General features: G+C 56.0%; 41 protein-coding genes, 1 tRNA gene and 1 other RNA gene (1 of these 43 only partly in view). 31 read left to right on the top strand and 12 right to left on the bottom strand.

Features of this window, described 5'->3' with window-relative positions:
- Positions 1-387, bottom strand: partial view of a methionine adenosyltransferase gene (gene metK, locus ACDO57_RS17715; RefSeq protein ID WP_010435443.1) — the beginning only. Its footprint begins 768 nt before the window's first position; 387 of the gene's 1,155 nt are visible here — the first part of the coding sequence; it begins with the start codon at positions 385-387; the stop codon falls past the left edge of the window.
- Between the two features lie 663 nt (positions 388-1,050).
- On the opposite strand from metK, the gene yqgB reads away from it, so the two are divergent.
- The 3 genes from yqgB (at position 1,051) to speB (ending at position 4,298) form a co-directional block, all read left to right on the top strand.
- Positions 1,051-1,182, top strand: coding sequence for an acid stress response protein YqgB (yqgB, locus tag ACDO57_RS17720; RefSeq protein ID WP_127312443.1), 132 nt, complete (start codon positions 1,051-1,053; stop codon positions 1,180-1,182).
- Positions 1,183-1,190: 8 nt separating this feature from the next.
- Positions 1,191-3,167, top strand: coding sequence for a biosynthetic arginine decarboxylase (gene speA / locus ACDO57_RS17725; RefSeq protein WP_024906561.1), 1,977 nt, complete (start codon positions 1,191-1,193; stop codon positions 3,165-3,167).
- A 210-nt stretch (positions 3,168-3,377) separates the two neighbouring features.
- The gene (gene speB, locus ACDO57_RS17730; protein WP_008499737.1) at positions 3,378-4,298 is read left to right on the top strand and encodes an agmatinase; all 921 of its coding nucleotides are present in this window, start codon (positions 3,378-3,380) and stop codon (positions 4,296-4,298) included.
- 51 nt (positions 4,299-4,349) lie between these two features.
- On the opposite strand, the gene ACDO57_RS17735 is transcribed toward speB, so the two are convergent.
- A complete protein-coding gene (locus tag ACDO57_RS17735) occupies positions 4,350-5,618 on the bottom strand; it encodes an OprD family outer membrane porin (RefSeq protein ID WP_370884340.1) in 1,269 nt (422 codons plus the stop codon).
- Between the two features lie 209 nt (positions 5,619-5,827).
- Positions 5,828-6,586: a M48 family metallopeptidase gene (locus ACDO57_RS17740; protein WP_021242066.1), complete on the bottom strand. Its 759-nt coding sequence runs from the start codon at positions 6,584-6,586 to the stop codon at positions 5,828-5,830.
- A 272-nt stretch (positions 6,587-6,858) separates the two neighbouring features.
- Here ACDO57_RS17740 and tkt point away from each other — a divergent pair, with 272 nt between their 5' ends.
- The 7 genes from tkt to ACDO57_RS17775 all read left to right on the top strand — a co-directional run bounded on the left by tkt (position 6,859) and on the right by ACDO57_RS17775 (position 15,242).
- On the top strand, positions 6,859-8,850 hold the full coding sequence (gene tkt, locus ACDO57_RS17745) for a transketolase (protein WP_032650139.1): 1,992 nt from the start codon (positions 6,859-6,861) through the stop codon (positions 8,848-8,850).
- 341 nt (positions 8,851-9,191) lie between these two features.
- The gene (gene epd, locus ACDO57_RS17750) at positions 9,192-10,211 is read left to right on the top strand and encodes an erythrose-4-phosphate dehydrogenase (protein ID WP_023333324.1); all 1,020 of its coding nucleotides are present in this window, start codon (positions 9,192-9,194) and stop codon (positions 10,209-10,211) included.
- Between the two features lie 49 nt (positions 10,212-10,260).
- Entirely contained in the window at positions 10,261-11,424 is a 1,164-nt protein-coding gene (pgk, locus tag ACDO57_RS17755; RefSeq protein ID WP_024906565.1) for a phosphoglycerate kinase, read from the top strand.
- Between the two features lie 92 nt (positions 11,425-11,516).
- A complete protein-coding gene (fbaA, locus tag ACDO57_RS17760; RefSeq protein WP_008499731.1) occupies positions 11,517-12,596 on the top strand; it encodes a class II fructose-bisphosphate aldolase in 1,080 nt (359 codons plus the stop codon).
- 186 nt (positions 12,597-12,782) lie between these two features.
- Positions 12,783-13,625 carry a small-conductance mechanosensitive channel MscS gene (gene mscS, locus ACDO57_RS17765; protein ID WP_370884341.1) on the top strand — a complete coding sequence of 281 codons (843 nt, stop codon included), beginning with the start codon at positions 12,783-12,785 and terminating at the stop codon, positions 13,623-13,625.
- Between the two features lie 158 nt (positions 13,626-13,783).
- Positions 13,784-14,419 carry an arginine exporter ArgO gene (gene argO, locus ACDO57_RS17770; RefSeq protein ID WP_148769685.1) on the top strand — a complete coding sequence of 212 codons (636 nt, stop codon included), beginning with the start codon at positions 13,784-13,786 and terminating at the stop codon, positions 14,417-14,419.
- A gap of 91 nt (positions 14,420-14,510) precedes the next feature.
- On the top strand, positions 14,511-15,242 hold the full coding sequence (locus ACDO57_RS17775; protein ID WP_024906567.1) for an oxidative stress defense protein: 732 nt from the start codon (positions 14,511-14,513) through the stop codon (positions 15,240-15,242).
- Positions 15,243-15,285: 43 nt separating this feature from the next.
- Here the strand turns inward: ACDO57_RS17775 and argP are convergent, their stop codons facing one another.
- Positions 15,286-16,179, bottom strand: a complete 894-nt coding sequence (gene argP / locus ACDO57_RS17780; protein WP_008499727.1) for a DNA-binding transcriptional regulator ArgP — start codon at positions 16,177-16,179, stop codon at positions 15,286-15,288.
- Positions 16,180-16,306: 127 nt separating this feature from the next.
- On the opposite strand from argP, the gene rpiA reads away from it, so the two are divergent.
- Positions 16,307-16,966: a ribose-5-phosphate isomerase RpiA gene (gene rpiA / locus ACDO57_RS17785; protein WP_014885151.1), complete on the top strand. Its 660-nt coding sequence runs from the start codon at positions 16,307-16,309 to the stop codon at positions 16,964-16,966.
- A gap of 266 nt (positions 16,967-17,232) precedes the next feature.
- Positions 17,233-18,465 (top strand): phosphoglycerate dehydrogenase, encoded by a 1,233-nt coding sequence (gene serA, locus ACDO57_RS17790; protein WP_048991660.1) that lies wholly within the window; start codon positions 17,233-17,235, stop codon positions 18,463-18,465.
- Positions 18,466-18,568: 103 nt separating this feature from the next.
- Here the strand turns inward: serA and ACDO57_RS17795 are convergent, their stop codons facing one another.
- The 3 genes from ACDO57_RS17795 to zapA form a co-directional block, all read right to left on the bottom strand.
- Entirely contained in the window at positions 18,569-19,165 is a 597-nt protein-coding gene (locus ACDO57_RS17795) for a 5-formyltetrahydrofolate cyclo-ligase (protein ID WP_024906570.1), read from the bottom strand.
- Positions 19,166-19,189: 24 nt separating this feature from the next.
- Positions 19,190-19,373, bottom strand: a non-coding RNA gene (gene ssrS / locus ACDO57_RS17800) — 6S RNA.
- A 41-nt stretch (positions 19,374-19,414) separates the two neighbouring features.
- A complete protein-coding gene (zapA, locus tag ACDO57_RS17805) occupies positions 19,415-19,744 on the bottom strand; it encodes a cell division protein ZapA (RefSeq protein WP_006811891.1) in 330 nt (109 codons plus the stop codon).
- A 168-nt stretch (positions 19,745-19,912) separates the two neighbouring features.
- On the opposite strand from zapA, the gene ACDO57_RS17810 reads away from it, so the two are divergent.
- The 8 genes from ACDO57_RS17810 to ACDO57_RS17845 all read left to right on the top strand — a co-directional run bounded on the left by ACDO57_RS17810 (position 19,913) and on the right by ACDO57_RS17845 (position 29,946).
- Positions 19,913-20,491 (top strand): YecA family protein, encoded by a 579-nt coding sequence (locus ACDO57_RS17810; RefSeq protein WP_024906571.1) that lies wholly within the window; start codon positions 19,913-19,915, stop codon positions 20,489-20,491.
- Positions 20,492-20,522: 31 nt separating this feature from the next.
- Positions 20,523-21,836 carry a Xaa-Pro aminopeptidase gene (gene pepP, locus ACDO57_RS17815; RefSeq protein ID WP_152680654.1) on the top strand — a complete coding sequence of 438 codons (1,314 nt, stop codon included), beginning with the start codon at positions 20,523-20,525 and terminating at the stop codon, positions 21,834-21,836.
- Entirely contained in the window at positions 21,833-23,011 is a 1,179-nt protein-coding gene (gene ubiH / locus ACDO57_RS17820) for a 2-octaprenyl-6-methoxyphenyl hydroxylase (RefSeq protein WP_370884342.1), read from the top strand. Before pepP ends, ubiH begins: the two co-directional genes overlap by 4 nt.
- Positions 23,012-23,023: 12 nt before the next feature.
- Positions 23,024-24,226, top strand: coding sequence for an FAD-dependent 2-octaprenylphenol hydroxylase (gene ubiI / locus ACDO57_RS17825; RefSeq protein ID WP_024906574.1), 1,203 nt, complete (start codon positions 23,024-23,026; stop codon positions 24,224-24,226).
- A 397-nt stretch (positions 24,227-24,623) separates the two neighbouring features.
- Positions 24,624-25,718, top strand: a complete 1,095-nt coding sequence (gene gcvT / locus ACDO57_RS17830; protein WP_370884343.1) for a glycine cleavage system aminomethyltransferase GcvT — start codon at positions 24,624-24,626, stop codon at positions 25,716-25,718.
- Positions 25,719-25,741: 23 nt separating this feature from the next.
- Positions 25,742-26,131: a glycine cleavage system protein GcvH gene (gcvH, locus tag ACDO57_RS17835; RefSeq protein WP_008499718.1), complete on the top strand. Its 390-nt coding sequence runs from the start codon at positions 25,742-25,744 to the stop codon at positions 26,129-26,131.
- Positions 26,132-26,258: 127 nt separating this feature from the next.
- Positions 26,259-29,132, top strand: a complete 2,874-nt coding sequence (gcvP, locus tag ACDO57_RS17840) for an aminomethyl-transferring glycine dehydrogenase (protein WP_370884344.1) — start codon at positions 26,259-26,261, stop codon at positions 29,130-29,132.
- Positions 29,133-29,202: 70 nt separating this feature from the next.
- Complete coding sequence (locus ACDO57_RS17845) at positions 29,203-29,946, top strand: SDR family oxidoreductase (protein ID WP_370884345.1); 744 nt, start codon at positions 29,203-29,205, stop codon at positions 29,944-29,946.
- Between the two features lie 77 nt (positions 29,947-30,023).
- On the opposite strand, the gene bglA is transcribed toward ACDO57_RS17845, so the two are convergent.
- A complete protein-coding gene (bglA, locus tag ACDO57_RS17850) occupies positions 30,024-31,457 on the bottom strand; it encodes a 6-phospho-beta-glucosidase BglA (RefSeq protein ID WP_148769691.1) in 1,434 nt (477 codons plus the stop codon).
- A gap of 116 nt (positions 31,458-31,573) precedes the next feature.
- Positions 31,574-32,305 carry a MurR/RpiR family transcriptional regulator gene (locus tag ACDO57_RS17855; protein WP_370884354.1) on the bottom strand — a complete coding sequence of 244 codons (732 nt, stop codon included), beginning with the start codon at positions 32,303-32,305 and terminating at the stop codon, positions 31,574-31,576.
- A 265-nt stretch (positions 32,306-32,570) separates the two neighbouring features.
- Here ACDO57_RS17855 and ACDO57_RS17860 point away from each other — a divergent pair, with 265 nt between their 5' ends.
- Positions 32,571-33,230, top strand: coding sequence for a hemolysin III family protein (locus tag ACDO57_RS17860; RefSeq protein ID WP_148243533.1), 660 nt, complete (start codon positions 32,571-32,573; stop codon positions 33,228-33,230).
- Between the two features lie 99 nt (positions 33,231-33,329).
- Here ACDO57_RS17860 and ygfZ read toward each other — a convergent pair whose 3' ends face one another.
- Entirely contained in the window at positions 33,330-34,310 is a 981-nt protein-coding gene (gene ygfZ, locus ACDO57_RS17865; protein WP_157189698.1) for a tRNA-modifying protein YgfZ, read from the bottom strand.
- 294 nt (positions 34,311-34,604) lie between these two features.
- Between ygfZ and sdhE the strand changes: the two genes are divergently transcribed.
- Positions 34,605-34,871 carry an FAD assembly factor SdhE gene (gene sdhE, locus ACDO57_RS17870; RefSeq protein WP_006178375.1) on the top strand — a complete coding sequence of 89 codons (267 nt, stop codon included), beginning with the start codon at positions 34,605-34,607 and terminating at the stop codon, positions 34,869-34,871.
- Positions 34,852-35,262, top strand: coding sequence for a protein YgfX (locus tag ACDO57_RS17875; protein ID WP_370884346.1), 411 nt, complete (start codon positions 34,852-34,854; stop codon positions 35,260-35,262). The genes sdhE and ACDO57_RS17875 overlap by 20 nt, the downstream gene beginning before the upstream one ends.
- A gap of 6 nt (positions 35,263-35,268) precedes the next feature.
- Here the strand turns inward: ACDO57_RS17875 and fldB are convergent, their stop codons facing one another.
- The gene (gene fldB, locus ACDO57_RS17880; protein ID WP_370884347.1) at positions 35,269-35,790 is read right to left on the bottom strand and encodes a flavodoxin FldB; all 522 of its coding nucleotides are present in this window, start codon (positions 35,788-35,790) and stop codon (positions 35,269-35,271) included.
- Positions 35,791-35,891: 101 nt separating this feature from the next.
- Between fldB and xerD the strand changes: the two genes are divergently transcribed.
- From xerD to lysS, 5 genes are all read left to right on the top strand, one after another.
- On the top strand, positions 35,892-36,788 hold the full coding sequence (gene xerD, locus ACDO57_RS17885) for a site-specific tyrosine recombinase XerD (protein ID WP_148769692.1): 897 nt from the start codon (positions 35,892-35,894) through the stop codon (positions 36,786-36,788).
- 28 nt (positions 36,789-36,816) lie between these two features.
- On the top strand, positions 36,817-37,530 hold the full coding sequence (gene dsbC / locus ACDO57_RS17890) for a bifunctional protein-disulfide isomerase/oxidoreductase DsbC (protein ID WP_024906584.1): 714 nt from the start codon (positions 36,817-36,819) through the stop codon (positions 37,528-37,530).
- A gap of 5 nt (positions 37,531-37,535) precedes the next feature.
- The gene (gene recJ / locus ACDO57_RS17895) at positions 37,536-39,269 is read left to right on the top strand and encodes a single-stranded-DNA-specific exonuclease RecJ (protein ID WP_370884348.1); all 1,734 of its coding nucleotides are present in this window, start codon (positions 37,536-37,538) and stop codon (positions 39,267-39,269) included.
- A gap of 90 nt (positions 39,270-39,359) precedes the next feature.
- A protein-coding gene (gene prfB / locus ACDO57_RS17900) for a peptide chain release factor 2 (protein WP_096059326.1) occupies positions 39,360-40,458 on the top strand; the annotation gives its coding sequence in 2 pieces (ribosomal slippage) (positions 39,360-39,434 and positions 39,436-40,458; 1,098 coding nt in all).
- A gap of 9 nt (positions 40,459-40,467) precedes the next feature.
- Positions 40,468-41,985, top strand: a complete 1,518-nt coding sequence (lysS, locus tag ACDO57_RS17905; protein WP_370884349.1) for a lysine--tRNA ligase — start codon at positions 40,468-40,470, stop codon at positions 41,983-41,985.
- Positions 41,986-42,023: 38 nt separating this feature from the next.
- Here the strand turns inward: lysS and idi are convergent, their stop codons facing one another.
- Positions 42,024-42,566 (bottom strand): isopentenyl-diphosphate Delta-isomerase, encoded by a 543-nt coding sequence (idi, locus tag ACDO57_RS17910; RefSeq protein WP_148769693.1) that lies wholly within the window; start codon positions 42,564-42,566, stop codon positions 42,024-42,026.
- Between the two features lie 163 nt (positions 42,567-42,729).
- On the opposite strand from idi, the gene actS reads away from it, so the two are divergent.
- From actS to ACDO57_RS17925, 3 genes are all read left to right on the top strand, one after another.
- Positions 42,730-43,473, top strand: coding sequence for an amidase activator ActS (actS, locus tag ACDO57_RS17915; RefSeq protein ID WP_148769694.1), 744 nt, complete (start codon positions 42,730-42,732; stop codon positions 43,471-43,473).
- 80 nt (positions 43,474-43,553) lie between these two features.
- Positions 43,554-43,627, top strand: a tRNA-Gly gene (locus ACDO57_RS17920).
- Positions 43,628-44,136: 509 nt separating this feature from the next.
- Positions 44,137-44,463, top strand: a 327-nt coding sequence (locus ACDO57_RS17925; protein ID WP_370884350.1) for a POTRA domain-containing protein, incomplete at its 3' end; no start/stop codon positions are given.

The following is a 44,463-nucleotide window of genomic DNA, read 5'->3' on the forward strand; positions in this document are numbered from 1 at the left end:
GTTGGTTGCATAGCCGAACATCAGACCCTGGTCGCCCGCGCCCTGTTCCAGCGGATCGGCACGGTCAACGCCCTGGTTGATGTCTGGAGACTGTTTGCCAATCGCGCTCAGTACCGCGCAGGAGTTGGCATCAAAGCCCATATCAGAATGCACATAGCCGATCTCACGCACCGTGTTACGGGTGATCTCTTCGATATCAACCCATGCGCTGGTGGTAATCTCACCGCCAACCAGAACCATGCCGGTTTTGACATAGGTTTCACACGCTACGCGCGCTTTTGGATCCTGCGCCAGGATCGCATCCAGCACCGCATCGGAGATTTGGTCAGCAATTTTATCAGGATGTCCTTCTGATACGGACTCGGACGTAAACAGGTGTTTTGCCATGTTTTATTTCACCTAAGAGGAATTTGGTTAGCTCAAGCTGCTGTGTGGAATAGCCAAAGGAGATAATTCTACCAAGGCCTGCAGGTTTTTGACACTGGCAGTATGAGTGTTAATCAGTATAGATGGATTAACATCTGGATGGCTATTTTAGGTCACTTCTTCGCCCGATTTCCAGTTTTTTTTGACTAACCTCTCACTCAGTTGAAATTGCTGCTGGCAATAATTCCTGACGGCCCCGGCAACACGCGCATTTTTGTTTTGCTTTTTAGCCCCCTTCTCGGTATAAAACGCGGCGCGCGGCTCATATAAAATAAGCGCTCGATGAACTCATCGTGTCGCCACTTCCAGCCGGGTTAAGCAGTGAACTTTTAGCTTTGGCTTGGGGTCCGTTTCAGCAGAGGCGGCCGTGGAGGTGATACGAGATAATGAACCATCGTTTTCCGCTAATTCAGCGCAGCCGTTCTGGCGCGTATTTGATTCCCGCAACCCGCATTTCTAGTCTGCAAACCTGCCGATGTTATACCCATCTCGGCGCTTCTCAGGATTCCAGGGCCGGTCACGCTTTGTGAAAACTGAACAAGGGCGCTCTTGTTAATACAAGAGTTTTCTCGTGGTTTCGCCGAACCTTGTCATACAGAGTTCGGATACGTGTTTTACAATGATATGAATAAGAAACCGGTCGCACGGTCTGGATTTCAGCATACTCTGCTGGGAAACGGAGCCGTTTATGGGTTGTTATCGCCGTATAACGCTGCGATAGTAGTCAACTGTTTTACACTTAATACAAAGAGTTGAGGTTCGCTATGTCTGACGACATGTCTTCTTTTTCGCCTTCGTCAGCGGGCGAACAGGGTGTACTACGTTCTATGCAGGAGGTTGCGATGAGCTCCGAGGAAGCCAGCAAGATGCTGCGCACTTACAATATTGCCTGGTGGGGCAATAACTACTACGACGTCAACGAACTGGGCCACATCAGCGTCTGCCCGGATCCCGACGTCCCTGAAGCGCGCGTGGACCTTGCTAAACTGGTGAAAGCCCGTGAAGCTCAGGGCCAGCGTTTGCCTGCACTGTTCTGCTTCCCGCAGATCCTGCAACATCGCCTGCGTTCTATTAACGCCGCCTTCAAGCGCGCGCGTGAGTCCTACGGCTATAAAGGCGACTACTTCCTGGTTTACCCAATCAAGGTAAACCAGCACCGCCGCGTGATTGAATCCCTGATCCACTCCGGCGAGCCGCTGGGTCTGGAGGCTGGCTCCAAAGCGGAGCTGATGGCGGTTCTGGCGCATGCGGGCATGACCCGTTCGGTGATCGTCTGTAACGGCTATAAAGACCGTGAATACATTCGTCTGGCACTGATTGGCGAGAAGATGGGCCACAAGGTCTATCTGGTTATCGAAAAGATGACCGAAATCGCCATTGTGCTGGAAGAGGCCGAGCGTCTGAACGTGGTGCCGCGCCTTGGCGTGCGTGCGCGTCTGGCGTCACAGGGTTCCGGTAAATGGCAGTCCTCCGGCGGCGAAAAATCCAAGTTCGGCCTGGCGGCGAACCAGGTGCTGCAGCTGGTGGAAATCCTGCGCGAGCGCGGTCGTCTCGACAGCATTCAGCTGCTGCACTTCCACCTCGGCTCGCAGATGGCCAACATTCGCGACATCGCCACCGGCGTGCGTGAATCCGCGCGGTTCTACGTTGAGCTGCACAAGCTTGGCGTGAACATTCAGTGCTTCGACGTGGGCGGCGGCCTGGGCGTGGACTACGAAGGGACCCGCTCGCAGTCGGACTGCTCCGTGAACTACGGCCTGAACGAATACGCGAACAATATCATCTGGGCGATCGGCGATGCCTGTGAAGAGAACGGCCTGCCGCACCCGACGGTAATCACCGAATCCGGCCGCGCGGTCACCGCGCACCATACGGTGCTGGTCTCTAACATCATCGGCGTTGAGCGTAGCGAAATCACCGAAGCGACGCCTCCGGCAGACGATGCCCCGCGCTCCCTGCAAAGCATGTGGGAAACCTGGCAGGAAATGCACGAGCCGGGCACGCGTCGTTCCCTGCGCGAATGGCTGCACGACAGCCAGATGGACCTGCATGACATCCACGTGGGGTATTCCTCAGGCACCTTCAGCCTGCAGGAGCGCGCGTGGGCGGAGCAGCTCTATCTGAACATGTGCCATGAAGTGCAGAAACAGCTCGACCCGAGCAACCGTGCGCACCGTCCGATTATCGACGAGCTGCAGGAGCGTATGGCGGATAAGATTTACGTCAACTTCTCGCTGTTCCAGTCAATGCCGGATGCCTGGGGTATCGACCAGCTGTTCCCGGTTCTGCCGCTGGAAGGGCTGAACCACGCTCCGGAACGTCGCGCGGTGCTGCTGGACATCACCTGTGACTCCGACGGTGCTATCGACCACTACGTTGACGGCGACGGTATCGCAACGACGATGCCAATGCCGGAGTACGACCCGGAGAACCCGCCGATGCTGGGCTTCTTTATGGTCGGCGCGTATCAGGAGATCCTCGGCAACATGCACAACCTGTTCGGTGATACCGAGGCGGTTGACGTGTTTGTCTTCCCTGACGGCAGCGTGGAAGTTGAGCTGTCTGACGAAGGGGATACCGTGGCGGACATGCTGGAATACGTTCAGCTGGATCCGAAAACCCTGCTGACGCAGTTCCGCGACCAGGTGAAAAACACCGGGCTGGACGATGCGCTGCAGCAGCAGTTCCTGGAAGAGTTTGAAGCGGGTCTGTACGGGTACACCTACCTGGAAGACGAGTAGGAAAACCTCCCTCTCCCGGTGGGAGAGGGTCGGGATGAGGGCATCAGCCCGCACAATGCCCTATACTCACTTGAACCCGTATGCATTACCGGCGATAATTCGCCCCAATAAGCGATTTACGAATCAATCCCTTCCTCGTCGGGTTTAACGACGCGGAGGGGATTTTTTTTCATCTGTTTTTAATGTATCGACTTTAAAAGAGGTCAGGACATGAGCACTTTAGGTCATCAGTACGATAACTCTCTGGTATCTAACGCGTTTGGTTTTTTACGCCTTCCGATGAACTTCCAGCCGTACGACAGCGACGCGGACTGGGTGATCACCGGCGTGCCGTTCGATATGGCAACATCTGGCCGTGCGGGTGGTCGTCACGGACCGGCGGCGATTCGTCAGGTTTCCACTAACCTGGCCTGGGAGCATAACCGCTTCCCGTGGAACTTCGACATGCGCGAGCGCCTGAACGTGGTGGACTGCGGTGACCTGGTGTATGCCTTTGGTGACGCGCGTGAGATGAGCGAAAAGCTGCAGGCCCACGCCGAGAAGCTGCTGGCTGCCGGTAAGCGCATGCTCTCCTTCGGCGGCGACCACTTCGTGACCCTGCCGCTGCTGCGCGCCCACGCGAAGCACTTCGGTAAAATGGCGCTGGTACACTTTGATGCGCATACCGACACCTACGCGAACGGCTGTGAGTTTGACCACGGCACCATGTTCTTCACCGCGCCGAACGAAGGTCTGATCGACCCGAACCACTCCGTGCAGATCGGTATTCGCACCGAGTTCGACAAGGACAACGGTTTCACCGTGCTGGATGCGGGTCAGGTTAACGATCGTGGCGTGGATGACATTCTCGCGCAGGTGAAGCAGATCGTGGGTGATATGCCTGTGTATCTGACCTTCGACATCGACTGCCTGGATCCGGCATTTGCACCGGGTACCGGTACGCCGGTGATCGGCGGCCTGACCTCAGACCGTGCTATCAAGCTGGTGCGCGGCCTGAAGGACCTGAACATTGTCGGGATGGACGTGGTGGAAGTGGCGCCTGCGTATGACCAGTCCGAAATCACTGCGCTGGCCGCAGCGACCCTGGCACTGGAAATGCTCTACATCCAGGCTGCCAAAAAAGGCGAATAAGCCTCTCCTGGCGTGAAAAAAACCTCTCCCTGGAGAGGTTTTTTATTGCCTTTAGAACACGTTAAACGGGTATTCCACGTAAGCGCGGATTTCGTCCCCGCCCACGTTATAGTCGCTGGCGTCGCTTGAGACGCGCAGCACGGAGTAGCGCAGTTTCAGTTTCAGATCCTTCGCCGGGCCATCCTGCACCTGGTACTGGATCTGGTTAAACCACTCGTGCTCTTTACCGTTGCTGGTTTCAGCGGTTTTGATGTTATCGCCGCGCACGTAGGCGGTGGTCCAGCTCAGGCCCGGTAAACCAAGGCCGCCAAAGTCCAGACCGTAGGATGCCTGCCAGGAACGTTCATCTTCGCCGTTAAAATCAGACCAGTAGGAGTTCGCCAGCCAGATGGTGTTACCGCCGTCACCCACGCCGCCCTGGTCGCGATAGCCGCCATAGTTGTAGCCGGTGCTGCCGCTGCTCTGCTGGTAGGCCACTTTGAACGTGTGAATATCCCAGATGTAGCTCGCCGCCAGGCTCCAGATGGTGTTGCTGCGGCCCGTGTCGAGGCTGTCAGCGTAACCCTGGTCCAGACGGGAATTATAGCCGTTGAAGTCGAGCACCAGCTGCTGCCCGGTGCTGAACGGCTGTTTGAAGTTCAGGCCCAGATACTGCTTGTTCATCACCTCTTCATTATGAGAAGCGTAAAGCGCGCCGCTGAACTGGTCGTTGAACTGGTAGCTTGCGCCGCCGAAGGAGAGGCTCTTCAGCCCGCTGTCGTGGCGGTCATCGCTTTTACGCTGCTCGTCGGTGAAGTAACCGGCGTTGATTTCCAGACCGTCGATCTCTTTTGAGGTCAACATAGCGCCGGTGTAGCTTTCAAACAGCAGACGGGAGCTGTCGGCATTGATGATAGGCAGCTCAGGACGCTGATTCCCGTAGCTCAGCACGGTGTTCGATATGCGCATTTTGGCGGTAGCGCCAAACTTTGCCAGATCGGATTTTGCCCGGCCATCATCTTCCTGTTTAAAGAAGTCGATGCCGCCTGCGCCGCTTTTGCCCCGGCCGCCGTCCAGGCGCACGCCGTATTGAGCAATACCGTCCACACCAAAGCCCACCAGCCCTTCGGTATAGCCGGATGCAAACGTGGCGATGATCCCCTGACCCCATTCGGCTTTGTCCTGCTGGCCCTGATGGTAGTCGCGGCTGATATAGGCATTGCGTAAAAACAGATCCAGATGGCTGTCGTCAATAAAACCCTGGCTGTCGGATTGCTGGCTTGCAGCGGCAGGTAATGCGGCAAATAAAATTAAAGCAATTAATGATAATTCTTTTTTCACGGAGGGAACGTCTCTGTCTGGATATATTAATTTGAATAACTGCGGGGTGATAATTACCGGAAAAAGTGACCTTTGCAATAATTATGTGACCAGACATTTCAATATGATAACGTTGATTTGGCGGGGCTTTCAGGGGTGTTATCGATACGTGCTGTTAAGTTAACAATTCATGCGAAATAAAAGGGAGGCAAATATGCCTCCCGGTAAAATTATTTAATTCCGTCTGCGGCCATGCGGTCGCGAATATGCTGTGCGCGCTCTTCTGAGGCAGGGTGATCGTCAAACATGGAGCTTTGACGTCCCGCTTCCAGTTTGGCCAGTTTTTCAAAGCTGGTGGCTAAACCTGATGGATTAATGCCGCGTTTGCGCAACAGATCGTAGGAGTAATCATCCGCTTCGGACTCCTGACGCTGGGAGAACTGGGAGTTAACCAGCTTTTCACCCACGTCGCCAAGCTGCGACTGCGACAGGCTGCCAACGATACCGCCCGCTGAGGCCGCCGCAGCGCGGATGGCGTTAGTGCCTAAAGCAACCTGCATCCCTTTCTTCACGTGGCCCAGGGCAACGTGGCCCATTTCATGGCCGATGACCGCTTCCACTTCGTTGTCGGTCATCATGTCCATCAGCCCGCTATAGACGCGGATGCAGCCGTTCGCCATCGCGAAGGCGTTCACGTCTTTCGCCATGTACACCTTGTAGTTCACCGGCTGGCCGTTGATGTTGTCGCCCAGCGCAGAAGCAATCTTATTCAGACGCTGCGTGTAGGTACTGTTAGCCGGCGCAAGCGTGGCTTTTCCGTCCATATCTTTACAGGCCTGGTCGCTCAGCGCTTTCACCTGCGCATCGCTCAGGGAATAGGCCTGAAAGGCCTCTGCGCCTGACGTCATCAGACCGTTAGAATCCATATTCTGACAGCCGCTCAGCAGGAGCGTTGTACCCAGGGCCAGCACTATTGCACGCATTTTCATGAGGTTGCTTCCGTACTCGTTAATCTGAATAAAATCCGAAAAGTGCACCGTCAGCGAAGCCGGTGTCGGGCTAAGTATAAGGAATATCGACAGAGCCGGGCGAGTAGATTGCGCAACATGCGAGCATGATCCAGAGATTTCTTAACAAGCAAAAGAATGCTCCATGTACATGACTTGCGGCTTGGGTTACATTGTTGGCACTTTTTTCCGGCGTAGCCCAAAACGCGCTGTCGTCAAGGGCATGGCCTTTAACAGTCCGATCTGGAGTTAAAATGTCCTCACGTAAAGAGCTTGCTAATGCTATTCGTGCGCTGAGCATGGACGCAGTACAGAAAGCCAAATCCGGCCACCCAGGGGCCCCTATGGGTATGGCTGATATCGCCGAAGTCCTGTGGCGCGATTTCCTGAACCACAACCCACAGAACCCGTCATGGGCTGACCGCGACCGTTTCGTACTGTCTAACGGCCACGGCTCTATGCTGATCTATAGCCTGCTGCACCTCACCGGCTACGATCTGCCAATTGAAGAGCTGAAAAACTTCCGTCAGCTGCACTCTAAAACTCCAGGTCACCCGGAAGTGGGCTACACCGCTGGCGTAGAAACCACCACCGGTCCGCTGGGTCAGGGTATTGCTAACGCTGTGGGTATGGCGATTGCTGAGAAGACGCTGGCGGCGCAGTTCAACCGTCCTGGTCACGACATCGTTGACCACTTCACCTATGCGTTCATGGGCGACGGCTGCATGATGGAAGGCATTTCTCACGAAGTGTGCTCCCTGGCAGGTACCCTGAAGCTGGGCAAACTGGTTGCGTTCTATGACGACAACGGTATCTCCATCGACGGTCACGTTGAAGGCTGGTTCACCGACGACACCGCTAAACGTTTCGAAGCCTACGGCTGGCACGTTGTGCGTGGCGTTGATGGCCACGATGCTGACTCGATTAAACGTGCAGTAGAAGAAGCGCGCGCGGTGACGGACAAGCCGTCCCTGCTGATGTGCAAAACCATCATCGGCTTCGGTTCGCCGAACAAAGCGGGTACGCACGACTCCCACGGCGCGCCGCTGGGCGACGCGGAAATCGCACTGACCCGCGAAGCGCTGGGCTGGAAACACCCTGCATTCGAAATCCCATCTGAGATCTACGCTCAGTGGGATGCAAAAGAAGTGGGCCAGGCGAAAGAAGCGGCCTGGAACGAGAAGTTCGCTGCTTACGCGAAAGCGTTCCCGCAGGAAGCGGCTGAATTCACCCGTCGTATGAAAGGCGACATGCCGTCTGACTTCGACGCGAAAGCGAACGAGTTCATCGCTAAGCTGCAGGCGAACCCGTCTAAAATCGCGAGCCGTAAAGCGTCTCAGAATGCGATTGAAGCGTTCGGTCCTCTGCTGCCTGAATTCCTCGGCGGCTCCGCTGACCTGGCGCCATCTAACCTGACCCTGTGGTCCGGTTCTAAGCCAATCAACGAAGATACTGCCGGTAACTACATCCATTACGGTGTACGTGAATTCGGTATGACTGCGATTGCCAACGGTATCTCCCTGCACGGTGGTTTCTTGCCGTACACCTCTACCTTCCTGATGTTCGTTGAATATGCACGTAACGCCGTGCGTATGGCCGCGCTGATGAAACAGCGTCAGGTGATGGTCTACACCCACGACTCCATCGGTCTGGGCGAAGACGGTCCAACTCACCAGCCGGTAGAGCAGGTGGCTTCCCTGCGCGTGACCCCGAACATGAGCACATGGCGTCCGTGTGACCAGGTTGAATCCGCGGTAGCGTGGAAATACGGCGTTGAGCGTCAGGACGGTCCAACCGCGCTGATCCTCTCCCGTCAGAACCTGGCGCAGCAGGAGCGTACCCCTGAGCAGCTGGCGAACATCGCTCGCGGTGGTTACGTGCTGAAAGATAGCGCGGGCCAGCCAGAGCTGATCTTCATCGCCACCGGTTCTGAAGTTGAACTGGCTGTGGCAGCGTGGGAAAAACTGACTGCCGAAGGCGTGAAGGCGCGCGTGGTCTCCATGCCGTCTACCGACGCGTTTGACAAGCAGGATGCCGCTTACCGTGAATCCGTGCTGCCTAAAGCGGTTTCCGCTCGCGTGGCAGTGGAAGCGGGTATCGCTGACTACTGGTTCAAATACGTGGGCCTGAACGGCGCTATCGTCGGTATGACCACCTTCGGTGAGTCTGCTCCGGCAGAGCAGCTGTTCGAAGAATTCGGCTTCACCGTTGAGAACGTTGTCGCGAAAGCGAAAGAACTGCTGTAATCGTTTGTACGGTGCGGGCTGATGCCATCACCTCAGCCCTCTCCCACCGGGAGAGGGTGCAAACACTAAAAACGGTAACCTCTCGGTTACCGTTTTGCTTTTACCTCGCCGTAAATTATTCCACCTAAAATGTGACGCAAGTCATATAGCTCGCTTATTCATCTGGACAGACATTCCTTTTATTCCCCGATTCGCTTATTCTTGCTGAAGCGTTTCAGTCGATTAAATGTTCGACAATTGACCAATCAATCGCAGTTTGTGACAGCAAGGATTCCCCTTCGGGCGTAGCTGGATTACTCTTTCAGCCACCTCAAACTCAGGGATTGCTTTGCAGGAGATCTATGACCGTACGCGTAGCGATTAATGGCTTCGGTCGCATCGGACGTAATGTGGTTCGTGCTTTGTATGAATCCGGACGTCGGGCGGAAATAACCGTGGTGGCAATCAATGAACTGGCGGATGCTACGGGCATGGCGCATTTGTTGAAATACGACACCAGCCACGGACGATTTGCCTGGGATGTGCGCCAGGAAAGAGATCAGCTCTTTGTGGGTGACGACGCTATTCGTGTGCTGCATGAGAACAGCATCTCCGGGCTACCCTGGCGTGAACTGGGTGTGGATGTGGTGCTTGACTGTACCGGTGTCTACGGCAACCGCGAACATGGCGAAGCGCATCTGGCTGCCGGCGCGAAAAAAGTCCTGTTTTCTCATCCCGGCAGTAACGACCTCGACGCGACTGTCGTGTTTGGCGTCAACCAGCATGAGCTGCAGGCCGAACACCGCATTGTTTCCAACGCCTCCTGTACCACCAACTGCATTATTCCGGTCATCAAACTGTTAGACGATGCGTATGGCATTGAATCCGGCACCGTGACCACGATTCACTCCGCCATGCACGATCAGCAGGTTATCGACGCCTACCATCCGGATTTACGACGCACTCGCGCGGCGAGCCAGTCAATCATTCCGGTGGATACGAAACTGGCGGCAGGGATCACCCGAATTTTTCCGCAGTTTAATGACCGGTTTGAAGCGATTGCCGTGCGTGTTCCAACGATTAACGTCACTGCAATCGACCTTAGCGTGACGGTGAAAAAACCGGTAAAAGCCTGTGAAGTCAACCTGTTGCTGCAAAAAGCGGCACAGGGGGCATTTCATGGTATAGTTGACTATACGGAATTACCGTTGGTCTCAGTAGATTTTAACCACGACCCGCACAGCGCCATCGTTGATGGCACGCAAACGAGGGTTAGTGGTGCACACCTTATCAAGACGCTGGTCTGGTGTGATAACGAATGGGGCTTTGCTAACCGAATGCTCGACACCACGTTAGCAATGGCCGCTCAAGGTTTCAGGTAAGACGCATCGTGCGTCTGCAAAACTTTAAGAATCAACGAGAGGATTCACCATGTCTGTAATTAAGATGACCGATCTGGATCTGGCTGGTAAACGCGTTTTCATCCGTGCCGATCTGAACGTACCGGTTAAAGATGGCAAAGTGACCAGCGACGCGCGTATCCGTGCATCTCTGCCAACCATCGAACTGGCTCTGAAGCAGGGCGCGAAAGTGATGGTCACCTCCCACCTGGGTCGTCCAACTGAAGGCGAGTACAACGAAGAGTTCTCTCTGCTGCCAGTGGTTAATTACCTGAAAGACAAACTGTCCAACCCGGTTCGCCTGGTGAAAGATTACCTGGACGGCGTTGACGTTGCAGCCGGTGAACTGGTTGTTCTGGAAAACGTTCGCTTCAACAAAGGCGAAAAGAAAGACGACGAAACCCTGTCCAAAAAATATGCTGCACTGTGCGACGTATTCGTGATGGATGCCTTCGGTACGGCTCACCGCGCGCAGGCGTCAACCCACGGTATCGGTAAATTCGCAGACGTAGCGTGTGCCGGTCCTCTGCTGGCTGACGAACTGGAAGCGCTGGGTAAAGCACTGAAAGAACCTGCTCGTCCAATGGTGGCTATCGTTGGTGGTTCTAAAGTTTCTACCAAACTGACCGTTCTGGATTCCCTGTCTAAAATCGCTGACCAGCTGATCGTTGGCGGTGGTATCGCGAACACCTTCGTTGCCGCTCAGGGCCACAACGTGGGTAAATCCCTGTACGAAGCAGACCTGGTTGACGAAGCCAAACGCCTGCTGAGCACCTGCGATATCCCGGTTCCAACTGACGTTCGCGTCGCGACCGAGTTCTCCGAAACCGCAACCGCGACTCTGAAGTCTGTAAACGACATCAAAGATGAAGAGCAGATTCTGGACCTGGGCGACGTTTCTGCACAGAAACTGGCTGAAATCCTCAAAAACGCAAAAACTATCCTGTGGAACGGTCCGGTAGGCGTGTTCGAATTCCCGAACTTCCGCAAAGGGACTGAAATCGTTGCTAACGCTATCGCAGACAGCGAAGCGTTCTCTATCGCAGGCGGTGGTGACACCCTGGCAGCAATCGACCTGTTCGGTATCGCTGACAAGATCTCCTACATCTCCACTGGTGGCGGCGCATTCCTCGAATTCGTGGAAGGCAAAGTACTGCCAGCAGTAGCAATGCTCGAAGAGCGCGCTAAGAAGTAAGCCATTCAAGGGCAGGGAAACCTGCCCAATTTTCAGCGCGCTTTTAAGAGCTCGCACCTTTTCTAACGGCCGAAGATACAGGACTAAGCAACATGTCTAAAATTTTTGATTTCGTAAAACCTGGCGTTATCACTGGTGATGACGTACAGAAAGTGTTCCAGGTAGCTAAAGAAAACAACTTCGCTCTGCCAGCAGTTAACTGCGTGGGTACCGACTCCATCAACGCCGTACTGGAAACTGCTGCTAAAGTTAAAGCTCCAGTTATCGTTCAGTTCTCTAACGGCGGCGCTGCGTTCATCGCAGGTAAAGGCGTGAAAACTGACATTCCTCAGGGTGCTGCAATCCTGGGTGCTATCTCTGGTGCGCACCACGTACACCAGATGGCCGAACACTACGGTGTTCCAGTTATCCTGCACACTGACCACTGCGCGAAGAAACTGCTGCCGTGGATCGACGGTCTGCTGGACGCGGGTGAAAAACACTTCGCGGCAACCGGTAAGCCACTGTTCTCTTCTCACATGATCGACCTGTCTGAAGAGTCACTGCACGAAAACATCGAAATCTGCTCCAAATACCTGGCGCGCATGGCCAAAATGGACATGACCCTGGAAATCGAACTGGGTTGCACCGGCGGTGAAGAAGACGGCGTGGACAACAGCCACATGGACGCTTCTGCACTGTACACCCAGCCAGAAGACGTTGATTACGCTTACACCGAGCTGAGCAAAATCAGCCCACGCTTCACCATTGCAGCGTCCTTCGGTAACGTACACGGCGTTTACAAACCAGGCAACGTGGTTCTGACCCCGACCATCCTGCGTGATTCTCAGGAATATGTTTCCAAGAAACACAACCTGCCGCACAACAGCCTGAACTTCGTCTTCCACGGCGGTTCCGGTTCTTCTGCTCAGGAAATCAAAGACTCCGTAAGCTACGGCGTAGTGAAAATGAACATCGATACCGACACCCAGTGGGCAACATGGGACGGTATTCTGCAGTACTACAAAGCGAACGAAGCTTACCTGCAGGGCCAGCTGGGCAACCCGAAAGGCGAAGACCAGCCGAACAAGAAATACTACGATCCACGCGTATGGCTGCGCGCTGCCCAGACGTCCATGGTGACCCGTCTGGAGCAGGCTTTCAAAGAACTGAACGCGATCGACGTTCTGTAATTTGAGCTGCTAACAGCATCAGAAGGCCCGCAAATGCGGGCCTTTTTTTATGCTTTTTCAATACCCTGCCGGACCGGTTTTTGTGATCTGTTTGGCAATACTTGCGCTTTTTGTTTACCCTTTACGGACCTGCCTGTCTCCATGGGAGATGGATTTTGTGTTTTGGTTTAACAAAAGGAAGAATAAATGGAACAACTCGATGTTGTAGACAGCATCAATAACGCCGGTAACTGGCTGGTGCGTAACCAGGCGCTGCTGCTGAGCTATGCCGTGAACATCGTCGCGGCGATTGCCATCATCATCGTCGGGATGATCGTGGCGCGTATCGTATCTAACGCGGTTAACCGCGTAATGCTGGCCCGTCACATTGACGCCACGGTAGCTGACTTCCTCTCCGCACTGGTGCGCTACGGCATTATCGCCTTTACGCTGATTGCGGCGCTGGGCCGCGTGGGCGTGCAGACCGCCTCCGTTATTGCCGTTCTCGGTGCCGCCGGTCTGGCCATTGGTCTGGCGCTGCAGGGCTCGCTTTCAAACCTGGCGGCAGGCGTTCTGCTGGTCACCTTCCGTCCGTTCCGTTCCGGCGAATACGTTGATCTTGGCGGCATTGCCGGGACCGTGCTGCAGGTGCAGATTTTCTCAACGACCATGCGTACCGTCGATGGTCGCATCGTGGTCGTACCTAACGGGAAAATCATCGCGGGCAACATCATTAACTTCTCCCGTGAGCCGGTGCGTCGTAATGAGCTGATTATCAGCGTGGCGTACGACTCCGATATCGATCAGGTGAAGTCGCTGATTAGCAACATCATTGCTTCAGACGATCGCATTCTGAAAGACAAAGAGCAGACGGTTCGCCTGAACGAACTGGGCGCGTCCTCGATTAACTTCGTGGTGCGCATCTGGAGCAAGAGCAGCGATCTGCAAAATGTGTACTGGGACGTGCTGGAACGCATTAAGCGCGACTTCGACGCCAACGGCATCAGCTTCCCGTACCCGCAGATGGACGTAAACGTCAAAAAAAGTTAAAGAAGCAGAATAACGTCACCCGTAGGCCCGGTAAGCGCTAGCGCCACCGGGCTTTATTTTTATAAGCCCCGCTAATACCCAATTAAAATTATCCATTTCCTCTAATGTGATTCGCGCAGTATAGTCGGCTTCCAGAACAACACTGCGAGAAAATCGTCATGCTATCTTATTATTTTCAAGGGCTTGCATTAGGCGCGGCCATGATCCTTCCGCTCGGCCCGCAAAATGCGTTCGTGATGAACCAGGGCATCCGCCGCCAGTATCATCTGATGATTGCCCTGCTGTGCGCGGTAAGCGATTTACTGCTGATCTGTGCCGGGATTTTTGGCGGCAGTGCATTGCTGATGCAGTCTCCCTGGCTGCTGGCGCTGGTCACCTGGGGCGGCGTGGCGTTTCTGCTCTGGTATGGTTTTGGTGCCCTGAAAACGGCGATGAGCAGCAACCTCGAACTGGCGAGCGCGGAGGTCATGAAGCAGGGCCGCTGGAAGATTATCGTCACCATGCTGGCGGTCACCTGGCTTAATCCGCATGTTTATCTGGACACCTTTGTGGTGCTGGGCAGCCTGGGCGGTCAACTGGACGTAGAGCCGAAACGCTGGTTTGCGCTCGGTACAGTCAGCGCCTCGTTCCTCTGGTTCTTCGGTCTCGCCATTCTGGCGGCATGGCTGGCACCCCGTCTGCGTACGGCCAAAGCCCAGCGCATCATTAATATCCTGGTGGGGCTGGTGATGTGGTTTATTGCTTTTCAGCTGGCAAAAGAGGGAATTCACCACGTTCAGGAATTGTTCAACTAATCCTTGTCTTATGGACAACTGAACAAGACCCGCTAAGCTTGCTGGCATGCGCCCTGTTAATGGGCACTCTTCGCAACATGGAGGAATAACAGTGAAGTTTAAGGTGATGGCCCTGGCGGCATTAGTAAGTTTTGGTGCGGTGTCGGCGCAGGCAAGTGAACTGCCGGATGGCCCGCACATCGTCACTTCTGGCACCGCAAGCGTGGACGCGGTACCCGATGTTGCAACCCTGGCAATTGAAGTCAATGTGGCTGCGAAAGATGCGGCATCTGCCAAGAAGCAGGCTGACGATCGTGTTGCGCAATACCTTTCTTTCCTCGAGCAGAACGGTGTCGGCAAAAAAGATATCAACTCCGCGAACCTGCGTACTCAACCCGATTACGACTACCAGAATGGTAAAAGCATCCTGAAGGGCTACCGCGCCGTGCGTACCGTTGAAGTGACCGTGCGTCAGCTGGATAAGCTTAACTCGCTGCTGGATGGTGCGCTGAAGGCGGGTCTGAACGAAATTCGTTCCGTGTCGCTGGGCGTTGCGCAACCGGAGAAATACAAGGACGAAGCGCGTAAAGCGGCGATCGATGATGCCATTCACCAGGCGGAACAGCTGGCTTCTGGCTTTAAGAGCAAGCTCGGCCCGGTTTACAGCGTGCGTTACCACGTCTCTAACTACCAGCCAAGCCCGATGGTACGGATGATGAAGGCTGACGCAGCCCCGGTGTCCGCTCAGGAAACTTACGAGCAGCCAACCATTCAGTTCGACGATCAGGTGGATGTGGTCTTCCAGCTGGAACCCGTTGCAGCACAGCCGAAACCGGCTCAGTAATCTGTAGGCCGGGTAAGGCGTAGCCGCCACCCGGCTTTTCTTTTTAATCCTGTCTCAACACCTTGTGCCCGTACGCCAGCAGCGCGTCGGTGACGTTGCGCATCATCCGGCTTTCCGGCGCAAAACGGTGCCAGTAGAGCATCCGACGCTGATACAGCCCCGGCGTTAAGTCAATCAGCTCACCGCTTTTCAACTCTTTCTCAATCTGCAGATGCGGGATCATGCAGCAGGTGGTGCCCTGACGCGCAAGCTGCACAAAGGCTTCAGACGAGTTGACGATATGGCACGGCACGCTGCCCGGCGGCAGATCGAAGTTTTGCTGCAGGAACGCCTGATGCATATCGTCCAGATGGTCGAACGCCACGGCAGGGGCTTTCAGCAGCGCCGCGCGGGTGACGCCGTTCGGGAAGTAGCGCTCGGCAAAGGCTTTTGAACCCACAAACAGGTAATCCAGGGCGCCCAACTGATCGACAAGGCAGCTCGGCAACGCCTGAGGCTGGATACTGACCGCCCCAACTACCTCACCGCGACGCAGGCGCTCCTGGGTACGGGTTTCATCTTCAACCTGCAAATTCAGGCGGATAGGGGAGTCAGCTAATACCGGCGCCAGGGCCGGCAGCAGCCAGGTCGCCAGACTGTCGGCGTTGACCGCCAGAGAGAGCAGCAGCGGCGTAGAGCCCGTTTGTTCGTCACCCAGCCACTCGTCTTCCAGCAGTTCAACCTGGCGCAGCAGGGCGAGGAGCTTTTGTCCCTGCTCGGTTGGCCGTGGCGGCACGGTACGCACCAGCAGCGGCTGACCGAACATATTTTCAAGCTGTTTGATACGCTGTGATACGGCGGACTGCGTGATGCAAAGCTTTTGCGCCGCGCGCTCAAAACCTCGTTCACGAATAACTGCATCAAGTGCCTGTAGTGTTCTGTAGTCCGGACGTTTCATTGCTCTGGCTGGCTCCTTAATTTTGCTTATTCTGCACTATGACACAATTTTCCCTTTGTGGCAGACGAATTCCATTCTACGTGTTCTATAATGCGCCCTGAGTTTTCACACCACAGGCAAAACGATCATGACGCAGGATGAACTGAAAAAAGCAGTAGGATGGGCCGCTCTCCAGTACGTACAGCCGGGTACCATTGTCGGTGTCGGTACGGGATCAACCGCGGCACACTTTATCGATGCGCTGGGCACGATGAAGGGGCAGATCGAGGGCGCGGTTTCCAGCTCTGATGCTTCCACGGAAAAGCTGAAAAGCCTCGGCATTACCGTTTTCGATCTCAACGAAGTGGATCGTCTGGGGATTTACGTTGATGGCGCGGATGAAATCAACGGCCACATGCAGATGATCAAAGGCGGCGGCGCGGCGCTGACGCGCGAAAAAATCATCGCCTCCGTTGCGGACAAGTTTATCTGCATCGCAGACGCCTCCAAGCAGGTCGACATTCTGGGCAATTTCCCGCTGCCGGTCGAAGTGATCCCGATGGCGCGCAGCGCGGTTGCCCGTCAGCTGGTGAAGCTGGGCGGTCGTCCGGAATATCGTCAGGGCGTAGTCACCGACAACGGTAACGTGATCCTCGACGTTCACGGTCTGGAAATTCTCGACGCGATTGCGCTGGAAAATGCCATCAACGCTATCCCAGGCGTAGTGACCGTAGGGCTATTCGCCAACCGTGGCGCGGATGTGGCGCTGATCGGCACCGCTGACGGCGTGAAAACCATCGTAAAATGATCTGACGGGGGGAGTCCTCCCCCCGCTAAAAAATTTTTGAAAAGCTAAATTCGGTGACTTGTGTCACGTTTTTGAGCCTCTTTTGCCGATCCTGCCGCGTTTGTAAATTTCCATAGCATTTTCCTCTGACATTTTGCTCTGTATGACTTTTCTTCAGAGTGCCGACGCAAACGTTCATATTGCTGCAATAGTTTTTTTTGATATGTTGGCTACAGCGGATTCATATCCAGCACAACATCAGTTCAGACAAAAACAGGGTCGGGTAAATGGCAAAGGTATCACTGGAGAAAGACAAGATTAAATTCCTGCTGGTCGAGGGCGTGCATCAAAAAGCAATCGATAGCCTTCGTGCGGCAGGTTACACCAACATCGAATTTCACAAAGGGGCGCTCGATACCGAAGAGCTGAAAGCGTCCATCCGTGATGCCCACTTCATTGGCCTGCGATCCCGTACTCACCTGACTGAAGACGTTATTGCTGCGGCGGAAAAGCTGGTGGCTATCGGCTGCTTCTGCATCGGTACCAACCAGGTTGACCTGAATGCTGCTGCCAAACGCGGTATTCCCGTCTTCAACGCCCCGTTCTCCAACACCCGTTCCGTGGCGGAGCTGGTGATTGGCGAACTGCTGCTGCTGCTGCGCGGCATTCCTGAAGCGAACGCCAAGGCGCACCGCGGCGTGTGGAACAAGCTGGCGTCTGGCTCCTATGAAGCGCGTGGTAAAAAGCTGGGGATCATCGGCTACGGCCACATCGGTACGCAGCTCGGTATTCTGGCGGAATCCCTGGGTATGCACGTGTTTTTCTACGATATCGAAAGCAAGCTGCCGCTGGGTAACGCCACCCAGGTTCAACACCTCTCTGACCTGCTGAACATGAGCGACGTGGTGAGCCTGCACGTGCCGGAAAATGCGTCCACCAAAAACATGATGGGTGCGGAAGAGCTGGCGCTGATGAAGCCAGGCTCACTGCTGATCAACGCCGCGCGCGGCACGGTTGTCGATATCCCGGCACTGGCGGATGCGCTGAAGCGTAAGCATCTGGCGGGCGCGGCCATCGACGTGTTCCCGACCGAGCCAGCCACCAACAGCGATCCGTTTACCTCTCCGCTGTGCGAGTTCGACAACGTGATCCTGACGCCACACATCGGCGGTTCGACCCAGGAAGCGCAGGAGAATATCGGTCTGGAAGTGGCGGGTAAGCTGAGCAAATACTCCGACAATGGTTCTACGCTCTCTGCCGTGAACTTCCCGGAAGTGTCTCTGCCGCTGCACGGTGGTCGTCGTCTGCTGCACATCCACGAAAACCGTCCGGGCGTGCTGACCGCCATCAACCAGATCTTTGCCGAGCAGGGCGTCAACATCGCCGCGCAGTATCTGCAAACGAACTCGCAGATGGGTTACGTGGTCATTGATATCGAAGCGGATGACGATGTTGCCGAGAAAGCGTTGCTGAGCATGAAGTCTATTGCGGGGACGATTCGCGCGCGTCTGCTGTACTGATGGTGCGAGGTAAATGCAAAACGGTAACGATAGTTACCGTTTTTTATGTTTTCACCCTCTCCCTGTGGGAGAGGGCTGGGGTGAGGGCATCAGGCTGCCTGTTTCACCACTCCCACAACTTCGATGGCGTCACTACCGCCGGCAACGGCACATCCCACTTCTCTACCGGCAACGCCTCCACGCCCTGACAATCATGCGCGTAGCCCACCGGCTGCAGCCCATACTGCTGCCAGTTTTGCAGCGTCCGGTCGTAAAAACCACCACCCATTCCCAGGCGCTGTCCCTGCTCATCAAACGCGACCAGCGGCGTAATCAGTACATCCAGCTGTGACAGCGGCAGCACGTCGCGCACGTCGAGTTTCGGCTCGGTGATTTTCAGGCGATTCACCACCAGCTCGCTGTGCGGGTGGTAGTGCAGAAACAGCAGATTACCGTCGCTAAACGGGTGCAGCACCGGCAGGTAGACTTTCTTCCCGGCGCGCCAGAGCTGCTCTATCAGCGGTTGGGTATCCAGCTCTCCATCAAATGACAGAAACAGCGCAACGGTGTGGGCCATTACGACAGGGGGATACGCCATCATACGGGCGGCGGCCTGCTGGGCAAAATGCGCTTGCTGATCGGGGGTTAACGCACGGCGGCGCTGACGAATGAGCTGACGGATATCCTGGCGTGAAGCAGAAACTTCAGGGAATTGAGTCATGGTAGTCGGTAGAAGAAAAGAGAGGGAATCTCCGAGATGCCGCCGCAGGCTGTAACCCTTGAACCCTTGGTTCAAGGTGAATGTGTCGTCATAGTTTTAAGGCTTCTCGGACGGACCGAGCATGCTCACCAACCATGGAGCGCCACATTCTTGTGGTATGAAATATCGGCTCAGGGGACTGGCCCGCTTGCGAACATCTCAGAGAAATTTTGTCTTCACAGTTACTCTACCATAGTCAACTGAGAAGTGTTATTCAAACTTGGGTCCCGGTCTTTCGGGATTGCGACCTTGATCAAGCAATGCCTGTTCTATGGTCTGCTGGAGCATTTTAATGCGCTGCTCCATGCTTGCCGCGTAGTCGCGGGTCTTCGCTTTTTCCTGAGTCAGTTCATAGCTGATGTTCAACGCGGCGATGAAAACCAGCTGCTCAGTATTTGTGACTCTAGTGCGTTCTTTTAGATCTTGCAACCGCTGATTCAAATCGTCCGCTGCCTGATTCAAAGCATCCCTTTGTTCAGGCGGACAATTCACTCGCAGTGAACGGCCAAAAATCTGGAGATCGACGGGTTGTGCAGACATGCCACCTTCCTGCTGATTGACTGCGCTGCCTTCGCTTACTGCCTCGGGGGCTGCGAAGGGGCGACACTATAGCTACCCTGATGTGAAGATACAAGCCCTTTTCTGGTATCACCAGGGTCCAAAGTGGTAGCATATCATGAAACTTCCCCCCTTTGACGACGAATGCTCATGTCTATACAGAACGAAATGCCTGGTTACAAGGATTTAAACCAGTTACTGAACCAGCAGGGAGTCGGTTTAACCCCTGCCGAAATGCACGGTCTGATCAGTGGCATGCTGTGCGGCGGAAACAGCGACAGCTCATGGCAGCCGCTGATCCACGACCTCACGAATGAAGGGCTGGCGTTTGGTCACGAGCTGGCGGAAGCGCTGCGTAAAATGCATGCCGCCATCAGTGATTCGCTGGAAGACGATGGCTTCCTTTTTCAGCTTTATCTGCCTGAAGGCGACGACGTCAGCGTGTTCGATCGCGCCGATGCGCTGGCCGGCTGGGTAAACCACTATCTGCTGGGGCTGGGCGTGACGCAGCCTAAACTGGATAAAGTCACCGGCGAAGCGGGTGAAGCGATCGACGACCTGCGTAACATCGCCCAGCTTGGCTACGATGAAGACGAAGACCAGGAAGAGCTGGAAATGTCGCTTGAAGAGATCATCGAGTACGTGCGCGTGGCGGCACTGCTGTGCCACGACAACTTCACGCGCTCACAGCCGACCGCGCCGGAAGTCCGCAAGCCAACCTTACATTAAGAAAAATAACGCACAGGAGGGTGTCATGGTTATCTCAAGTCAAGAGTATTCGCGCCGCCGTCAGGCGCTGCTGGCAACAATGCAGCCGGGCAGCGCCGCGCTGATTTTTGCTGCGCCCGAAGTGACGCGCAGCGCCGACAGCGAATATCCCTATCGCCAGAGCAGCGACTTCTGGTACTTCACCGGCTTTAACGAGCCGGAAGCGGTACTGGTGCTGATTAAGAGCAATGACACCCACAACCACAGCGTGATTTTCAACCGCGTGCGCGATCTGACGGCCGAAATCTGGTTTGGCCGCCGCTTAGGGCAAGAGGCCGCACCGGAAAAGCTTGGTGTTGACCGCGCGCTGGCGTTTAGCGAAATCAACCAGCAGCTCTATCAGCTGCTTAACGGCCTCGACGTGCTCTATCACGCGCAGGGCGAATATGCGTACGCTGATGAGATTGTCTTCACCGCGCTGGATAAGCTGCGCAAAGGCTCGCGCCAGAACCTGTCCGCACCGGCCACGCTGACGGACTGGCGTCCGGTGGTGCATGAGATGCGCCTGTTCAAGTCTGAAGAAGAGCTGAATTTGATGCGCCGTGCGGGCGAAATCAGCGCGCTGGCGCACACCCGCGCGATGGAGAAATGCCGTCCCGGGATGTTCGAATACCAGTTGGAAGGCGAAATTCACCACGAATTTAACCGCCACGGCGCGCGCTATCCCTCCTACAACACCATCGTTGGCGGCGGGGAAAACGGCTGCATTCTGCACTACACCGAAAACGAAAGCGCATTGCGCGACGGCGATCTGGTGCTGATTGACGCCGGCTGCGAATTTCAGGGCTACGCGGGGGATATCACACGTACCTTCCCGGTGAACGGTAAATTCTCACCGGCACAGCGCGCGATTTACGACATCGTTCTCGAATCCCTTGAGACGGCGCTCAGGCTGTATCGCCCTGGAACTTCCATGCAGGAAGTGACCGGTGAAGTGGTGCGCATCATGATTACCGGTCTGGTCAGGCTCGGGATCCTGAAAGGGGATGTCGACACCCTGATTGCTGAAAATGCGCATCGACCGTATTTCATGCACGGCCTGAGCCACTGGCTGGGGCTGGACGTGCATGACGTTGGCGCTTACGGCACCGACCGTTCGCGCGTGCTGGAGCCGGGCATGGTGTTAACCGTGGAGCCAGGTCTGTATATCGCGCCGGATGCCGACGTGCCTGAAGAGTACCGCGGGATTGGCATTCGTATTGAAGACGACATCGTGATTACCGAAACCGGTAACGAAAACCTGACCGCGAGCGTCGTGAAAAACGCTGACGATATTGAGGCGCTGATGGCAGCGGCACGCGCATGAGCGTGATTATCGTTGGCGGCGGCATGACCGGGGCTACGCTGGCACTGGCCATTTCACATTTGACGAAAGGCCAGCTTCCGGTGCACCTGGTGGAAGCCGTTGCGCCAGAGGCGTCCAACCACCCCGGTTTTGATGCCCGCGCCATTGCGCTCGCGCAGGGAACCTGCCAGCAGCTTTCCCGCATTGGCATCTGGCAGGCCATTGCCGACTGCGCCACGGCAATTAAAACCGTTCACGTCAGCGATCGCGGCCATGCTGGCTTTGTCACCCTGGACGCGCAGGATTATCGTATTGATGCTCTTGGGCAGGTTGTTGAGCTGCATGACGTCGGATTGCGTCTGTTCCGCCTGCTTCAGGACGCGCCGGGCGTTACGCTGCATTGTCCGGCGCGCGTGGCCAGCGTGAGCCGTAGTGAGGCGTCGGTTAGCGTGACGCTGGAAAACGGCACCGTCCTTGAAGGCCAGCTTCTGGTCGCCGCGGACGGTTCGCGCTCATCGCTCGGCACCCAGTGTGGCGTGGAGTGGCGCCAGCAGCCTTACGGCCAGGTGGCGGTCATTGCGAACGTCGCTACCGCAGCTGACCACGACGGCAGGGCGTTTGAGCGCTTTACGCAGCATGGCCCGCTGGCGATGCTGCCGATGTCGGACGGGCGCTGTTCCCTGGTGTGGTGTCATTCGCAGGATAAGGCTGAAGAGGTGAAGGCCTGGTCAGACGAACGTTTTTGTACCGAGCTGCAAAAAGCCTTTGGCTGGCGGCTGGGGCGTATCACCCATGCCGGCCAGCGGGCGGTCTACCCGCTTTCGTTGACTACGGCGTCTCAGTCCATCTCCCATCGTCTGGCGCTTGTCGGTAATGCCGCGCAGACGCTGCACCCCATCGCGGGGCAAGGGTTCAACCTTGGTTTACGCGACGTCATGAGCCTGGCGGAAACCCTTTCGCAGGCGTGGGGTGAGCAAAAAGACTGCGGGGCGTATTCGGTGCTTAGCCATTACCAGAAGCGCCGCCAGGCGGATAAAGAGGCCACCATCGGTGTGACCGATGGTCTGGTCCATCTTTTTGCCAATCGCTGGGCACCGCTGGTTGCGGGCCGCAACCTCGGGCTGATGGCGATGGAACTATTCATTCCGGCACGTGACGTGCTGGCGCAGCGGACCCTGGGTTGGGTCGCGCGTTAAGGAGTTATCACCGTGCAAAATGTTGATGTCGCCATCGTTGGCGGCGGAATGGTCGGACTGGCATTGGCCTGTGGTTTACAGGGCAGCGGCCTACGCGTGGCGGTGCTGGAGCAAAAGCAGCCTCAGCCCGTTGCCCCGGATGCGCCGCCGGAACTCCGCGTCTCGGCGATCAATGCCGCCAGCGAGAAATTGCTGACGCACCTTGGCGTCTGGTCAGATATTGTGGCACAGCGCGCCAGCTGCTATCACGGCATGGAAGTGTGGGATAAAGACAGCTTTGGTCATATTGCTTTTGATGATGAAAGCATGGGCTATAGCCATCTGGGTCACATTGTTGAAAACGCGGTGATCCACCACGCGCTGTGGCAGAAAGCACAGCAGTGCAGCGACGTGACCCTGATTGCGCCTGCGCAGATCCAGCAGGTGGCGTGGGGCGAAAACGAGGCGTTTATTACCCTGCAGAGCGGCGATATGCTGACCGCGCGTCTGGTGGTCGGTGCTGACGGTGCCAACTCCTGGCTGCGTAATAAAGCCGATATCCCGCTGACCTTCTGGGACTATCGTCATCACGCGCTGGTGGCGACGATCCGCACCGAAGAGCCGCACGGCGGCGTGGCGCGCCAGATTTTCCACAACGACGGCATACTGGCGTTCCTGCCGCTTGCCGATCCGCACCTGTGCTCGATTGTCTGGTCCCTGGTGCCGGAGAAAGCCCAGCAGATGCAGGAGGCAACGCCGGACGCCTTTAACCAGGCGCTGTGCGTGGCCTTTGATAACCGCCTTGGCCTGTGCACGCTTGAAAGCGAGCGTCAGGTGTTCCCGTTAACCGGCCGCTACGCGCGTCAGTTTGCCGCGCACCGTCTGGCGCTGGTGGGGGATGCGGCGCATACCATTCATCCGCTGGCCGGGCAGGGCGTTAACCTTGGCTTTATGGACGCGGCGGAGCTGGTCGAGGAGCTGCGTCGCCTGCATCGCGAAGGGAAGGACATCGGGCAGCATCTCTATCTGCGCCGCTACGAGCGCAGCCGCAAGCACAGTGCGGCGATGATGCTGGCGGGCATGCAGGGCTTCCGCGAGCTGTTTGCCGGGGCGAATCCGGCGAAAAAACTGCTGCGCGATATCGGCCTCAAGCTGGCCGATACCCTTCCTGGCGTCAAACCTCAACTCCTCCGTCAGGCGATGGGTCTTAACGACCTGCCGGACTGGCTACGTTAATTTAGACCCCTGTCACACTTTATTTTCCCGGCCTCCGCGCCGGGGAAATTCCCTCGTTTGAAATATTCTAATTTCACGTCATTTTTCGCATTAGATAATCTAATGTCGCGTTTTTCTTGTTACGGAAATTCGGCCCGATTTTCCGCACGAAATATCACCATGTGCTAAATCCTGTTAGATCATTGTTAATTTTGTGCGGGGTTAATCGCATTTTTCCAGTGAATAACTCTGTAGGCTTTTTAGCGTTTTTTGGTCATAAGCTAATGTGATGACCCATTTTGCCTTATGGTTAACCGCCGGTTTCGGTGGTAAGTTCAGGTAAAAGAGAACGTTTGCGTCGGTGCCCGAACGCGGTGCCGATACCGGGTTTCACGGTGAATTTTTCAACGAGGACAAGATGGCTCAACAGACTCCTTTGTACGAACAACACGTGTTATGCGGCGCCCGCATGGTGGACTTCCATGGCTGGATGATGCCGCTGCACTACGGCTCGCAGATTGATGAGCACCACGCGGTGCGCACCGATGCCGGTATGTTCGACGTGTCCCACATGACGATTGTCGATCTGCACGGTAGCCGCACCCGGGAGTTTTTGCGTTATCTGCTGGCAAACGACGTCGCCAAACTGAAGACGCCGGGTAAAGCGCTCTATACCGGCATGCTGAATGCCTCGGGCGGCGTGATTGATGACCTTATCGTCTATTACTTCACTGAAGATTTCTTCCGCCTCGTTGTAAACTCCGCCACCCGCGAAAAAGACCTCTCCTGGATCACCCAACACGCCGAACCTTATGCCATCGACATCACCGTCCGTGACGATCTGTCGCTGATCGCCGTGCAGGGACCGAACGCGCAGGCGAAAGCCGCCTCTCTGTTTAACGACGAGCAGCGTAAAGCCACCGCTGGCATGAAGCCGTTCTTCGGCGTGCAGGCGGGCGATCTGTTTATCGCCACCACCGGCTACACCGGTGAAGCGGGCTACGAAATTGCCATGCCAAACGAGAAGGCCGCTGATTTCTGGCGTGCGCTGGTGGAAGCGGGCGTGAAGCCTGCGGGCCTGGGCGCGCGCGATACGCTGCGTCTGGAAGCGGGGATGAACCTTTACGGTCAGGAGATGGATGAAGGCGTCTCTCCGCTGGCCGCCAACATGGGCTGGACCATCGCGTGGGAACCGGCTGACCGTGACTTCATTGGTCGTGAAGCGCTGGAGATGCAGCGCGAGAAGGGCACCGAACAGCTGGTGGGCCTGGTGATGACCGAGAAGGGCGTGCTGCGCGGCGAACTGCCGGTGCGCTTTACCGATGCTGACGGCAATCCTCGCGAAGGCGTGATCACCAGCGGAACCTTCTCACCGACGCTGGGCTACAGTATTGCACTGGCACGCGTGCCGGCGGGGATTGGCGAAACGGCGGTGGTGCAAATCCGCAACCGTGAAATGCCGGTCAACGTAACCAAACCGATTTTTGTTCGCGCCGGTAAGCCGGTCGCCTAATCATTTTTATCAGGAGAACTTCAATGAGCAATGTGCCAGCAGAACTGAAATACAGCAAAGAACACGAGTGGCTGCGCAAAGAGGCGGACGGCACTTACACCGTAGGGATCACCGAGCACGCGCAAGAGCTGCTGGGCGACATGGTGTTTGTTGACCTGCCTGACGTGGGCACGACCGTTAGCGCGGGCGACGACTGCGCCGTGGCGGAGTCCGTAAAAGCGGCCTCTGACATCTACGCCCCTGTGAGCGGCGAAATCGTTGCCGTCAACGACGCGCTGAGCGATTCGCCAGAGCTGGTGAACAGCGAGCCTTATGAAGGCGGCTGGATCTTCAAGATCAAAGCCAGCGACGAATCCCAGGTTGCCGCGCTGCTGGATGCGACCGCGTACGAAGCACTACTGGAAGACGAATAACGTTGTGCCGGATGGCGCTGCGCTTATCCGGCCTACAGCTCAACGTAGGCCCGGTAAGCGTTAGCGCCACCGGGCAACAGCGTTACAGATAACTACGATTCACTGCACGTTTCAGGAACCATCGCTCATGACACAGACTTTAAGCCAGCTTGAAAACCGTGGCGCCTTCATTGAACGTCACATTGGGCCGGATGCTCAGCAACAGCAGGAGATGCTGAAGACGGTTGGCGCGGATTCATTAAACGCACTGATCGGCCAGATTGTGCCAAAAGACATCCAGCTTGCCACGCCGCCTCAGGTGGGGGAAGCCACTACGGAATTCGCCGCGCTGGCGGAGCTGAAGGCTATTGCCGGCCTGAATAAGCGCTATAAGTCTTACATTGGCATGGGCTACACCAACGTGCAGCTGCCGCCGGTTATCCTGCGCAACATGCTGGAAAACCCGGGCTGGTACACCGCTTACACCCCGTATCAGCCAGAAGTTTCCCAGGGCCGTCTGGAAGCTTTGCTGAACTTCCAGCAGGTGACGCTGGACCTGACAGGCATGGATATCGCCTCTGCTTCTCTGCTGGATGAAGCCACCGCCGCCGCCGAAGCGATGGCGATGGCAAAACGCGTGAGCAAGCTGAAAAATGCCAACCGCTTCTTCGTCGCGGCGGACGTGCATCCGCAGACGCTGGACGTGGTGCGTACTCGCGCAGAGACCTTCGGCTTTGACGTGATCGTCGACGACGCTGACAAAGTGCTGGATCATCAGGACGTCTTCGGCGTGCTGCTGCAGCAGGTGGGCACTACCGGTGAAGTTCACGACTACGGCGCGCTGATTGCCGAGCTGAAATCCCGCAAAGTGGTTGTCAGCGTTGCCGCCGATTTTATGGCGCTGGTGCTGCTGACGGCGCCGGGTAAACAGGGCGCAGATATCGTATTCGGCTCCGCACAACGCTTCGGCGTGCCGATGGGCTACGGCGGTCCGCACGCGGCGTTCTTCGGCGCGAAAGATGAATTCAAACGCTCCATGCCTGGCCGTATTATCGGCGTCTCCAAAGATGCTGCCGGTAACACCGCGCTGCGCATGGCGATGCAGACCCGCGAGCAGCATATCCGCCGCGAGAAAGCGAACTCCAACATCTGTACCTCACAGGTGCTGCTGGCAAACATCGCCAGCCTGTACGCCGTGTTCCACGGCCCGGCTGGCCTGAAACGCATTGCCAGCCGCATTCACCGCCTGGCCGATATTCTGGCCTGCGGTCTGCAGCAGAAAGGCCTTAAGCTGCGCCACGCCCACTACTTCGACACCCTGTGCGTGGACGTGGCGGACAAAGCGGCCGTGCTGGCGCGCGCGAATGCGGCAGAGATTAACCTGCGCAGCGACATTCACAACGCCGTCGGCATTACGCTGGATGAAAGCACCACCCGTGACGATATCCTGAACCTGTTCAACGTGCTGCTGGGTGACGCGCACGGTCTGGACATTGATGCGCTCGACAAAGAAGTTGCGCTCGACAGCCGCTCCATTCAGGACAGCATGCTGCGTAACGACGCCATCCTGACGCACCCGGTCTTTAATCGCTATCACAGCGAAACCGAGATGATGCGTTACATGCACTCTCTGGAGCGCAAGGATCTGGCGCTGAACCAGGCGATGATCCCGCTGGGCTCCTGCACCATGAAGCTGAACGCCGCGGCAGAGATGATCCCGATCACCTGGCCTGAATTCTCCGAGCTGCACCCGTTCTGCCCGCCAGAGCAGGCGGAAGGTTATCACATGATGATCAACCAGCTTTCCGACTGGCTGGTGAAATTGACCGGTTACGACGCGCTCTGCATGCAGCCGAACTCCGGCGCGCAGGGCGAGTACGCGGGCCTGCTGGCGATCCGTCACTATCACGAAAGCCGCAATGAAGGTCACCGCGATATCTGCCTGATCCCAAGCTCCGCCCACGGTACCAACCCGGCCTCTGCCCAGATGGCGGGCATGGAAGTCGTGGTGGTGGCGTGCGATAAGAACGGCAACATCGATCTGGCCGACCTGCGTGCGAAAGCCGAGCAGGCGGGCGACAAGCTCTCCTGCATCATGGTGACCTACCCGTCCACCCACGGTGTGTACGAAGAGACCATCCGTGAAGTGTGCGAAGTCGTGCACCAGTTCGGCGGTCAGGTTTACCTCGACGGTGCAAACATGAACGCTCAGGTGGGCATTACCTCGCCGGGCTTTATCGGCGCGGACGTGTCGCACCTGAACCTGCACAAAACCTTCTGCATTCCGCACGGCGGCGGCGGCCCGGGCATGGGGCCTATCGGCGTGAAAGCGCACCTGGCACCGTTTGTGCCGGGCCATAGCGTGGTGCAGATTGAAGGCATGCTGACCCGTCAGGGCGCGGTCTCTGCGGCACCGTTCGGTAGCGCCTCTATCCTGCCAATCAGCTGGATGTATATCCGCATGATGGGCGCGGAAGGGCTGAAGCAGGCGAGCCAGGTGGCGATCCTGAACGCCAACTATATTGCGACTCGCCTGAAGTCCGCCTTCCCGGTGCTCTATACCGGCCGCGACGGTCGCGTGGCGCACGAGTGCATTCTGGATATTCGTCCGCTGAAAGAGCAGACCGGCATCAGCGAGCTGGATATCGCCAAGCGTCTGATCGACTACGGCTTCCACGCGCCAACCATGTCGTTCCCGGTTGCGGGCACGCTGATGGTGGAGCCAACGGAATCTGAAAGCAAAGCCGAGCTGGACCGCTTTATCGACGCGATGCTGGCCATCCGCATGGAGATCGACCGCGTGCAGGACGGCGAGTGGACGCTGGAAGATAACCCGCTGGTTAACGCCCCGCACACCCAGCACGAAATGGTGGCAGAGTGGAACCACGGCTATTCCCGCGAGCTGGCGGTCTTCCCGGCAGGCGTGGCGAACAAATACTGGCCGACCGTGAAGCGTCTTGATGACGTCTACGGCGACCGTAACCTGTTCTGCTCCTGCGTGCCGATGAGCGAATACCAGTAACATTGCTGCTGTAGTAACGTAGGCCGGGTAAGGCGAAGCCGCCACCCGGCTTTTTTATTGGGAGAAGATAATGGCAATTGCACTGGTCACCGGCGCCAGCCGCGGCATCGGGAAAGCCACCGCGCTGCAGCTGGCTCGCGAAGGCTACACCGTGGCGGTGAACTATCATCACAACATTATCGCCGCGACGGACGTCATCAGGCAGATTGTGGATGCAGGCGGTAAAGCCTTTGCCGTCCGTGCAGACATCAGCGATGAAGCTCAGGTGCTGGCGATGTTTAATAGCCTCGATCGTGAAGGTGAGCCGCTGACCGCGCTGGTCAATAATGCGGGAATTCTGTTTGAGCAATCCACTATCGAGAATCTCTCCGCTGAGCGCATTAACCGCGTCCTGGCGACCAACGTCACGGGCTACTTCCTCTGCTGCCGGGAAGCGGTAAAGCGCATGTCCTTCAAACACGGCGGCAAGGGTGGGGCGATAGTGAACGTCTCTTCCGCGGCGTCACGTCTGGGCGCGCCGGGTGAATATGTGGATTATGCCGCGTCGAAGGGGGCGGTGGATTCGCTGACAACGGGTTTATCGCTTGAGGTCGCGGCGCAGGGCATTCGCGTTAACTGCGTCCGTCCGGGTCTGATCTATACCGATATCCATGCCTCAGGCGGAGAGCCGGGGCGGGTGGATCGCGTGAAAGCGTTGCTGCCGATGCAGCGCGGCGGCCAGCCGGAAGAGGTCGCCCAGGCGATTGTCTGGCTGCTGAGCGAAAAGGCGTCGTACGTAACGGGCAGTTTTATAGAGCTGGCGGGCGGGAAATAAAAGCCGGGTGGCGGCTTCGCCTTACCCGGCCTACACGAGTAGTAGGCCCGGTAAGCGCAGCGCCACCGGGCAAAAAATCACAGCGCCTCGCCGTTGCTGGCAATCACGCCTTTATACCACTCGAAGCTCTTCTTACGGGAACGCGACATGTCGCCCGTGCCGTCGTCGTGCTTGTTCACGTAGATAAAGCCGTAGCGCTTGCTGTACTGGCCGGTGGTGAACGACACGCAGTCGATACAGCCCCATGGCGTATAGCCCATCAGATCCACGCCATCGTGCGTCACGGCTTTGATCATCTCTTCCACGTGGGCACGCAGGTAGTCGATACGATAGTCGTCGTTGATGCTGCCGTCTTCTTCGACTTTATCGTAAGCGCCGAACCCGTTTTCCACGATAAACAGCGGCTTCTGGTAACGTTCGTACAGTTCGCACAGGGCATAACGCAGGCCCACCGGGTCAATCTGCCAGCCCCAGTCGGACGCCTTCACGTGCGGGTTCGGCACGCTGCCTTCGAAACCGGAAATGGCATCGCCGGTACCGCCTTCCGCCTTCACCGCGTTGGTCATGTAGTAGCTGAAGCCCAGGTAGTCGCAGGTACCTTCACGCAGAATCTGCTCGTCATCCGCTTCCATTTTAATGGAGAAGCCACGGCGCTCCCATTCGTTCAGCACGTAGGACGGGTAGTAGCCGCGCAGCTGGACATCGGTAAAGACATAGCGCTCGCGCATCGATTCCTGGGCAAACATCACGTCTTCCGGTTTGCAGGAGAACGGATAGAGCGCCACCATCGCCAGCATGCAGCCGACTTTCATCTCCGGGTTAATACGGCGCGCGGCTTTCACCGCCAGGGCGCTGGCCACAAACTGATGGTGCAGGACCTGGTACATGGTCTCTTCCGGATTGTCATGTTCGGTATAGACCACGCCCGAGCAGCAGTAACCGAACAGCGGCGCGCGCCAGTTTCGCTGGTTGTTGATTTCGTTGAAGGTCATCCAGTATTTGACCTTGTTTTTGTAGCGCTCGAAGACCACTTCCGCGAAGCGCACAAAGAAATCGACCACTTTACGGTTGGTCCAGCTACCGTACTCCTTCACCAGGTGCAGCGGCATTTCGAAGTGGGAGAGGGTGATTACCGGTTCAATGTTGTACTTCAGCAGCTCATCGAACATGTCGTCGTAAAATTTCAGACCCTCTTCGTTTGGCTGCGTTTCGTCACCGTTCGGGAAGATACGCGTCCAGGCAATAGAGGTGCGGAAACACTTGAAGCCCATCTCGGCAAACAGCTTGATGTCTTCTTTATAATGGCCGTGGAAATCGATAGCTTCATGATTGGGGTAGTATTTACCCGGCACCACCTCTTGCGTGATTTCGCGCGGCACGCCGTGTGCGCCGCCGGTCAATACATCGCAAATGCTTGGCCCTTTACCGCCTTTGTTCCAGCCGCCTTCTACCTGGTGAGCCGCAACCGCGCCGCCCCATAAAAAATCTTTTGGTAAGGTCAATTTTTTCATCGCTGCTATTCTCAGTAATTGGCTTATTGGCATCGAGTCTAGCAAAGCGAAATTAAATGTCACGATATAACAAGGTGTGCATAATGTGATTTGTCACATCAAAAAAACAGGGTGTTTTATTCTGTGAGTTTCTTCGCCAGTTTACGTCCCAGAGACTCCAGAATATAAATGACGGGAATTTGCGTGGTGATGTCGTAGACGCCTGCAATACGCGTCTGAGGGACATGCCAGGAGAGATTAAAGTCCGCCAGCTTTGCGAGGCGCGAGTGCTCATGGCTGGTAATGGAGAGCACTTTGCAGTGATGCAGGCTGAACTGGCTGGCGAAGCGCAGGATCTCCTCGGTCTCGCCCGAGACGGAGAGCACGATCGCCAGCGCATTTTTCGCCATATCATTGGTGACCGGGAAATAAGGGTCATCAATATGGTTACTGAATTTTCCGATATTAGAAAAGAAACGTGCGCCATATTTTGCCAGCGAGCCTGACGTGCCTGCGCCGACAAATATAATGCGTTCTGACGATAAAATAATATCGACCGCATTATCTAATAACGCGTCGAACTCTTCATTATTCACGCTTTTAAAAAAGCTGATAATTTCGCTGGCACCGAAGTTCGCCTGCTGAGGCTCGTTCTGTTCAATATAAAGCTTAAAGCGTACGCGGAATTCAGAATAGCCTTCGCAGTTAAGCTTGCGGCAAAAGCGCAGGATAGTGGTGGTTGAGACGCCTGCCGCATCCGCCAGCTCGCGGATGGTCATGTACATGACTTTGTCACGATTTTTTATGACATAGTTGTAGACCATCATCTCCAGGTTATTGAGACTGGCAATGGCGGAGTGGGTGAACATACTCACAATGGCATAACTCTTATTCTGACCTCATCGTCACATCATAACATGCACCCGGACGGCAGGATCCATTTTTATGCTCTTGATTCATAATGATTAAATTTTTGTGTGAACAATTGTTAGGTGAAAGATTTCTTTATATCTATGATTTTTAGGTATAAATTTTGAAATGAAATTATTTTAGCTAACAGGTGTTCACTGGAATCATTCTCAGTTAGCATAGTTATGCGATGAATAATCATCTTTTGTTTTCCCGGAGTTTTGTATGGTGAGCAGACCATTAATCGCACAGGGATATTCGCTGGCTGAGGAAGTAGCCAACAGCATCAGCCACGGCATTGGCCTGGTGTTTGGGATTGTCGGTTTAGTGTTATTGCTGGTGCAGGCGGTGGACGCCAATGCCAGCGCGATGGCCATTACCAGCTACAGCCTGTATGGCGGGAGCATGATCCTGCTGTTCCTGGCGTCGACGTTGTATCACGCGATCCCGCATCAGCGGGCCAAGACGTGGCTCAAGAAATTTGACCACTGCGCTATCTATCTTCTTATTGCAGGCACCTACACGCCGTTTTTGCTGGTGGGGCTTAACTCGCCGCTGTCGCGTGGCCTGATGATTGTTATCTGGAGCCTGGCACTGCTGGGGATCCTGTTTAAGCTGACCATAGCGCACCGGTTTAAGGTGCTGTCACTGGTCACCTATCTGACGATGGGCTGGCTGTCGCTGATTGTGGTGTATCAACTGGCAGTCAAACTGTCGGTAGGGGGCGTGACGCTTCTGGCCTTAGGCGGTGTGGTGTACTCGCTCGGCGTGATTTTCTACGTCTGCAAGCGCATCCCGTACAACCATGCCATCTGGCACGGCTTTGTGCTGGGCGGCAGCGTGTGCCACTTTTTGGCTATTTATCTGTATGTGGGGCAGGCGTAGTTTTTTCCACCGTGCCTCACCCCGGCCCTCTCCCACAGGGAGAGGGAGGACACCAAAACCGTAGGCCCGGTAAGCGCAGCGCCACCGGGCGATACAGCATCACTCTTCCAGAGAATACGGCAGCGGCTCGATGCTCAGTGTGTTCGCATCGTCACGCACGCGAAACACGCTGTCAGCCTCCATGTCGTTGTTCATGACGGCTTGAACCAAAAGACGTCCATCATCCAGCTGTACAGCGGCTAACACGGTGCCGGTGCGGCGCCAGTTATCACCCATCTTCAGCTCTAAGTCTTCACCCGCTTCAGGTACACGGCTGGCATGGCCCGCCAGCGTCCACAGCGCTCGTTTGTTTGCCCCGCGGAATTTCGCACGCGCGACCATCTCCTGGCCGGTGTAGCAGCCTTTTTTAAAGCTGATTCCTCCCAGCGCCTGCAGGTTGGTTGCCTGAGGAATAAACTGCGCGCTGTTTGCGGCGTCAATGATCGGCAGACCCGCTTCGATGTTCAGCGCCAGCCACTGCTGACTGTTGTTGAGCTGCGCTTCGCCGCGCAGCGCTTCGGTGACGCGTTCGGCAGTTGCCGCATCCGTAACTAACAGGAAACGCTCCGCCGGGTGTTCAAACCACAGGATGGAGGTTGCGCCTTCGCTGACCACCTGCTTTTCCGCATCCGGCAGTTCGCTGAACAGATTTTTCAGCGCCGCACGCGCCTGGAAACCGGCCACACCCAGCAGGACATGTTCGTCGTCCGGGGTGATAGTAACTTTGGAAAAGACCGCGTACTTTTTCAGCTCCTTGAGCTGGGCCTCTTGCAGACTGCGGCGCTCAATAAAGGCAAACCCGTCCTGGCGGCGGAAGATACGCAGATTGCTCCACATTTTGCCTTTTGGGTCGCAATGCGCGGCCAGCAGGTGCTGGTGTTCGGTCATCTGGCTGACGTCGGCGGTCACCTGGCCCTGCAGGTATTTTTCGGCGTCGGCACCGGTGAGCGTTGCCAGCGCCCAGTCATCAAGAGAAATAAGCGTCAGCGGCAGACGCGCAGAGGCGGCGGGCTGGCGAGGAGAAAATGGTGTAAAGGCCATAACGATATCCTGAATTGCTTAACGCTTTGATAATGCCTAATGGTAAAAGAGCCTGCAGGCAATGCAAGCGCTTTCAGCAGACCATTTGTGCCTTAAACCGGTTATGCGTAGCGCTACGCAAAATAATGTAATCCGCTGTCTTTGTGGGGATTATTCTGGAAGCCTGCTCGGCGATCGCAATATTCCAGTAATGAAACGGTCAAAAACACGTTACACTAGCTGGTGTCCCCGTAGAGAAATAAAGAACACTGAAGGGGGTACCGACTGTGCCAAACGTAATGCAGGAAACTGAACATGGATATTAACAACAAGGCCCGTATTCACTGGGCGTGCCGCCGCGGCATGCGTGAACTTGATATTTCCATCATGCCTTTCTTCGAATATGAGTATGACACCTTAAGCGACGATGATAAGCGTCTGTTTGTTCGACTGCTTGAGTCTGACGATCCGGATTTATTCAACTGGCTGATGAACCACGGCAAACCCGCCGACACCGAGTTGCAACGGATGGTGCAATTAATTCAAACACGGAATCGGGAACGTGGTCCTGTGGCAATCTGATCTTCGCGTCTCGTGGCGCTCGCAGTGGATGTCTTTATTGCTCCACGGCCTGGTTGCGGCCATTGTGTTACTGATGCCGTGGCCGCTGAGCTATACGCCGCTGTGGCTGCTGTTACTATCGTTTGTCGTTTTTGACAGCGTGCGCAGCCAGCGTCGAATTAATGCCCGCCAGGGAGAGATTAAATTACTGATGGATTCCCGCCTGCGCTGGCAGGGTAAAGAGTGGGATATCCTCGGTATGCCCTGGATGCTCAACTGCGGCATGATGTTACGGTTACGCAAGGTGGACGGCGGGCGTTGCCAGCATCTGTGGCTGGCGGCTGACAGTATGGATGTTGCCGAGTGGCGAGACCTGCGCCGGATGTTGCTACAACAGACGACGCAGGGGTAACGCGCGTTAGCTAAACTTCTCTGCCATTTCGCCCAGGATCTGCTCGCACCAGCTTTGCAGGCGCTCATCGCTGAGATCGTACTGGTTGGTTTCATCCAGCGCGAGCCCAACAAACAGCTCGCCGTCGGCAATAATCGGTTTTTTACTGGTGAACTCGTAACCTTCGGTTGGCCAGTAGCCGATGAACGACACCTCTTTCGGCGCCAGCTTGTCGTGCAGCATGCCGAGCGCGTCCAGGAACCACTCCCCGTACCCCAGCTGATCCCCCATGCCGTACATGGCAATGATCTTGCCGTCGAGATTGACTGAATCGAGTTGATCCCAGATGGCTTCCCAGTCTTCCTGTATCTCACCAAAATCCCAGGTTGGGATGCCGAGGATCAGCACATCGTACTGTTCCATCAGAGCGACCGCGTCATCTTTCAGGTTATGCAACGTCACCAGTTCCGGACCAATGATGTCGCGAATTTTCTCTGCCGCCATTTCGGTGTAGCAGGTGCTGGAACCATAGAACAGACCAATATTCATCGCGTAACTATCTCAATTCTTGCTTTGACTTTGCGCGTAGTGTACCAGAAACCGGTCGCAATCAGGCATAATGGCCTGACTGCAGAATCAAAGGGGCTGATGTGGAAAAGGATCTCGCACTGATCGAACAGTTTCTCGACGCGCTGTGGCTGGAGAAAAACCTGGCCGAGAATACCCTTAGCGCCTACCGTCGCGATCTCACCATGCTGGTGGAGTGGCTTGCGCACCGGGGTTTATCCCTTGCGAGCGCACAGCGTGACGACCTGCAGGCGCTGCTTGGGGAACGTATCGCAGGGGGCTATAAAGCCACCAGTTCCGCACGTTTACTCAGCGCCATGCGTCGGCTGTTCCAGCATCTCTACCGTGAGAAGATCCGCGAGGACGATCCCAGCGCGCTGCTGGCATCCCCTAAACTTCCGCAGCGGCTGCCGAAAGATCTCAGCGAAGCACAAGTTGAGAGATTATTACAGTCACCGGCAGTTGACCTGCCGCTGGAGTTACGCGATAAAGCCATGCTTGAGCTATTGTATGCTACCGGCCTGCGCGTTTCGGAACTGGTTGGTCTGACGATGAGCGACATCAGCCTGCGTCAGGGCGTGGTGCGCGTCATCGGTAAAGGAAACAAGGAAAGGCTGGTTCCGCTGGGTGAAGAGGCGGTTTACTGGCTGGAAACGTACCTGGAGCATGGTCGTCCGTGGCTGCTCAACGGCGCGTCTATCGACGTCCTGTTTCCAAGCCAGCGCGCGCAGCAGATGACGCGGCAAACGTTCTGGCATCGCATCAAGCATTACGCCACACTGGCGGGTATCGACAGTGAAAAGCTTTCGCCGCACGTATTGCGTCACGCCTTCGCGACGCATCTGTTAAACCACGGCGCTGATTTACGCGTGGTGCAGATGCTGCTGGGGCACAGCGATCTTTCCACAACGCAAATTTACACCCATGTCGCGACGGAACGCCTGCGGCAGCTACACCAACAGCACCACCCTCGTGCGTGAGTGCCGACGAATTGTAACAGGAACACTTATGAAAAAGTCTTTCGCGCTGTTCACCCTGCTGGCAGCCTCATTTACCGGTTTCGCCCATGCGGACGACGCCGCCATCAAACAGTCGCTGGCCAAGCTTGGCGTCACCGGCAGCGATATTCAGCCTGCACCGGTTGCCGGCATGAAAACGGTGCTGACGAGCAGCGGCGTGCTGTACGTCACCGAAGATGGCAAACACATTATTCAGGGACCAATGTACGACGTGAGCGGCGCGCAGCCGGTAAACGTGACCAACCAGCTGCTGATGAAAAACCTGAACGCGCTCGAAAAAGAGATGATCGTCTATAAGGCGGCGCAGGAAAAACACGTCATTACCGTCTTCACCGACATCACCTGCGGCTACTGCCACAAGCTGCATGAAGAGATGAAAGATTACAACGCGCTGGGTATTACCGTACGTTACCTGGCCTTCCCGCGCGCGGGCGTGCAGAGCCAGCCAGAGCAGGACATGAAGGCCATCTGGTGTGCGAAAGACCGCAACAAAGCGTTTGACGACGCGATGAACGGCAAAGGCGTTAAGCCGGCCTCCTGCGACATTGATATTGCTAACCACTACGCGCTTGGCGTGCAGTTTGGCGTTAACGGTACGCCAGCGATTGTCCTGAGCAACGGCTATGTCGTTCCAGGCTATCAGGGACCGAAAGAGATGAAAGAGTTCCTCGACGCGCACCAGAAACAGTTTGGTGGTAAATAATCCGCGTGAAAGCCCCAATAAAATTGCGCCGCCGCGAGGCGGTTGAACCGGTTGATTTGCCAGACGATCTCCCGGCGCTGCTTAAACGTCTCTACGCCAGCCGCGGCGTGCGTAGCGCTGAGGATCTTGAACGCAGCGTGAAAGGGATGCTGCCCTGGCAGCAGCTGAGCGGTATCGAAAAAGCCACTGAAATGCTCTACAACGCGCTTCGTGAGGGAACGCGGATTGTGGTGGTAGGGGATTTCGACGCCGACGGCGCAACCAGCACCGCGCTGAGCGTGCTCAGCCTGCGCGCGCTGGGCTGCGATAACGTCACGTATCTGGTGCCGAACCGTTTTGAAGACGGCTATGGCCTCAGCCCGGAAGTGGTCGATCAGGCCCACGCCCGCGGTGCACAGATGATCATGACCGTCGATAACGGGATCTCTTCCCATGCGGGCGTCGATCATGCTCACGCTTTGGGGATCCCGGTGCTGGTCACCGATCACCATCTGCCGGGCGAAACGCTGCCGGATGCGGAAGCGATTATTAATCCCAACCTGCGCGACTGCGATTTCCCGTCGAAATCCCTCGCAGGCGTGGGCGTGGCGTTTTATCTGATGCTGGCGTTACGTACCCTGTTACGCGATAAGGGCTGGTTCGACTCCCGCGGTATTGCCGTACCGAACCTGGCCGAATATCTCGATCTGGTGGCGCTGGGTACCGTCGCGGACGTGGTGCCGCTTGATACCAATAACCGCATTTTGACCTGGCAGGGCTTAAGCCGCATCCGGGCAGGCAAGTGCCGTCCGGGGATTAAGGCGCTGCTGGAGATTGCCAACCGCGATCCACTCAAGCTGGCGGCAAGCGATTTGGGCTTTGCCCTCGGGCCGCGTCTTAACGCCGCCGGAAGGCTGGACGATATGTCCGTCGGCGTGGCGTTGCTGCTGTGCGACAACATCGGTGAAGCGCGCGTGCTGGCCAACGAGCTGGACGCGCTGAACCAGACCCGTAAAGAGATTGAGCAGGGGATGCAGGCCGAGGCGCTGACCCTGTGCGAAAAACTTGAGCGCAGCGGAGATACGCTTCCGGGCGGTCTGGCGATGTACCATCCAGAGTGGCATCAGGGCGTCGTCGGCATTCTGGCGTCGCGCATCAAAGAGCGCTTCCACCGCCCGGTGATCGCGTTCGCCCCCGCGGGCGACGGCACGCTCAAAGGCTCTGGCCGCTCAATCCAGGGTCTGCACATGCGCGATGCGCTGGAGCGTCTCGATACGCTGTATCCGGGCCTGATGATCAAGTTCGGCGGCCATGCGATGGCGGCTGGCCTGTCGCTGGAAGAGGCGAAATTCGACGAGTTTCAGCGCCTGTTCGGCGAGCTTGTCACCGACTGGATTGACCCGGCCCTGCTTCAGGGAGAAGTGGTGTCCGATGGCGAGCTCTCACCGCTTGAGATGACGATGGACGTGGCGCAAATGCTGCGCGATGCCGGCCCGTGGGGGCAGATGTTCCCGGAACCGTTGTTCGACGGGCGTTTCCGTCTGCTTCAGCAACGCATCGTCGGCGAACGTCATCTGAAGGTGATGGTTGAGCCGGTCGGCGGCGGCCCGCTGCTGGACGGCATTGCCTTTAACGTTGATACGGCGGTATGGCCGGACAACGGCGTGCGCGAGGTCGAGCTGGCTTACAAACTGGACATCAACGAGTTTCGCGGTAACCGCACCCTTCAGATCATCATCGACAATATCTGGCCAATTTAGCGGCAGTAATCTCTATAAAAAAGGGCGTAGATTCGGTACAATCCCGCTCTTATCACCGCATTTTGACAAGTCCATAAAAGAAAACAGACCATGTTTGAAATTAATCCGGTAAAAAACCGTATTCAGGACCTCACGGAGCGCTCTGACGTTCTTAGGGGGTATCTTTGACTACGATGCCAAGAAAGAGCGTCTTGAAGAAGTAAACGCCGAGCTGGAACAGCCGGACGTCTGGAACGAACCTGAACGCGCACAGGCGCTGGGTAAAGAGCGTTCCTCCCTCGAAGCTATCGTAGATACGCTGGATCAAATGGCCCAGGGGCTGGAAGATGTTTCCGGTTTGCTGGAGCTGGCCGTCGAAGCCGACGACGAAGAAACCTTTAACGAAGCCGTGGCAGAACTCGACGTGCTGGAAGAGAAGCTGGCGCAGCTTGAATTCCGTCGCATGTTCTCCGGCGAATACGACAGCGCTGACTGCTATCTTGATATTCAGGCAGGTTCTGGCGGTACTGAAGCGCAGGACTGGGCCAGCATGCTGACGCGCATGTACCTGCGTTGGGCAGAAGCGCGCGGCTTCAAAACTGAAATTATCGAAGAGTCTGAAGGTGAAGTGGCCGGTATTAAATCCGTCACCATCAAGATCATCGGTGACTACGCCTACGGCTGGCTGCGTACTGAAACCGGCGTTCACCGCCTGGTGCGTAAGAGCCCGTTCGACTCCGGCGGCCGTCGTCATACCTCCTTCAGCTCCGCATTCGTTTATCCGGAAGTTGACGAAGATATCGATATCGAAATTAACCCGGCGGACCTGCGTATCGACGTTTATCGCGCATCCGGCGCGGGCGGCCAGCACGTTAACCGTACGGAATCGGCGGTGCGTATTACCCACATTCCAACCGGGCTGGTCACGCAATGCCAGAACGACCGTTCCCAGCATAAGAACAAAGACCAGGCCATGAAGCAGATGAAAGCGAAGCTTTATGAGCTGGAGATGCAGAAGAAAAATGCTGAGAAACAGGCGATGGAAGACAACAAGTCCGACATCGGCTGGGGCAGCCAGATCCGTTCTTACGTCCTTGATGACTCCCGCATCAAAGACCTGCGTACCGGGGTTGAAACCCGCAATACGCAGGCGGTGCTGGACGGCAGCCTGGACCAATTTATCGAAGCAAGTTTGAAAGCAGGGTTATGAGGAACCAACATGTCTGAACAACAAGCACAGGGCGCTGACGCGGTAGTCGATCTTAACAACGAACTGAAAACCCGCCGCGAGAAGCTGGCAGCGCTGCGCGAGCAGGGCGTGCCGTTCCCGAACGATTTTCGTCGTGACCACACCTCAGACCAACTGCACGCTGACTTCGACGCGAAAGAGAACGAAGAGCTGGAAGCGCTGAACGTTGAAGTGGCCGTTGCGGGCCGCATGATGACCCGTCGTATCATGGGTAAAGCCTCCTTCGTGACCCTGCAGGACGTCGGCGGCCGTATTCAGCTGTACGTTTCCCGTGACGATCTCCCGGAAGGCATCTACAACGAGCAGTTCAAGAAGTGGGACCTGGGCGATATCCTGGGCGCGAAAGGTAAACTGTTCAAAACCAAAACCGGTGAACTGTCTATCCACTGCACCGAGCTGCGTCTGCTGACCAAAGCCTTGCGCCCGCTGCCGGACAAATTCCACGGCCTGCAGGATCAGGAAGCGCGCTATCGTCAGCGCTACCTGGATCTCATCTCTAACGATGAATCCCGCAAGACCTTCAAAATTCGCTCCCAGATCATGGCCGGTATCCGCCAGTTCATGGTGAACCGCGACTTTATGGAAGTGGAAACCCCGATGATGCAGGTGATCCCTGGTGGCGCATCTGCGCGTCCGTTCATCACCCATCACAACGCCCTGGACCTGGACATGTACCTGCGTATCGCGCCGGAACTGTACCTGAAGCGTCTGGTGGTCGGTGGTTTTGATCGCGTGTTCGAGATCAACCGTAACTTCCGTAACGAAGGTATCTCCGTTCGTCATAACCCAGAGTTCACCATGATGGAACTCTACATGGCGTATGCGGATTACAAAGATCTGATCGAGCTGACCGAATCCCTGTTCCGCACCCTGGCGCAGGACATTCTGGGCACCACCGAAGTGCCTTACGGTGAAGAAGTCTTCGACTTCGGTAAGCCTTTCGAAAAACTGACCATGCGCGAAGCGATCAAGAAATACCGTCCTGAGACCAACATGGCGGATCTGGATAATTTCGATTCTGCGAAAGCGATCGCCGACAGCATCGGTATCAAGGTTGAGAAGAGCTGGGGTCTGGGCCGTATCGTGACCGAGATCTTCGAAGAAGTCGCCGAAGCGCACCTGATTCAGCCGACCTTTATCACCGAATACCCGGCTGAAGTCTCTCCGCTGGCGCGTCGTAATGACGAGAACCCGGAGATCACCGATCGTTTCGAATTCTTCATCGGCGGCCGTGAAATCGGCAACGGCTTTAGCGAGCTGAACGATGCGGAAGACCAAGCCCAGCGCTTCCAGGATCAGGTTGACGCGAAAGCGGCAGGCGACGACGAAGCGATGTTCTTCGACGAAGACTACGTGACCGCGCTGGAGCACGGTCTGCCACCAACGGCGGGTCTGGGGATTGGTATCGACCGTATGGTAATGCTGTTCACTAACAGCCACACCATCCGTGACGTGATCCTGTTCCCGGCGATGCGCCCGGTGAAATAAGGCGTTAAGATGTAAAAAAAGCCCCGAAAGGGGCTTTTTTATTGCGCCGCGAAGGCTTTGAGTTTTTCGCGGGCGGTCGTCGCTTCCATGACCATCCACGGGCTAAATGCCCAGGGCGTCGCGTCCAGCGCGAGGAATAGCGCGTCCAGCTCAACCCACTGATAGTCCATCACTTCATCTTCGTTTATCGTCACGTCATTGGTGATGCGGGCGGCGAATACCGGGCAAATTTCGTTTTCCACGATCCCGGACGGGTCGGTTTCCCGATAGCGAAATTCAGGGGCGACGGCGGTGATATCGGCCAGTTCCGCGCCCACTTCAAAGCGGCAGCGGCGGATTATCGCCTGTATCATCTCTTCGCCGGACTGCGGGTGGCCGCAGACGGAGTTGGTCCAGACGCCGGGCCAGGCTTTTTTGCTTAAGGCGCGCCGGGTGATCAGACATTCGCCTTTTGCGTTAAAAAGCCAGGAAGAGAACGCCAGATGCAGCGGGGTATGTAACGTGTGCGCGGCATATTTTTCCTGAGTGCCAATCACCATTCCCTGGTCGTTTACCAAAATAACGTGTTCTTGAATACTCATTGATGCTCCAGTGCCAAAATGCCGAGTGGTTCAGCACCATCAGCCGAAGCATTATACTGCATTCTTATACGAACGGTTTGGCTCGTAGAGCGGAAAAGGGCATGACCCCTGTTCGTTTTGGCTGTTATCATAGGGCGCCATTCACGCTGACCGAGGATCTGTTTTGTTTGCAGGAAGCCTGACGAAAAATCCCATTACCGCTGTTTTTTGCCTGACGTTGACGCTATTCCTGGCGGGCTGTTCAGGGAGCAAATCTTCGGATACGGGAAGCTATTCCGGTTCGGTCTACACCGTCAAACGCGGGGACACCCTGTACCGGATTTCGCGCGCAACGGGGACCAGCGTGAAGGATCTGGCGCGGATGAATAATCTTTCTCCGCCCTACACCATCGAGGTGGGGCAGCAACTGAAGGTGAGCGGCGGAACGTCCTCGGGTAAAAAATCCTCTTCGAAAGGCAAAACCGCCAAAGTGACGCCGTCCTATCAGGTGCCGCAATCGTCATGGCCGCCGGTTGGACAGCGCTGCTGGATTTGGCCTGCCAGCGGTAAAGTGGTCGCCCCTTACTCACTCTCTGAGGGTGGTAACAAGGGGATTGATATCGCCGCTGCGCGCGGTACGCCGGTTTATGCCTCCGGGGCCGGGAAGGTGGTTTACGTGGGTAACCAGCTGCGCGGCTACGGTAACCTGATCATGATTAAGCATGGCGAAGACTACATCACGGCCTATGCGCACAACGACACGATGCTGGTCAACAACGGGCAGAACGTCAAAGCAGGGCAGAAGATTGCCACCATGGGCAGCACCGGTACGGATGCGGTGAAGCTGCATTTCCAGATCCGCTATAAGGCGACGGCCATCGATCCGCAGCGTTATCTTCCTGCGCCTGGCAGCAAACCGAAGTGCTAAGTGATTATTTAATCGCCGGTTAGTTGTGAAGAGGCTTGTATGAAGGTGCGTAAGGTCTATAATGCCTTACGCACCTCAAAGCGGGCGTAGTTCAATGGTAGAACGAGAGCTTCCCAAGCTCTATACGAGGGTTCGATTCCCTTCGCCCGCTCCAGATTTTCTTGATGTTATCCTCCTCTGTCTATTTTTTACCCAGTCTATGCTTTTCCATCCAGGTATCGTCATGCTGTAGTTTGATCGCTTCAACGAAGTTATCACGCATGCCTCCATATTCAGCACTGAGTTATCAGGTGTCATCAGAATTTGCAGCACGATGAATGCAACGGGTAATTTAATCTGCGCTGCTAGCTGATGTTTATATCTAACTATTGGGAGGGGTGGTTAATATTTTGTGAAAGAAGAAACAATCAGGCAATAATAAAAAATTCCGTTATGACGCTCTTCGTCATAACGGTTTTTTTAAACTTAACGCAAATATTACTACCAATTATAGTAGCCCTCTTTTTGAGACTATTCCCTATTGCGCCAGAGCTGGCATACTGAGGAAAACAAAAAATATTATCCTTTAATATGCGCTATTACAGCAAAGCCGTCTTTTTTTGCTCGTTATTTTTTTGTTCTCTGAGCCATGCAGCCCCCCTTACTCCTGCTGACCGGGACACAGTGCGTCAGCAGCAGGAGGAACTGTTATTAAAGAACCAGCAACAGCGTGAGGAGCTGGAGCGCAGTATTCCTCGCCCTGCGCCCGCCAGACCGCTGCCTGTTACCGGCTCCGGACCCTGTTTCACCATTCATACCATTACCCTTTCCGGTGCGACCTTAATCTCCCAGAAAACCCGGCAGACCCTTATCGCGCCGTGGCAGGGCCGCTGTCTGGATATGGCGAAAATAACGGAACTTCTCGCCCATATTTCTGACTGGTATATCAGCCGGGGATATATCACCAGCCGCGCTTTTCTTACCGAGCAGGATCTCTCCGGCGGCCAGCTG

Origin of the sequence: Enterobacter cloacae complex sp. 2015409 (assembly GCF_041365315.1) — a bacterium.
Taxonomy (GTDB): Bacteria; Pseudomonadota; Gammaproteobacteria; order Enterobacterales; family Enterobacteriaceae; genus Enterobacter; species Enterobacter pseudoroggenkampii.

Coding starts and splice junctions, on each gene's coding strand:
- yqgB (WP_127312443.1), top strand. CDS start 1,051: ATGAATAAGAAACCGGTCGCACGGTCTGGATTTCAGCATACTCTGCTG.
- speA (WP_024906561.1), top strand. CDS start 1,191: ATGTCTGACGACATGTCTTCTTTTTCGCCTTCGTCAGCGGGCGAACAG.
- speB (WP_008499737.1), top strand. CDS start 3,378: ATGAGCACTTTAGGTCATCAGTACGATAACTCTCTGGTATCTAACGCG.
- ACDO57_RS17740 (WP_021242066.1), bottom strand. CDS start 6,586: ATGAAAATGCGTGCAATAGTGCTGGCCCTGGGTACAACGCTCCTGCTG.
- tkt (WP_032650139.1), top strand. CDS start 6,859: ATGTCCTCACGTAAAGAGCTTGCTAATGCTATTCGTGCGCTGAGCATG.
- epd (WP_023333324.1), top strand. CDS start 9,192: ATGACCGTACGCGTAGCGATTAATGGCTTCGGTCGCATCGGACGTAAT.
- pgk (WP_024906565.1), top strand. CDS start 10,261: ATGTCTGTAATTAAGATGACCGATCTGGATCTGGCTGGTAAACGCGTT.
- fbaA (WP_008499731.1), top strand. CDS start 11,517: ATGTCTAAAATTTTTGATTTCGTAAAACCTGGCGTTATCACTGGTGAT.
- mscS (WP_370884341.1), top strand. CDS start 12,783: ATGGAACAACTCGATGTTGTAGACAGCATCAATAACGCCGGTAACTGG.
- argO (WP_148769685.1), top strand. CDS start 13,784: ATGCTATCTTATTATTTTCAAGGGCTTGCATTAGGCGCGGCCATGATC.
- argP (WP_008499727.1), bottom strand. CDS start 16,179: ATGAAACGTCCGGACTACAGAACACTACAGGCACTTGATGCAGTTATT.
- rpiA (WP_014885151.1), top strand. CDS start 16,307: ATGACGCAGGATGAACTGAAAAAAGCAGTAGGATGGGCCGCTCTCCAG.
- serA (WP_048991660.1), top strand. CDS start 17,233: ATGGCAAAGGTATCACTGGAGAAAGACAAGATTAAATTCCTGCTGGTC.
- ACDO57_RS17795 (WP_024906570.1), bottom strand. CDS start 19,165: ATGACTCAATTCCCTGAAGTTTCTGCTTCACGCCAGGATATCCGTCAG.
- zapA (WP_006811891.1), bottom strand. CDS start 19,744: ATGTCTGCACAACCCGTCGATCTCCAGATTTTTGGCCGTTCACTGCGA.
- ACDO57_RS17810 (WP_024906571.1), top strand. CDS start 19,913: ATGTCTATACAGAACGAAATGCCTGGTTACAAGGATTTAAACCAGTTA.
- ubiH (WP_370884342.1), top strand. CDS start 21,833: ATGAGCGTGATTATCGTTGGCGGCGGCATGACCGGGGCTACGCTGGCA.
- gcvT (WP_370884343.1), top strand. CDS start 24,624: ATGGCTCAACAGACTCCTTTGTACGAACAACACGTGTTATGCGGCGCC.
- gcvH (WP_008499718.1), top strand. CDS start 25,742: ATGAGCAATGTGCCAGCAGAACTGAAATACAGCAAAGAACACGAGTGG.
- gcvP (WP_370884344.1), top strand. CDS start 26,259: ATGACACAGACTTTAAGCCAGCTTGAAAACCGTGGCGCCTTCATTGAA.
- ACDO57_RS17845 (WP_370884345.1), top strand. CDS start 29,203: ATGGCAATTGCACTGGTCACCGGCGCCAGCCGCGGCATCGGGAAAGCC.
- bglA (WP_148769691.1), bottom strand. CDS start 31,457: ATGAAAAAATTGACCTTACCAAAAGATTTTTTATGGGGCGGCGCGGTT.
- ACDO57_RS17855 (WP_370884354.1), bottom strand. CDS start 32,305: ATGTTCACCCACTCCGCCATTGCCAGTCTCAATAACCTGGAGATGATG.
- ACDO57_RS17860 (WP_148243533.1), top strand. CDS start 32,571: ATGGTGAGCAGACCATTAATCGCACAGGGATATTCGCTGGCTGAGGAA.
- ygfZ (WP_157189698.1), bottom strand. CDS start 34,310: ATGGCCTTTACACCATTTTCTCCTCGCCAGCCCGCCGCCTCTGCGCGT.
- sdhE (WP_006178375.1), top strand. CDS start 34,605: ATGGATATTAACAACAAGGCCCGTATTCACTGGGCGTGCCGCCGCGGC.
- fldB (WP_370884347.1), bottom strand. CDS start 35,790: ATGAATATTGGTCTGTTCTATGGTTCCAGCACCTGCTACACCGAAATG.
- dsbC (WP_024906584.1), top strand. CDS start 36,817: ATGAAAAAGTCTTTCGCGCTGTTCACCCTGCTGGCAGCCTCATTTACC.
- lysS (WP_370884349.1), top strand. CDS start 40,468: ATGTCTGAACAACAAGCACAGGGCGCTGACGCGGTAGTCGATCTTAAC.
- idi (WP_148769693.1), bottom strand. CDS start 42,566: ATGAGTATTCAAGAACACGTTATTTTGGTAAACGACCAGGGAATGGTG.